At 46.4% G+C, this 57,671-nt stretch carries 48 protein-coding genes and 4 tRNA genes (1 of these 52 only partly in view); 25 read left to right on the forward strand and 27 right to left on the reverse strand.

Going from position 1 to position 57,671, the window contains the following annotated elements:
* The first annotated feature begins 73 nt into the window (after nucleotides 1–73).
* Complete coding sequence (locus J3U76_RS00555; RefSeq protein ID WP_208003724.1) at nucleotides 74–1,501, forward strand: uracil-xanthine permease family protein; 1,428 nt, start codon at nucleotides 74–76, stop codon at nucleotides 1,499–1,501.
* Between the two features lie 317 nt (nucleotides 1,502–1,818).
* Here the strand turns inward: J3U76_RS00555 and J3U76_RS00560 are convergent, their stop codons facing one another.
* The 11 genes from J3U76_RS00560 to J3U76_RS00610 all read right to left on the reverse strand — a co-directional run bounded on the left by J3U76_RS00560 (nucleotide 1,819) and on the right by J3U76_RS00610 (nucleotide 21,634).
* On the reverse strand, nucleotides 1,819–2,499 hold the full coding sequence (locus J3U76_RS00560) for a Fe2+-dependent dioxygenase (RefSeq protein ID WP_208003725.1): 681 nt from the start codon (nucleotides 2,497–2,499) through the stop codon (nucleotides 1,819–1,821).
* A gap of 103 nt (nucleotides 2,500–2,602) precedes the next feature.
* Nucleotides 2,603–4,819 carry a TonB-dependent siderophore receptor gene (locus tag J3U76_RS00565; RefSeq protein WP_208003726.1) on the reverse strand — a complete coding sequence of 739 codons (2,217 nt, stop codon included), beginning with the start codon at nucleotides 4,817–4,819 and terminating at the stop codon, nucleotides 2,603–2,605.
* 254 nt (nucleotides 4,820–5,073) lie between these two features.
* Nucleotides 5,074–7,671, reverse strand: a complete 2,598-nt coding sequence (gene acnB / locus J3U76_RS00570) for a bifunctional aconitate hydratase 2/2-methylisocitrate dehydratase (RefSeq protein ID WP_208003727.1) — start codon at nucleotides 7,669–7,671, stop codon at nucleotides 5,074–5,076.
* 585 nt (nucleotides 7,672–8,256) lie between these two features.
* Nucleotides 8,257–10,524, reverse strand: a complete 2,268-nt coding sequence (locus tag J3U76_RS00575) for a patatin-like phospholipase family protein (RefSeq protein ID WP_208003728.1) — start codon at nucleotides 10,522–10,524, stop codon at nucleotides 8,257–8,259.
* Between the two features lie 196 nt (nucleotides 10,525–10,720).
* Entirely contained in the window at nucleotides 10,721–12,592 is a 1,872-nt protein-coding gene (locus J3U76_RS00580) for a HAMP domain-containing methyl-accepting chemotaxis protein (RefSeq protein ID WP_208003729.1), read from the reverse strand.
* Between the two features lie 212 nt (nucleotides 12,593–12,804).
* Nucleotides 12,805–14,229 (reverse strand): dihydrolipoyl dehydrogenase, encoded by a 1,425-nt coding sequence (gene lpdA, locus J3U76_RS00585; protein ID WP_208003730.1) that lies wholly within the window; start codon nucleotides 14,227–14,229, stop codon nucleotides 12,805–12,807.
* A 149-nt stretch (nucleotides 14,230–14,378) separates the two neighbouring features.
* Nucleotides 14,379–16,271 (reverse strand): pyruvate dehydrogenase complex dihydrolipoyllysine-residue acetyltransferase, encoded by a 1,893-nt coding sequence (aceF, locus tag J3U76_RS00590; RefSeq protein ID WP_208003731.1) that lies wholly within the window; start codon nucleotides 16,269–16,271, stop codon nucleotides 14,379–14,381.
* A 10-nt stretch (nucleotides 16,272–16,281) separates the two neighbouring features.
* Complete coding sequence (aceE, locus tag J3U76_RS00595; RefSeq protein ID WP_208003732.1) at nucleotides 16,282–18,942, reverse strand: pyruvate dehydrogenase (acetyl-transferring), homodimeric type; 2,661 nt, start codon at nucleotides 18,940–18,942, stop codon at nucleotides 16,282–16,284.
* Between the two features lie 64 nt (nucleotides 18,943–19,006).
* Nucleotides 19,007–19,768, reverse strand: coding sequence for a pyruvate dehydrogenase complex transcriptional repressor PdhR (gene pdhR, locus J3U76_RS00600; protein WP_208003733.1), 762 nt, complete (start codon nucleotides 19,766–19,768; stop codon nucleotides 19,007–19,009).
* Nucleotides 19,769–20,165: 397 nt separating this feature from the next.
* On the reverse strand, nucleotides 20,166–21,008 hold the full coding sequence (gene nadC, locus J3U76_RS00605) for a carboxylating nicotinate-nucleotide diphosphorylase (protein ID WP_208003885.1): 843 nt from the start codon (nucleotides 21,006–21,008) through the stop codon (nucleotides 20,166–20,168).
* Between the two features lie 113 nt (nucleotides 21,009–21,121).
* On the reverse strand, nucleotides 21,122–21,634 hold the full coding sequence (locus J3U76_RS00610) for a retropepsin-like aspartic protease family protein (RefSeq protein WP_208003734.1): 513 nt from the start codon (nucleotides 21,632–21,634) through the stop codon (nucleotides 21,122–21,124).
* 209 nt (nucleotides 21,635–21,843) lie between these two features.
* Between J3U76_RS00610 and ampD the strand changes: the two genes are divergently transcribed.
* From ampD to coaE, 6 genes are all read left to right on the forward strand, one after another.
* Nucleotides 21,844–22,398 (forward strand): 1,6-anhydro-N-acetylmuramyl-L-alanine amidase AmpD, encoded by a 555-nt coding sequence (gene ampD, locus J3U76_RS00615; RefSeq protein ID WP_208003735.1) that lies wholly within the window; start codon nucleotides 21,844–21,846, stop codon nucleotides 22,396–22,398.
* Nucleotides 22,399–22,562: 164 nt separating this feature from the next.
* On the forward strand, nucleotides 22,563–22,994 hold the full coding sequence (locus tag J3U76_RS00620; protein WP_208003736.1) for a pilin: 432 nt from the start codon (nucleotides 22,563–22,565) through the stop codon (nucleotides 22,992–22,994).
* A gap of 3 nt (nucleotides 22,995–22,997) precedes the next feature.
* Nucleotides 22,998–24,695 carry a type IV-A pilus assembly ATPase PilB gene (gene pilB / locus J3U76_RS00625; RefSeq protein ID WP_208003737.1) on the forward strand — a complete coding sequence of 566 codons (1,698 nt, stop codon included), beginning with the start codon at nucleotides 22,998–23,000 and terminating at the stop codon, nucleotides 24,693–24,695.
* Between the two features lie 59 nt (nucleotides 24,696–24,754).
* Complete coding sequence (locus J3U76_RS00630; RefSeq protein ID WP_243453964.1) at nucleotides 24,755–25,969, forward strand: type II secretion system F family protein; 1,215 nt, start codon at nucleotides 24,755–24,757, stop codon at nucleotides 25,967–25,969.
* A gap of 60 nt (nucleotides 25,970–26,029) precedes the next feature.
* Nucleotides 26,030–26,887 carry a prepilin peptidase gene (locus J3U76_RS00635; RefSeq protein WP_208003739.1) on the forward strand — a complete coding sequence of 286 codons (858 nt, stop codon included), beginning with the start codon at nucleotides 26,030–26,032 and terminating at the stop codon, nucleotides 26,885–26,887.
* Entirely contained in the window at nucleotides 26,884–27,495 is a 612-nt protein-coding gene (coaE, locus tag J3U76_RS00640; RefSeq protein ID WP_208003740.1) for a dephospho-CoA kinase, read from the forward strand. The genes J3U76_RS00635 and coaE overlap by 4 nt, the downstream gene beginning before the upstream one ends.
* A 38-nt stretch (nucleotides 27,496–27,533) precedes the next feature.
* On the opposite strand, the gene J3U76_RS00645 is transcribed toward coaE, so the two are convergent.
* From J3U76_RS00645 to trmB, 6 genes are all read right to left on the reverse strand, one after another.
* Nucleotides 27,534–28,715, reverse strand: a complete 1,182-nt coding sequence (locus J3U76_RS00645; protein ID WP_208003741.1) for a CsgG/HfaB family protein — start codon at nucleotides 28,713–28,715, stop codon at nucleotides 27,534–27,536.
* 10 nt (nucleotides 28,716–28,725) lie between these two features.
* Nucleotides 28,726–30,168: a DUF6844 domain-containing protein gene (locus tag J3U76_RS00650; protein ID WP_208003742.1), complete on the reverse strand. Its 1,443-nt coding sequence runs from the start codon at nucleotides 30,166–30,168 to the stop codon at nucleotides 28,726–28,728.
* Between the two features lie 49 nt (nucleotides 30,169–30,217).
* A complete protein-coding gene (gene lpoB, locus J3U76_RS00655) occupies nucleotides 30,218–30,829 on the reverse strand; it encodes a penicillin-binding protein activator LpoB (RefSeq protein ID WP_208003743.1) in 612 nt (203 codons plus the stop codon).
* 12 nt (nucleotides 30,830–30,841) lie between these two features.
* Nucleotides 30,842–32,239 (reverse strand): COG3014 family protein, encoded by a 1,398-nt coding sequence (locus J3U76_RS00660; protein ID WP_208003744.1) that lies wholly within the window; start codon nucleotides 32,237–32,239, stop codon nucleotides 30,842–30,844.
* 399 nt (nucleotides 32,240–32,638) lie between these two features.
* Entirely contained in the window at nucleotides 32,639–33,973 is a 1,335-nt protein-coding gene (locus J3U76_RS00665) for a M18 family aminopeptidase (RefSeq protein WP_208003745.1), read from the reverse strand.
* Nucleotides 33,974–34,142: 169 nt separating this feature from the next.
* Nucleotides 34,143–34,877, reverse strand: coding sequence for a tRNA (guanosine(46)-N7)-methyltransferase TrmB (gene trmB / locus J3U76_RS00670; protein WP_208003746.1), 735 nt, complete (start codon nucleotides 34,875–34,877; stop codon nucleotides 34,143–34,145).
* A gap of 288 nt (nucleotides 34,878–35,165) precedes the next feature.
* Between trmB and mutY the strand changes: the two genes are divergently transcribed.
* The 7 genes from mutY to J3U76_RS00705 all read left to right on the forward strand — a co-directional run bounded on the left by mutY (nucleotide 35,166) and on the right by J3U76_RS00705 (nucleotide 37,795).
* A complete protein-coding gene (gene mutY, locus J3U76_RS00675) occupies nucleotides 35,166–36,227 on the forward strand; it encodes an A/G-specific adenine glycosylase (RefSeq protein WP_208003747.1) in 1,062 nt (353 codons plus the stop codon).
* On the forward strand, nucleotides 36,224–36,499 hold the full coding sequence (locus tag J3U76_RS00680; RefSeq protein WP_208003748.1) for an oxidative damage protection protein: 276 nt from the start codon (nucleotides 36,224–36,226) through the stop codon (nucleotides 36,497–36,499). The genes mutY and J3U76_RS00680 overlap by 4 nt, the downstream gene beginning before the upstream one ends.
* 96 nt (nucleotides 36,500–36,595) lie before the next feature.
* Nucleotides 36,596–36,671 (forward strand) — tRNA-Phe (locus J3U76_RS00685).
* Between the two features lie 76 nt (nucleotides 36,672–36,747).
* Nucleotides 36,748–36,823 (forward strand) — tRNA-Phe (locus tag J3U76_RS00690).
* A gap of 28 nt (nucleotides 36,824–36,851) precedes the next feature.
* Nucleotides 36,852–36,927, forward strand: a tRNA-Phe gene (locus tag J3U76_RS00695).
* Between the two features lie 5 nt (nucleotides 36,928–36,932).
* Nucleotides 36,933–37,008: transfer RNA gene (locus J3U76_RS00700), tRNA-Thr, on the forward strand.
* A gap of 457 nt (nucleotides 37,009–37,465) precedes the next feature.
* On the forward strand, nucleotides 37,466–37,795 hold the full coding sequence (locus J3U76_RS00705; protein WP_208003749.1) for a hypothetical protein: 330 nt from the start codon (nucleotides 37,466–37,468) through the stop codon (nucleotides 37,793–37,795).
* Between the two features lie 185 nt (nucleotides 37,796–37,980).
* On the opposite strand, the gene J3U76_RS00710 is transcribed toward J3U76_RS00705, so the two are convergent.
* Entirely contained in the window at nucleotides 37,981–38,595 is a 615-nt protein-coding gene (locus J3U76_RS00710) for a type VI secretion system-associated protein TagO (protein ID WP_208003750.1), read from the reverse strand.
* Nucleotides 38,596–38,809: 214 nt separating this feature from the next.
* On the opposite strand from J3U76_RS00710, the gene J3U76_RS00715 reads away from it, so the two are divergent.
* The 3 genes from J3U76_RS00715 (at nucleotide 38,810) to J3U76_RS00725 (ending at nucleotide 41,546) form a co-directional block, all read left to right on the forward strand.
* Nucleotides 38,810–39,154 (forward strand): hypothetical protein, encoded by a 345-nt coding sequence (locus tag J3U76_RS00715; protein ID WP_208003751.1) that lies wholly within the window; start codon nucleotides 38,810–38,812, stop codon nucleotides 39,152–39,154.
* Nucleotides 39,154–40,422 (forward strand): PqqD family protein, encoded by a 1,269-nt coding sequence (locus tag J3U76_RS00720; RefSeq protein WP_208003752.1) that lies wholly within the window; start codon nucleotides 39,154–39,156, stop codon nucleotides 40,420–40,422. The genes J3U76_RS00715 and J3U76_RS00720 overlap by 1 nt, the downstream gene beginning before the upstream one ends.
* Before the next feature lie 125 nt (nucleotides 40,423–40,547).
* On the forward strand, nucleotides 40,548–41,546 hold the full coding sequence (locus J3U76_RS00725; protein ID WP_208003753.1) for a hypothetical protein: 999 nt from the start codon (nucleotides 40,548–40,550) through the stop codon (nucleotides 41,544–41,546).
* Nucleotides 41,547–41,562: 16 nt separating this feature from the next.
* On the opposite strand, the gene J3U76_RS00730 is transcribed toward J3U76_RS00725, so the two are convergent.
* The gene (locus tag J3U76_RS00730) at nucleotides 41,563–41,871 is read right to left on the reverse strand and encodes a putative quinol monooxygenase (protein ID WP_208003754.1); all 309 of its coding nucleotides are present in this window, start codon (nucleotides 41,869–41,871) and stop codon (nucleotides 41,563–41,565) included.
* 304 nt (nucleotides 41,872–42,175) lie between these two features.
* Here J3U76_RS00730 and J3U76_RS00735 point away from each other — a divergent pair, with 304 nt between their 5' ends.
* Complete coding sequence (locus tag J3U76_RS00735) at nucleotides 42,176–42,385, forward strand: cold-shock protein (protein ID WP_086964892.1); 210 nt, start codon at nucleotides 42,176–42,178, stop codon at nucleotides 42,383–42,385.
* 206 nt (nucleotides 42,386–42,591) lie between these two features.
* On the opposite strand, the gene J3U76_RS00740 is transcribed toward J3U76_RS00735, so the two are convergent.
* Nucleotides 42,592–43,764, reverse strand: coding sequence for an MFS transporter (locus tag J3U76_RS00740; protein ID WP_208003755.1), 1,173 nt, complete (start codon nucleotides 43,762–43,764; stop codon nucleotides 42,592–42,594).
* A gap of 116 nt (nucleotides 43,765–43,880) precedes the next feature.
* Here J3U76_RS00740 and hfq point away from each other — a divergent pair, with 116 nt between their 5' ends.
* A complete protein-coding gene (hfq, locus tag J3U76_RS00745) occupies nucleotides 43,881–44,234 on the forward strand; it encodes an RNA chaperone Hfq (protein WP_208003756.1) in 354 nt (117 codons plus the stop codon).
* A 95-nt stretch (nucleotides 44,235–44,329) separates the two neighbouring features.
* Here hfq and dapA read toward each other — a convergent pair whose 3' ends face one another.
* Complete coding sequence (gene dapA, locus J3U76_RS00750; RefSeq protein ID WP_208003757.1) at nucleotides 44,330–45,202, reverse strand: 4-hydroxy-tetrahydrodipicolinate synthase; 873 nt, start codon at nucleotides 45,200–45,202, stop codon at nucleotides 44,330–44,332.
* Between the two features lie 292 nt (nucleotides 45,203–45,494).
* Between dapA and rsmC the strand changes: the two genes are divergently transcribed.
* A complete protein-coding gene (gene rsmC / locus J3U76_RS00755; RefSeq protein ID WP_208003758.1) occupies nucleotides 45,495–46,523 on the forward strand; it encodes a 16S rRNA (guanine(1207)-N(2))-methyltransferase RsmC in 1,029 nt (342 codons plus the stop codon).
* 193 nt (nucleotides 46,524–46,716) lie between these two features.
* Here the strand turns inward: rsmC and J3U76_RS00760 are convergent, their stop codons facing one another.
* Nucleotides 46,717–46,926 (reverse strand): hypothetical protein, encoded by a 210-nt coding sequence (locus J3U76_RS00760; RefSeq protein ID WP_208003759.1) that lies wholly within the window; start codon nucleotides 46,924–46,926, stop codon nucleotides 46,717–46,719.
* 331 nt (nucleotides 46,927–47,257) lie between these two features.
* Nucleotides 47,258–48,784 carry an FMN-binding glutamate synthase family protein gene (locus tag J3U76_RS00765; protein WP_208003760.1) on the reverse strand — a complete coding sequence of 509 codons (1,527 nt, stop codon included), beginning with the start codon at nucleotides 48,782–48,784 and terminating at the stop codon, nucleotides 47,258–47,260.
* A 259-nt stretch (nucleotides 48,785–49,043) separates the two neighbouring features.
* Between J3U76_RS00765 and J3U76_RS00770 the strand changes: the two genes are divergently transcribed.
* Nucleotides 49,044–50,618, forward strand: coding sequence for a sensor domain-containing diguanylate cyclase (locus J3U76_RS00770; RefSeq protein WP_208003761.1), 1,575 nt, complete (start codon nucleotides 49,044–49,046; stop codon nucleotides 50,616–50,618).
* A gap of 96 nt (nucleotides 50,619–50,714) precedes the next feature.
* On the opposite strand, the gene lysS is transcribed toward J3U76_RS00770, so the two are convergent.
* Nucleotides 50,715–52,202, reverse strand: a complete 1,488-nt coding sequence (lysS, locus tag J3U76_RS00775; protein WP_208003762.1) for a lysine--tRNA ligase — start codon at nucleotides 52,200–52,202, stop codon at nucleotides 50,715–50,717.
* 23 nt (nucleotides 52,203–52,225) lie between these two features.
* Nucleotides 52,226–53,324 (reverse strand): peptide chain release factor 2 gene (gene prfB, locus J3U76_RS00780; protein ID WP_208003763.1). Its coding sequence is split into 2 segments (ribosomal slippage): nucleotides 52,226–53,248 and nucleotides 53,250–53,324, totalling 1,098 coding nucleotides; the frame shifts between segments, so codons are not numbered across the junction.
* 262 nt (nucleotides 53,325–53,586) lie between these two features.
* Between prfB and J3U76_RS00785 the strand changes: the two genes are divergently transcribed.
* Entirely contained in the window at nucleotides 53,587–55,467 is a 1,881-nt protein-coding gene (locus J3U76_RS00785; protein ID WP_208003764.1) for a methyl-accepting chemotaxis protein, read from the forward strand.
* Between the two features lie 73 nt (nucleotides 55,468–55,540).
* Here J3U76_RS00785 and J3U76_RS00790 read toward each other — a convergent pair whose 3' ends face one another.
* Nucleotides 55,541–55,729, reverse strand: coding sequence for a YgaP family membrane protein (locus J3U76_RS00790; RefSeq protein ID WP_208003765.1), 189 nt, complete (start codon nucleotides 55,727–55,729; stop codon nucleotides 55,541–55,543).
* Between the two features lie 159 nt (nucleotides 55,730–55,888).
* On the opposite strand from J3U76_RS00790, the gene J3U76_RS00795 reads away from it, so the two are divergent.
* From J3U76_RS00795 to J3U76_RS14700, 3 genes are read left to right on the forward strand one after another with little or no spacing between them, the layout of a single operon-like run.
* On the forward strand, nucleotides 55,889–56,191 hold the full coding sequence (locus J3U76_RS00795; protein WP_208003766.1) for a Crp/Fnr family transcriptional regulator: 303 nt from the start codon (nucleotides 55,889–55,891) through the stop codon (nucleotides 56,189–56,191).
* Nucleotides 56,164–56,397 carry a cyclic nucleotide-binding domain-containing protein gene (locus tag J3U76_RS00800; protein WP_208003767.1) on the forward strand — a complete coding sequence of 78 codons (234 nt, stop codon included), beginning with the start codon at nucleotides 56,164–56,166 and terminating at the stop codon, nucleotides 56,395–56,397. The genes J3U76_RS00795 and J3U76_RS00800 overlap by 28 nt, the downstream gene beginning before the upstream one ends.
* Nucleotides 56,387–56,509 (forward strand): helix-turn-helix domain-containing protein, encoded by a 123-nt coding sequence (locus tag J3U76_RS14700; protein WP_424022288.1) that lies wholly within the window; start codon nucleotides 56,387–56,389, stop codon nucleotides 56,507–56,509. Before J3U76_RS00800 ends, J3U76_RS14700 begins: the two co-directional genes overlap by 11 nt.
* 167 nt (nucleotides 56,510–56,676) lie before the next feature.
* On the opposite strand, the gene recJ is transcribed toward J3U76_RS14700, so the two are convergent.
* Nucleotides 56,677–57,671, reverse strand: partial view of a single-stranded-DNA-specific exonuclease RecJ gene (gene recJ / locus J3U76_RS00810; RefSeq protein ID WP_208003888.1) — the 3' portion only. It continues 736 nt past the right edge of the window; the window shows 995 of its 1,731 coding nt (coding positions 737–1,731); the start codon falls outside the window, past its right edge; it ends in the stop codon at nucleotides 56,677–56,679.

Consider the following 57,671-nt stretch of genomic DNA (forward strand, 5'->3'; position numbering starts at 1 on the left):
CCTCAGATTAACAAAGCAAACAAAAACACAACAATTAACTCCTCTCGCTACCTTTATTTTGGAAATCAGCATTATGAGCCAACCAACATCAACCGCACTCAGTCAGAGTGAACTGGTTTATAAGTTACACGACAAACCGCCTGTTCCTCAGGCGTTGTTCGCGGCCGTTCAGCACTTGCTGGCCCTCTTTATTGCCGTGATCACACCACCATTGATTATTAGCCAAGCGTTAGGTCTGCCCACTGCAGACACGGCACACATTATTAGTATGTCGCTGTTTATTACCGGTGTTGCTTCCTTTATTCAAATTAAACGTGTGGGTCCAATTGGTACTGGCTTACTATCAATTCAAGGCACCAGCTTTAACTTTTTAGGGCCTATTATTGCCAGTGGCTTGGCCATGAAAGGCGGCGGTATGAGCACAGATGTGATGCTGGCAGCTATTTTTGGTACCGCGTTATTAGCTGCTCCTACTGAAATTATTTTATCGCGCTTCTTACACTTAGCGCGCCGAGTTATCTCGCCGCTGGTTAGTGGTATTGTGGTGACCTTAATCGGCTTAACTCTGATTAAAATCGGGTTAACCTCTGTAGGTGGCGGTTACGGTGCCATGGCGGATGGCAGCTTTGGCTCGCTACAAAACCTACTATTAGCCGGTACCGTATTGGCTATTATTGTGGTGATGAACTGTATTTCTAACTCCTATATCCGCCTCTCGGCTATTTTGGTTGCCATGGTAGTGGGCACACTGTTGGCCATGTATATGGACAAAATACCCGATGCCCAGTTTGATGATATTCCGGCATTTGCTTTTCCTACACCGCTAAAATATGGCTTAGGCTTTGATGCGTCGCTGTTTATTCCGCTGGTATTAGTATTTTTAATTACTGCACTAGAGGGTATTGGTGACACTACAGCAACCTCAGAAGTATCGGGCGAGCCGGTTTCAGGCCCCACTTATATGAAGCGCATTAAAGGTTGTGTGCTGGGTGATGGCGTAAACTCTATGTTGGCCTCAGTATTTAATACCTTTCCGGTCTCGACCTTTAGCCAGAACAATGGTGTGATTCAAATGACTGGCGTGGCCAGCCGCTATGTGGGCTTCTTTGTGGCGGGTATTTTAGTTTTGCTGGGCTTATTTCCCGCAGTAAGCACCTTAGTTCAACGCATTCCCGACCCTGTATTAGGCGGTGCGACCTTGGTGATGTTTGGCTCCATTGCCGCTGCGGGTATTCGTATTTTATCGCGCGAGCGCTTAGACAGACGTGCCCTGCTGATTATGGCCATCTCGTTTGGCGTAGGATTGGGGGTGGATCAAGTGCCTGATATTTTGCAGTCTATGCCTGAGTTGATAAAAGATACCTTCTCTAACGGCATGGCCGCAGGGGGTATTATGGCCATTATCTTAAACTTGATTATGCCGCTGAGCCCACAAGCAAAAGCCGATGAAGCAGCACAAGACGCAGCCGATTTAGCACAAGCGCAAGAACAAGCAAACTAATCGCTGCTAGCAACTAGCAAAAAAGCCGACCGCGCATCTAGCCCGGTCGGCTTTTTTTGGTTGCTGTATAGGGACAGTGCCAAGCAAAGCCCAAGATCTAAAGATCTATCTGCAACGGAAGAACATGGAACCCACGGAGAAATAGGAATAAATTTAGAAAGAGATCTTTATAATTAGACCTAACCACTAAGATCTAGGCGCGCTTGTTCGTGTTCTTCCGTGGCTCTCGCAACAAAGAAGCGCGGTAAGTAATGGATTTCGGTGGTTTAAATCTCTGCTTGGCGCCGGGCGCTTGGTGCTCGGCGCTTTATATTAATCTACAAAGCCCAGCGGCGTAATAGGTTGTGATATACACCGGTTAGCTGAATACTAGATTCACTGTCTGTACCCAATTGTTGATTTATATTTTGAATACTGGAGTCTAAATCAAACAATAAAGTACGCTGGCCATCATCACGCACCATGCTTTGAATCCAAAAAAATGAACTGATCCGTGCGCCTTTAGTCACCGCTGTTACTTGGTGCAAGCTGGTTGATGGATACAAGATCAAATCACCTGCAGGCAGCTTCACGCTGTGCGCGCCATAACTGTCTTCTACCACCAATTCACCACCTTCATATTCATCAGGCTCACAAAAGAACAGGGTTGCCGATAAATCGGTACGAATAGGCTCGCCTGTGGTGTTATTAAAGCGAATAGAGTTATCAACGTGCACCCCAAACGACTGGCCACCTTGGTAACAGTTAAATAACGGCGGAAATATTTTGGCAGGCAAAGCACCGGCTACAAATAGTGGGTTGTTTGATAATGCGGTGGTGATCATATTACCGATATAGCGAGCCTGCTCGCTATCTTCGGGCAGTTGTAAATTATTTTTGGCCATCGATGATTGAAAGCCTGCGGTACTTTTGCCGTCAATCCAATCAGCCGCCAAAAGCAACTCACGACATTCAGCTACCTGCGCAGCAGTTAGCACGTTAGGAATATGTAACATCATAATAAAATTACTCCTCAAAACAGCGATACGCCATACGCCGTACGAAAAAAGATGATGTTTCTCTTTCTCACATACGGCGTACAGCGTAAACGTCAGGTGTTACTTAAAAGCGGTAGTTTGCAGACACAACTGCTGAACGACCATCACCTAATTCAACGGCTGAGCTGCGAGTGTCTGTGCCAGGACGACCACGTACGCGTTCTACGTATTCTTCATCAAACAGGTTGTTCACATTAAGCTGTAAACTAAAGGCATCGTTCACTTTATAAGACGCCATGGCATTGTGTACCCAGTAGCTTTCTAGCTTAGCTTCCACATCCGATGCCACATGGCGAGAGCCTACATAACGAGCACCGTAACCTACTTCTACTCCGGGCGCTAGTTGGTAAGTCGTCCATAAGTTGGCACTATTACGAGGAGTATTCCCCAGTGGCTCACCAACAGGATCACGGCCTCCTGCCTGAGGTTTACCTACCGAAGCTCGCGTTTCACTGTCTAAAAAGGTGTAGTTGGCAAACAACTTCCACTGCTCAGTGATTTCACCGGTTAAGCCCAGCTCAACCCCTTGCACTCTTTGTTCACCGGCTTGCTCTAGGGCTCCAGTTAGCGAATTCTCTTCAGTAACATCGGTTTTATCGACACGAAATATTGCGCCATCTAAGCCTAAGCGACCATCCATTAACTCCCACTTGGTGCCAAGCTCCCAGGTTTCACTTTCCTCTGGCTTAAGATCTTCTACCCCAGCCGCACCGCTTAATGGCAGGCGACCAGAGGTGGCCAGCGCCTCGGCTGAGGGAGAGAATGAGGTACCATAAGCTAAATAAACACGGCCATTGTCAGCAGGCTTATACACCACACCGGCACGACCGCTGAACGCTTGGTCGCTGGTTTTTACCGTGTCATTGTTGCCTTTACTGGTCGTTTCACCAGACACCCAGTCGTGACGCAACCCTAAGCTTAAATCCCATTTGGGCGCAAGGCCAATAGTATCAAATACATACAAGGCTTTAGTGTTTAAAACAGCATCAGAACCACCGCCAGGAGTCACGGTTGTTGAACCTTCCCACTTTCCTGGTGGATTAAATAGGTCAAACCCACCTGTAGGGTATTCATTACCTATTTTACCCAATCCATAATTAGAAACGGTTAAATCATAAGTTTCGCGAGAAATCTCACCGCCAACCAGCATGTCATGGGTCAGACTGCCAGTATTAAACTCTGTGCTTAATCCTAATTGATTAACCCAAAGATCATTTTTTGCATGGCGACGATAAGCCTGCGGCCCTGCGGGTAAGTACTTTCCTAGCGCCAAACCATCGGTATTCACATGTGAAGCTGAAATAGTAGTATCTCTGTCTACACGGCTATAACGGGTTTGGTTTTCAATGCGTACCTTGTCATTCAGCTCGTGCTCTAGCTTTAGCGTTACGGCATCCGACTTAATTTTTTCTTCATCAAGGTTGCGCCAGCCAAAATAAGACTCACGGTCGACACCAGGAAGAATTTTGCCATCACGTGCTGGCAAGCCGTAGTCAGGCAAATTGTCGTCTTCTTGATGGAAGTAGCTCAACGTAGCCCTCGTATCTTCGCTTAGACCAATGGTCACAGAAGGCGCAATACCAAAACGTTCGCGGTCGATATCATCTCGGCCCGGCACGTCATTTTCGTGAGCCATTAAGTTAATACGAAATGCACTGTCTACACCTACATTATCTAGCGTCTTGTTTACATCTAGCGTCATGCGATGATATTTATCTGTTCCCAAGCTGGCACCAACTTCGGCAAAATCACGCTGTTTAGGCGCTTTGCTGATTTGGTTAATGGCACCACCTGTGGTACCCGCGCCACCAAACACTGAGTTAGGGCCTTTTAATACTTCCACTTGTTCAATATTAAAAGTATCGGTACGGTTGTTTTGGCTGCTGTCACGCAGGCCATCAATTTGCATATTCGAGTTGGCACTAAAGCCACGAATATTAATTTTATCACCCGAGCCACCACCGCCCTCGCCCGCATCAAAAGTAATACCTGACACGTTAGATAACACTTGACGCAAACTTAAAGCCTGCTGCTCTTTCATCACTTCTTGCGGTACCACTGTGACCGTTTGTGGGGTGTCTAACAGCGGCTTAACATACTTACCAGAAGCAGATTCATTAGCTTTGTATCCCTGCTCTCGGGCTTCTTGTACGGTAATAATATCGAGCTCAGTCACTTGCTGTGCTTGTGCTGAGACGGCAAGTGATGCAACCGCAAAACCTACCGCAGGGGTCAGTATTTTTCTTGGGGGAAGAGAAGATGACTTGATAAAGGTGTGCACGAACAACTCCTTGTAAAAAATGATAACAAACTTAAAGGCGAGTCATTCTCATTCAATGTTTGATTTAGATCAAGTTTAACTTTCACATTTTTGTGAAAAAGTTCCTGCTATAAAAAAATAAAAACGTACGTTTTGCGCAACAAAACCGTCCGAATGAAAATGACCATTACAAAGGCGATATCTAGAACGGATAGAAAGCATAAAAAAAGCCAGCCCTAAGGGCTGGCTTTGATAGTTAACCGATTTTGAGCTGATTAGACCACTTGCTGAAAAATAACCGTGTCGGCTTTTTCTACGTAGTTGTCTAACTGGTCAAAGTTTAAGTAGCGATAAGTATCGGCGGCAGTGGCGTTTAACTGCTCGGCATACTCTAAGTACTCGGCAACCGTTGGCAACTTACCGTGAATAGCAGCAACGGCAGCCAATTCAGCTGACGCTAAGAACACATTAGCGCCCTTACCTAAACGGTTCGGGAAGTTACGAGTTGAGGTAGACACTACAGTGCTGTTATCTGCAACCCGGGCTTGGTTACCCATACACAAAGAACAACCTGGGGTTTCGATACGCGCGCCTACACGGCCAAAGATACCGTAGTAACCTTCGTCGGTTAGTTGGTCTTTATCCATCTTAGTCGGTGGAGCAACCCATAAGCGAGTCGGTAACTGACCGCTATATTTATCCAGTAACTTACCTGCTGCGCGGAAGTGACCAATGTTAGTCATGCACGAGCCAATAAAGACTTCGTCAATCACTTCACCTGTCACTTCAGATAACAAGCGAGCATCATCAGGGTCGTTTGGCGCACACAGAATCGGCTCTTTGATTTCACTCATATCAATTTCTAATACGTGAGCGTATTCAGCATCGGCATCGGCTTCCATCAATTCTGGATTAGCCAGCCATTCTTCCATGCCTTTAATACGACGCTCTATGGTGCGACGATCACCGTAACCTTCACTGATCATCCACTTCAACATGACAATGTTAGAGCTTAAGTATTCCGCTACCGGCTCTTTATCTAGCTTGATGGTACAACCCGCAGCAGAACGCTCGGCAGTGGCATCAGCAAGTTCAAACGCTTGCTCAACTTTTAGCTGTGGCAAGCCTTCAATTTCTACCACGCGGCCTGAAAATTCATTAATTTTGCCCGCTTTAGCTACCGTTAATAGACCATTTTGAATGCCATAATAGGGAATAGCGTGCACTAGGTCACGTAGGGTAATGCCTGGTTGCATTTCGCCTTTAAAGCGCACCAATACCGACTCTGGCATATCCAGTGGCATCACACCGGTGGCCGCAGCAAACGCCACTAAGCCTGAGCCCGCTGGGAAAGAAATCCCCATCGGGAAACGGGTGTGCGAGTCACCGCCGGTACCCACGGTATCGGGCAGCAACATACGGTTTAACCAAGAGTGAATTACACCATCACCTGGGCGCAATGAGACACCGCCACGGTTCATAATAAAATCGGGCAAGGTGTGGTGGGTGTTCACATCAATCGGCTTAGGGTAAGCCGAGGTATGACAGAACGACTGCATGGTTAAATCGGCGGAGAAGCCCAAGCACGCTAAGTCTTTTAACTCGTCACGGGTCATGGGCCCAGTGGTGTCTTGAGAGCCGACCGTGGTCATCTTAGGCTCGCAATACTGATTAGGACGCACCCCTTTCACACCGCATGCTTTACCAACCATTTTCTGGGCAAGGGTAAAGCCTTTGGTCGATTCTGCTACTGGCGCAGGACGTTTAAAGGCGTCAGACACGCCCAAGCCTAATGCTTCACGGGCTTTATCTGTTAAGCCACGGCCAATAATCAGCGGAATGCGGCCACCGGCACGCACTTCGTCTAATAACACGTCGGTTTTTAGGCTAAAGGTGCTGAGCACTTCATCGCTGTTATGAACACAAATTTTACCTTCATAAGGGTAAATATCGATAACATCACCGGTGTTAAGCTTATCTACATTACACTCAATGGGCAGCGCACCGGCATCTTCCATGGTGTTAAAGAAGATAGGAGCAATTTTATTACCAATACAAATGCCGCCACCGCGTTTGTTAGGCACAAACGGAATGTCGTCACCCATGTGCCACAGCACAGAGTTAGTCGCAGATTTACGGCTTGAGCCGGTACCCACAACGTCACCCACATATACCAATGGGAAACCTTGCTCTTTTAATGATTCCAGCTCTTTAATGGGGCCAACCACGCCATCTTTATCGGGTACAATACCATCACGAGCGTTTTTCAGCATAGCTAACGCATGCAAAGGAATATCGGGGCGTGACCAGGCATCTTGTGCAGGGGATAAGTCATCGGTGTTGGTTTCGCCTGATACTTTAAATACCCGCATGCTGATTTTCTCAGCCAGTTTTTCGCGCTCTAAAAACCATTCGGCATCCGCCCAAGACTGCAATACTTGTTTGGCAAATTCATTACCGGCTTTCGCTTTTTCTTCTACGTCGTGAAACGCATCAAACATCAGCAGGGTGTGGCTGAGTGCCTTAGTGGCAATGGGGGCTAACTCAGTGACGTCTAGCAACTCAATCAGCGGTGCTATGTTATAGCCGCCCTGCATGGTGCCCAACAGCTCGGTGGCTTGTGCGGCAGACACCACGGGTGAGCTCACTTCACCTTTGGCAACAGCGGCTAAAAAGCCGGCTTTTACATAGGCGGCTTCATCTACACCCGGTGGAATGCGGGTTGATAACAATTCATAAAGGAAAGATTCTTCACCAGCGGGAGGATTTTTCAGTAATTCAACTAAGGCAACAACTTGCTCTGCGTTTAGAGGCTGTGGAACCACACCCTCTGCAGCACGTTCTTCGACGTGTTTACGATAAGCTTCAAGCACGACAGTATCCTTTTATTATCATTCGCCATATTGGCGGAAATATTCTTGTTCGGGGTTGGCATTAAGGGCTTAAACCTTGTTGTCAACAACCCTAGCGGATGTCGTAACAGTATATAAGTTTTAACGCTCAATTAAAATCTAGCCCCTTCAGCCTTTAGTCAAATACGAGATTAAGTCGATGTATTTTAGTGCTGTTTAGCGCATTTATGTCGATTAAATCACACAAACAACTCATTAACATTATCGCAGACCCAAAAGGGGAGCTGTAAGCGATCAGCTGTCAGCGCTCAGCGGTAAGCTGTCAGTTAAAGACAAACCAGTGTGGTTTTTTCGTACAACGGTTGGCGTAAAGCGTATGGCTGTTTGTTGGATGGATTGCCGCGTCGCTACGCTCCTCGCAATGAACGGCATAAACAAAGCGGTATGTTTAACGCTGTACGCCATACGTTCAAGATAAACACCGGTTTGGGTTTTTCGTAAAGCGGTAGGCGTAAAGCGTATGGCTGTTTTTCGGCGTATGGCTGTTTTTTGCGGCTTACAGCTGCCCAAAGGGCTACAGAGCCTAAAGCTAGCTCTGGATGATGGTTAAAAGCTAAACAGGTTACCAAAGTAGAGATAGACGCTGCTCTTATCCGCTTCGCCTTGCCCATACGCCAGATATAAAGGGCCCCAGTTGGTGTCTACTCCAATAAAAAGACTGCCAGCGGTAACGGCTGAGCTCCAACTCACATCAGCGCCTTGGTTCCATACTCCGCCTCTTTCTAGTGAACCACCTAAATAGACAGGTGAGCGAAAAGCGCCAAAGTTATTATCTAACCAAAGATAGTGATAAAGCGCCCCCACAAAACCACTGTAACGACCACTAAGCTGATCGCGCTGATAGCCAGATAAATTAAATAGCCCCCCTAAGCTTCGGGCAAAAACAGGGACTTCTTGCTCGGCACTTGAGCCGCCCAGTGCCAGTTTGCCAATTAAAGTATGGCGATTAATCGAATAAGGGCGCAGCAACTCTAACTCGTAGTCGATACCCGCAACACGGCTATCTTGATCATTAAATGCGAGAGTATTACGAAAGTAGCCCAGCTTAATCTCGGCCGCCGCCCCTGTTGAGGGGAAGAATACATTATCTAGCGTGTCGTAACTAAAACGTAAATAAGGGCCAAGGGAATCCACATCCAGCTGTTGATCGAGATTACGAGTCTCAAGATCCCCAACTAAGCCTTGTACCCCCAACGCAAGTTCACTCCAAGGTTTTAAGTTATAGCCCAACTCGGTATTTAAACTCCAGGTGGTGTAATCAACGTCTAAGCTGGTAAGTGGGCGAAACAGATCATATTGCGGATCATGGCTATCAAAAAAGAAGCTGCGCTGACGTTGTTCGTACTCACCGCGTAATTTCCAAAAAATATTAGCGTCAGAAATAATGGGCGTATACAGCTCTGCCGCCAGCTGTTTATTACTGCCAAAGGTCGTTTCTAGCAACCACTCTCCACCTAGCTGGTTAAAGTTAGTGCGGCGAAACTGTGCACCAATTTCATAATTTGAGCGACGAGTAAAATCGTCTTCTAAGGCAAACTTTAAGTCAATAAACCCAGGCCCCCAGCCCTTTTCGCTGGCTTGCACCGTTAGCACTTGCTCGCCACTTTGCTCATCTATGCGATAGCTCACCCGCTCAAAGGCGTCTAGCGCATAGAGCCTGCGTATACCTTCTTCAAGATCTTCGGTTTGGTGAAACTGCCCAGGCACTACTCCCAATACATCACGAATGCTTTGCTCGCTAAGCTGCGACTGATTATTTACTTCCACTCTATCTAGGTAAATTGCGTTAGAGCGTTGCAGTTGCGATCGCTTGTCGAGTTTCTCTGATTGATACGCAAAGTAATCTTGTTCGCTTAACGATAGTCTCTGTAATTGCGCTAATACCGCTTCGGCAGCCTGCTCACCACGGCGAATAGCTTCGGGCATCAGCTTAAAGTCGCTCACGCTAATCCCCTCAATCACAGGGCTTAATAGCACATCTTGCTCTTGTAATAAGGCTATTTGACGATCGGTACTAGAGCGAGTTAAGTAATTAGTCAGCTGGCTGACCATAGCCAGAGCACCATCTAGTTGTTCTCGCGATAACATGGCATCGCCAATATCGACCGCAATAATAATGTCAGCTCCCAACTCTCGTGCCACATCAACCGGCAGATTATTCACCACGCCGCCGTCAGCCAGTAGACGGCCATCAATTTCGACCGGTTGTAATACTCCTGGTATCGACATAGAGGCTTGCATAGCTGTGGCTAAGTGCCCTTCTTTTAATACAACAGGAGTAACGGTTTCCATATCGGTGGCCACTGCACGAAACGGAATAGGGAGACTGTCGAAACTGTGTAAGCCAGGCAGGTTAAGAGTACTGCTGCGCAGTAAAGCGCCCATGGCTTGACCTTGAAAAAAGCCCCCTGGCAAGCTGAGTTGCCAGTTTTGATTAATGCCGATATCGGTGCGCAATAAAAATTCATCATTTTGACGCTTACGACGCAATGACAGCGCTTCGCGACCGACTTTGTCTTGATAGCCCTGATCCCAGTCTAGGGTAAGCACCTTTTGCTCTAGCTCGTCGGCACTAAGTCCCAAGGCATACATGCCTGCCACATAGGCCCCCATACTGGTACCAGTGACAATATCAACCGGAATTCGCAGTGCTTCTAATGCCTTGATCACTCCAATATGCGCTGCCCCTTTAGCCCCACCACCGCTGAGCACCAAGCCTACTTTGGGACGCGAGCTCAATTCCATTTCAGCCGTATGTGCATAAGCAAAGCCCGCATTAAGGCACAACAGCAAACATAACAGGTAACAGCGCATGATGACGGCAACTCAAGAATAACAAGGAAGACTATTGTAAGGGGGAATGGCAAGAAGTGATAGCTGAACTAAAGATCAGCCCCGAGCGCCCGGCGCCAAGCTAAACAAAGGACGAAACAAAAAAACACCGGCCTGTTTAGGGACCGGTGTTTTGTTTTTAACTGGCAGCTTAAGGCTGACCGCTACGCAGCCAGCGTTAGGGCAGTTGAAACCGACTCACTAAACGCTGTAACTCACTACCTTGACGAGCTAACTCGGCACTGGCGGCGGCCGTTTGCTCGGTGGCCGCAGAGGAGTGTTCGGCACTTTCACGAATAGTAAATACTGAACGGTTAATGTCTTCTGCAACCGTGCTTTGTTCTTCTGCCGCAGTAGCAATTTGGCTATTCATTTGCTGAATATCTGACACCGAGCTGGCAATCGCATGAATCGACTCACCAGCCTCGTTGGCAATCACCACTGTCTCTGAGGCCATAGTGGTGCTTTCGTTCATCATCACCACTGACTGTTGCGCTTTACTTTGTAAGTTGGTGATCAAGGTTTCAATTTCAGAAGTTGCCTCTTGAGTGCGCTGTGCCAGTGTGCGAACTTCATCGGCCACCACCGCAAAGCCTCGACCTTGCTCACCGGCACGGGCCGCTTCTATGGCTGCATTCAGTGCCAGTAAGTTAGTTTGTTCAGCTACACCTTTAATTACATCAAGAATACCACCGATATTTAAACTCTCAGCTTCTAACTGATTAATGCTTTGCAGTGACTCTTGAATATCATCAGACAACTTACCTATTTGACCAATGGTTAAGGTCACTTTTTGGTTGCCGTCGTTGGCTTCACTGTCGGCGGTACGGGCTGAGTCAAAGGCGGTTTCTGCATGACGAGCTACCTCTTGTACCGTGGCCGCCATTTCATTCATGGCAGTCGACACTTGCTCAAGTTCCATACGTTGCTGATTAACCCCATTGCGACTTTGCTCAGAAACCGAAGACAGCTCTTCTGCAGAGGTGGCGATAAGTGTTGAGCTTTGGCGTAAATCCCCCACCAATTGACGTAAACTTAGGGTCATGATCTGCATTTGATCCATGAGCTTACCCAGTTCGTCTTTACGGTTGTGAGTAATGTCTTGTGAAAGATCACCCTCGGCAATACGATTCGCTTGCGTCACTAACAGGCCCAGCGGATTAACAACGCCACGCGTGATCATAATGGCAAACAAGATACCCATCGCCAAACCAATAAGGGTGACTAAAGCAATAATAAAATTAGCCTGGGCGCTGTCTTTCTTCATGTGGTTTTGCTGTATTTCTAACAATGCTTCAGATGTACCGGCAATGCCAACTGCTTGTTTAGTAATATGTTTATCTGTGGTTTCTAAATTATCAATTATCTCGACTACCAAAGCTTGATGCTGTTGATACTGCTTAATTTCGCTCAGTATGCTGCGAATATCTACATTAGATTGCAACGCGAGTCGCCCCTCTAACGTCTTAATTAAACGCGTCAGTCTACTAGTAATATCATCGGCCAGATCGAGTTTACGGCTTAGCGCGTAATCTTTTTGATCTAAACGCACTTTTACAAATTGCTGTACCCAGTTAAAGGCTTGATCTTCTCGTCTGCTGAATCGTTCAAGTCTTTGCTGTATAGAGCTACCAAGCACATTTAGATCGTCTAAGGTTTTATAAAAGCTGTCATTTAGCTTAACCATATTCTCTAACTCGGTATCATAAATTTGCGTACCAGTTAGGATCTCTTGGGTCATAGCTTGATCTTTCGCTTTAGTTAACAGCGTCTGAAATTCTTGTGCTGCTTCGCGGGCTTCATCAACATGAGCTCTGGCCTGCTCAAGCTGCTGGGGATCATTGTTCAACATGTAGTTTTTTTGGAAGAATCGCGCCTTACTTACTAGTAAATCAATTTCACCGGCGCGCTCTAATTTGTCTGAACGTTCTAATACCGATGACAGCGCATAAAAGCTCACCACAGCCGTAATTAATGTGGCTACTAATACTAAAGCAAACCCTAAGGTAAGCTTGGCTCTAACACTTAAGTGACCTAGTTTAGATAACATCTTTATTCCCCATACCCTTTGGTCAGTTTCCTATTCATCCGTAGCGCACCACATCAAACAAGCTACAAATGAGGCTTTGTCATACCTTTATTTATCCTAGAAGACTTTGCTCACTTTTACTAATCCTGATGCTAAGTTCTGCATGCTACAGCACATTAGCAACAAAAACGCCCAGCTTAAGCTGGGCGTTTAAATTTATCAGTTAAAGAAGCTTACTTCTTTTTGGCTTTTGCGTTTGGCATATCGGTAATAGAACCTTCAAATACCTCGGCGGCCATCCCCACAGATTCATGCAGAGTTGGGTGAGCATGAATGGTCAATGCGATATCTTCAGCATCGGCACCCATTTCAATAGCTAAACCAATTTCGCCCAATAGCTCACCGGCGTTAGTACCAATTGTGGCACCACCCAATACGCGGTTGGTTTCTTTATCGAAAATCAGTTTAGTCATACCAAAAGCAGAGTCAGAAGCGATAGCTCGTCCTGATGCTGCCCATGGGAAGCTGGCCACTTCAACCTTCAAGCCTTGCTCTTTGGCTTCTTTCTCAGTGACACCTACCCAAGCAACTTCAGGTTCGGTGTAGGCGATGGAAGGGATCACTTTAGGATCAAAGTAATGCTTCAGGCCTGAAATCACTTCGGCTGCAACGTGACCTTCATGCACCCCTTTGTGTGCCAACATAGGTTGACCCACAATATCGCCGATGGCGTGAATGTGTGGCACGTTAGTACGCATTTGCTTATCGACGCGAATAAAGCCGCGCTCATCCACTTCAACACCGGCTTTTTCAGCATCGAGCAGTTTACCGTTAGGTACACGGCCAATGGCGACTAATACGGCATCGTAAACTGTGGTTTCGCTCTCGCCTTTCTTGTCTTCCATGGTTACGTGAATGCCATCATCTTTGGCTTCAACAGCAGTAACCTTGGTTTCTAACTTGAGGTTGAACTTATCTTTCACCTGTTTGGTGTAGATCTTGATCAAGTCTTTATCAGCAGCAGGAATAACTTGGTCGAACATTTCAACCACGTCAATCTGAGAGCCGAGCGAGTAGTATACAGTGCCCATTTCTAGGCCGATAATACCGCCGCCCATGACCAACAGCTTTTCAGGTACTTCACGCAATTCTAGTGCGCCTGTTGAATCCCAAACACGCGGATCTTCGTGCGGAATAAACGGCAACTGGATCGGACGTGAACCCGCAGCAATAATGGCGTTATCAAAGTTGATGGTGGTGTTACCTTCTTCACCTTCAACTTCTAGGGTGTTAGCACCCGTAAATTTACCGTAACCGTTAACCACTTTTACTTTACGCATTTTAGCCATGCCACCCAAACCTTGGGTAAGCTGACCAATAACATCGTCTTTGTGGTTGCGGATTTTATCTAGATCGACAGTCGGCTCAGCAAACGTAACGCCGTGGCTGCCCATCATTTTGGCTTCTTCCATTACTTTAGCGATGTGCAATAACGCTTTAGAAGGAATACAACCTACGTTTAAACATACCCCGCCTAGAGTTGAGTAACGCTCAACCAATACGGTTTCTAGCCCCAGATCGGCGGCACGGAAAGCAGCTGAATAACCGGCAGGGCCTGAGCCCAATACCACAACCTGAGCTTTAACTTCTTGACTCATGGTGACCTCTATTATGATTTTTAGCCCCGTTCAAGCGCTGGCTGCTAAAGCCTAGACTCAATACGACCACACAAATGAAACGAGCTAAAGTTTACTGTTCTGTATTAGAAAAGAAAGTAAAAAGGCGGGCAAATGCCCGCCTTGTCACATTAAAGGGCTAAACGACGAAGGTCATTTAACACACCACTTAGCGTGGTAATGAAACGAGCACCATCGGCGCCGTCAATCACACGGTGGTCATAAGACAGAGCCAGTGGCTGAATTAAGCGAGGCTCAAATTCTTTACCGTTCCAAACTGGCTTAATGCCTGATTTAGATACGCCCAAAATAGCCACTTCAGGTGCGTTCACGATAGGCGTGAACTGAGTGCCACCAATGCCGCCTAACGACGAAATAGTGAAACAACCACCTTGCATGTCGGCGCCTTTCAGCTTGCCTTCACGGGCTTTCTTGGAGATTTCGCCAAGTTCAATGGCCAGATCACGAATGCCTTTTTTGTTAACATCGCGTACTACAGGTACAACCAAGCCGTTTGGCGTATCAACCGCTACACCAATGTGGATGTACTTCTTCATGATCAATGACTGTTCGTCGTCTGATAATGAAGAACAGAACTTAGGATACGCTTCTAAGGTTTTCGCAACCGCCTTCATGATGAAGATCAGCGGAGAAATCTTGTAACCCAGCTTCTGCTTTTCAGCAATGGCGTTCTCCGATTTACGGAACGCTTCCAGCTCTGTGATATCAGTTTCGTCAAACTGCGTAACATGAGGGATTTTAACCCAGTTACGGTGCAGGTTCGGACCCGAAATCTTTTGAATACGCGTCATGGCAACTTCTTCAACTTCACCAAACTTGGCAAAGTCTACTTTTGGCCAGGCCAGTACCGACATACCACCGCCAGCAACGGCAACACCCGCAGGTTGACCCGCAACTTGCTTGATAATGCCTTTAACATAGCCTTGTACGTCTTCTTTAAGAATACGGCTCTTAGGACCGGTTGCGGCAACCTTAGACAGGTCGACACCAAATTCACGGGCCAAGCGGCGTACCACAGGCGTGGCATGTACATAAGCGTTGTTTTCAACAAACTCGCTTTGTGCAGCCGGAGCAGCTGGCGCTGCTTGTGCTTTAGGTGCCTCGGCTTTAGCCGGTGCAGGTTCAGCAGCAGGCGCTTGCGCTTTAGGCGCAGGGGCGGCTTCTGTTACTTCAAATACCATCACTAATGATCCGGTATTAACCTTATCACCTACGGCAATCTTAATTTCTTTAACTACACCAGCAAAGGGTGCAGGTACTTCCATGGCCGCTTTGTCGCCTTCTACGTTGAGAATCGACTGTTCAGCTTCAACAGTATCACCAACAGCAACCATAACCTCAGTGACTTCAACTTCGTCACCGCCAATGTCAGGCACGTTGACATCTTTAGCTTGGGCCGCAGCAGGAGCCACGGGGGTCGCTGTAGGTGCAGACTCAGCAGGAGCAGAAGCAGCAGATTCGCCCGCCACTTCGAAAACCATGATTTGTGAGCCAGTTTTCACTGTATCGCCCACAGCAACCAAGATTTCAACGATTTTACCGGCAGCAGGAGACGGAATTTCCATAGAGGCTTTATCGCCCTCTACGCCAATCAGCGTCTGCTCTTCTTCTACCACATCGCCCACTGCAACGTTGATTTCGGTGACTTCAACGTCGTCGTCACCAATATCTGGCACAGCGATTTCTTGGCGAGAAGCACTGGCAGGTGCAGCACTTTCTGCTTTGGCAGCAGGGGCTTGTTCTTGCTCAGCTGGGGCGGCAGCGCCGCCCTCTTCCGCTTCAAAAACCATGATTAATGAACCGGTATTAATACCGTCACCAACAGCTACTTTAATTTCTTTAACCACACCCGCGCTTGGGGCCGGTATTTCCATGGAGGCTTTGTCGCCTTCCACGGTGAGTAGTGACTGCTCTTCTTCTACACGGTCACCTATGGCCACCATGATCTCGGTCACTTCTACCTCGTCTGCGCCGATATCTGGCACCAGAATATCTTTAGACATGTATTACCCCTTATGCGTACAGCGGGTTGATCTTATCAGCGTCGATACCGTACTTCTCAATGGCATCAGCAACTACTTTTTTGTCAATCGTGCCTTGTTTGGCCAACTCATTCAGTGCAGCAAGTACAATGTAGTGCTTGTTGACTTCAAAGTGACGACGCAAGTTATCACGGCTGTCTGAACGACCAAAACCATCAGTACCCAGTACTTTATAGCTTTCTGACGGCATGAAGGCGCGAACTTGTTCTGCGTAGTTCTTCATGTAGTCGGTGGCCGCAATGGCAGGCTCGCTACCCATTACTTGAGCGATGTAAGGTACACGCGCTTCTTCAGTTGGGTGCAGCATATTCCAACGCTCAACGTCTTGACCGTCACGGGTCAGTTCGTTAAATGAAGGCACACTGTATACGTCAGAACCAATACCGTACTCTTCAGACAGAATAGCCGCTGCATCACGCACATCAGTTAAGATTGTGCCTGAACCCATTAACTGAACTTTACCTTTATCACCCGCAACTGTATCTAGCTTGTAGATACCCTTACGAATACCTTCTTCTACGCCTTCTGGCATAGCAGGCTGATGGTAGTTTTCGTTCAGCGTAGTAATGTAGTAGTAGATGTTCTCTGGGTTCTCGCCATACATACGACGTAGACCGTCTTGTACGATAACCGCTACTTCATACACGTAGGTTGGATCGTAAGTGATACAGTTTGGGATAACGCTCGCTTGAATATGGCTGTGGCCATCTTCGTGCTGTAGACCTTCACCGTTTAGCGTAGTACGACCTGACGTACCACCAATCATAAATCCACGGGCTTGTTGGTCACCGGCAGCCCAGCATAAATCGCCTACACGTTGGAAACCGAACATCGAGTAGTAGATGTAGAACGGGATCATCGGGAAGTCGTTGGTGCTGTAAGAAGTAGCAGCCGCTAACCATGAAGAAGTTGCACCCAGCTCGTTGATACCTTCTTGCAGGACCTGGCCTTTGATGTCTTCTTTGTAGTAAGCCACTTGCTCACGGTCTTGCGGCGTGTATTGCTGGCCGTTCGGGCTGTAAATGCCGATTTGACGGAACAGACCTTCCATACCAAAAGTACGAGCTTCATCGGCCAAAATTGGCACAATACGCTCACCAATGGACTTGTTCTTGAGCATAATGTTTAAGGCACGCACAAAGGCCATGGTAGTAGACACTTCACGCTTTTGCTCACCCAGCAAAGATTCAAACTCAGACAGCTCAGGAATTTCCAACTGTTGAGTTGATTGCTCTAGGCGCTGTGGCACGTAGCCTTTAAGGGCTTTACGGCGCGTGTGCAGGTATTCATACTCACGCGTGCCTTCTTTAATCTCGATATAAGGCAAGTCAGCAATATTGTCATCGCTTACTTCTAGGTTAAAACGGTCGCGGAAGTGTTTAACTGCCGACATGTCCATGTTTTTAACCTGGTGGGCAATGTTCTTGCCTTCAGCCGCGTCACCCATGCCGTAACCTTTGATGGTTTTGGCAAGAATAACGGTTGGCTTACCTTTGGTTTCGGCAGCGTTTTTGTATGCAGCATACATTTTAGCCGGATCGTGACCACCACGATTAAGAGAGAAAATCTCTTCGTCGGTCATACCTTTAACCAACTCGAGCGTCTCTGGGTACTTACCGAAGAAGTGCTCACGAACGTAGGCGCCATCTTTAGACTTAAAGGTCTGATAGTCACCATCTACGGTTTCGTTCATTAGCTGTACTAGCTTGCCGCTCTTATCTTTCTCGATAAGTTCGTCCCAACGGCGGCCCCAAATCACCTTAACCACGTTCCAGCCAGCACCGTTAAAGATACCGTCTAGCTCGTCGATAATTTTACCGTTACCAATAACAGGGCCATCTAAGCGCTGTAGGTTACAGTTGATGACGAAGCACAGGTTGTCTAACTTCTCACGAGCCGCAATGGTGATCACACCCTTGGACTCTGGCTCATCCATTTCACCGTCGCCTAGGTAAGCGTATACGCGCTGCTCAGAGCAGTCTTTTAGGCCACGGTTTGTTAAATACTTTAAGAAACGTGCTTGATAGATGGCGTTTAGTGGACCCAAGCCCATAGATACGGTAGGGAACTGCCAAAAGTCAGGCATCAGTTTCGGGTGCGGATAAGAAGGAATACCTTTGCCGTCTACTTCTTGACGGAACATATCCAACTGATCAGCCGTTAAACGGCCTTCTGCAAAGGCACGGGCGTAGATGCCTGGCGAGATATGACCTTGGAAGAATACCAAGTCACCGCCGTCTTTTTCGTTAGGCGCGCGGTAGAAGTGGTTGAAGCCCACTTCGTACATGGTGGCACTGGACGAATAAGAGGCCATGTGACCACCTAAGTCCAAGTCTTTTCTTGAAGCGCGCAGTACGATCATCACTGAGTTCCAGCGGATAATAGCGCGGATACGACGTTCCAGATCCCAGTTGCCCGGATACTCAGGCTCGTCTCCAGACTTAATGCTGTTTACGTAATCTGAGTGGGCATTTCTGGCCACAGCAACACCGGATTTAATGGCTTTCGTGGTGAGACGCTCATAAATATATTGTGCGCGCTCAGGTCCTTCTTGACGGATCAACGATTCAAGAGAGTCTAACCACTCTTGAGTTTCTATTGAATCCACATCATTATTCAGGATATCAGACATGGCTGTTTCCTATCTCGTTTGGGGCACCTGCCCATGGGTTCATCATTGCCGAAGGCATTGTTTGTTATTCTTGCTGTCGATTTCGACGCAAAGACCGCTGAATGCGGCTTTCTTCGCGCTCAATGTTAAGCAAGGTTTCTTCAATAAAGGCCAAGTGCTCATGACAAGCGTCTCTGGCCTGCTCCGGCTCGCGTGACAGTATGCATTGGATTAAATTAGCGCGATGCACTCGTATTTTTTCCACCATACCGACGCGCCGGTTTAAAATTTTGATATTGCGCAAAATACTCGACTCTAGCATCGGCTGAATGGCTCGCAACAAGTGTAATAACACCACGTTGTGGGCCGCCGCAGCGACCGCAATATAAAACTCGGCAGCGGCTTTGGCTTCAGCTGGCAAATCGCCCAGTTCTTGAGCTTGAACGATAGCCTGTTGCGCCTCACGAATGATATCAAAGTCAGCTTCATTACCACGCATGGCAGCATAAAACGCAGAGATACCTTCCATCGTATGACGAAACTCTAACAAGTCATATTGTGACTCAGGATGCTCCGCCAATAATTGAAACAAGGGGTCAGCTAACCCCTTAGTTAGGGCATTTTGCACATAGGTGCCGCCACCCTGACGTCGAGATACCAAACCTCTGGCTTCTAACAGCTGAATGGCCTCTCGTACCGAAGGACGCGATACCGCGTACTGTTCGGCAAGCTCACGCTCTGGCGGCAATCGCTGACCGGGCTGTAAGCTACCTTCTACTATCATCTGCTCTATTTTTGCAGCAATAGTATCGGCGAGTTTAGGCTGTTTAATACGCTGATTCGACATTTAATCCGTCTTAATATTGGTAAGACCAATTTACACTGTTAAAAAAAGGTATCATTACGCAGATAAAATGTCCAATAAATTAATATCAATTGCACACAATAGCCGATAAATTAACCAGAGGCTAGACGTCGAAACAAAGCTATCAGCCGTAAGCTGTCAGTTAACCCAAAAAAGAAACACCAAGACACGCCACGGTTGTTATCAGTAACTGCTAGCTTCAAGCTGATGGCTGTCTGTTAGATGGATTGCCGCGTCGCTTCGCTCCTCGCAATGACAGCGAAATACAGCGCCGAGCGCCCGGCGCCAAGCTTAAAGCAAAAAACCGGTGTTTATCTTTAGCTTGGCGCTGAGCATTGGTTTTATCCTTAGCTGATCGCTGACGGCTTACAGCTATGTTTTACCCTGCCACTCGTAGTGAGAGATCGAGTGCTTGTATGTGTTTGGTAAGGGCACCTACCGAAATAAAGTCGACACCGGTGGCGGCAAAGTCGGCAATGGTGCTAAGGGTAACGTTACCCGACACTTCTAATTGCGCACGGCCACCACTCATGGCAACGGCGCTGCGCATGTCTGCTGTGGTGAAATTGTCGATCATAATAATATCGGCACCGGCATCGAGCGCCAGCGCCAGCTCGTCTAATGACTCGACTTCTACCTCAACCGACTTCTCGGGTTGCAAGCGGCGCGCTTCAGCTACGGCTTTATCAATTCCCCCACAAGCAAAAATGTGGTTTTCTTTGATCAAATAAGCATCATAAAGCCCCATGCGATGATTAAGACCACCGCCACAGGTCACCGCATATTTAAGCGCATGGCGTAATCCTGGTAGCGTTTTTCGCGTATCTAATAACCGACACTTGGTACCTGCTAACTGGGCAACATAGCGCTGAGTGACCGTTGCTACCGCCGACAGGGTTTGAATAAAGTTAAGCGCCGTGCGCTCTCCTGTCATAATGGCGCGCGCAGGGCCAGTTAGTGTTAACAGTCTTTGATTTTCCACTACCGCATCACCATCGGCCACCTGCCAGTCTAGCGTCACCTCGCCCCCTAATTGCAAAAAAGTTTCATCTGCAAAAGCCCGACCACAAAAAACGCCCGCTTCTCGAGTAATTAAATGCGCGGTGACCTGTTGTTGCTCAGGCAACAATTGAGCGGTAATGTCTCGAGTGGGGTCTAAGGTGCCACCTAGGTCTTCACTTAGTGCGGCGGTCACATTAAAACGAACTTCTTTTTCTAACATTGAGTGTGCTTGCTCAGCATTATGCATTGTTCTTCAACCTATCATTGACTGTTTATCGTTAGCTCGTAATAGAGCCCTCAGCTATCAAGCTAAATACGCCTATTCTCTGCCCCTTAACGGCGGATGATCATCTGCCCTTCACGTTGGGTTAATTCGAATTGGCGCAGTACATTCATGCCTAATAGCACCTCATTGCTGTCGGCAGGCATAATCACCGCACTCACATCCTTTAAAGTAAAGGGCCCTAAAGACAGAGAGTTAATCCGCGTACGATACCCTGTTACTCTGCCCGCCGCAGTGTTGAGCTTAATCGGCTGACCTAGCGCCAGTGCGAGCTCATCGGCGAGCCCCTCGGGAACCGCCACTAAAGAGGCGCCGGTGTCGAGTAAAAAGACCACCGCCTTATTATTCATTTTACCATTGGCAAGATAATGCCCGTGGCGGTTTTGTTTAAGCACAATACCTTGACGACCTTGTTCATTTACAACCTGCACTTGCTGGTTAGGGTTATGGCGACTATCGGCTCTTTGTTGAAAGTACCAAGTCAGTAATGCCAGTGCCAGCCCCCAAGCCAGTAACCACATAATAGTGCCTAAACGGCGCTGCATCTTAACTTCATTACTCATCAAGTCGCCCCTTAAGTAGGCATATCACCTTATATGCTCCACTACGCTGTTGCTTTAGCTTAAGCAGTATCGTTGTTATGCCCTCTTTAACAACAAATAACCTAATGCAGATGGCGCATTCGCTTGCTCATTTACCATTAAGACTCTTAGTATACTGCCAAGCTCGTTCTTATATATGCCCATTTTATATCTACCCATTAGGTATCAATATGACTCACACCCCCTCACTCACCCTTGGTGACGATCATTGGCTTAGCCCTGCGCGCCATTGCCCCTCACCTCATTATGATGAAAGACCCGGTGGCGAAGTGTCGCTGCTAGTGGTACACAGCATTAGCCTGCCCCCAGCACAATACGGTGGCCCCTATATTGATCAGTTGTTTTTGGGCACGCTAGATCCCGATGAAGACGCTTATTTTGCCCAAATACATCAACTGCGAGTCTCGGCGCATTGCTTGATCCGCCGAGACGGCGAATTAGTACAATATGTCCCTTTTAATAAACGGGCGTGGCATGCTGGGCAATCCAATTTTAATGGTCGCGAGCGCTGCAATGATTTTGCGATTGGCATTGAGTTAGAAGGAACAGATACCGACACCTTTACTAAGGCGCAATATCAGCAGCTCATAACAGTCACTCGCCTCTTACAAGCGAGATATCCAGCTATTACAACGCAGCATATTGTGGGCCACAGTGATATTGCCCCAGGCCGTAAAACGGATCCCGGATCTGGCTTTAATTGGGATTTTATAGATGAGGTATAAAATAAATTCAGCACCTAGCTAAAAGTAGAGCGCTAAATGTAACAGTGCGCCTTTAAATGAATGGCTATTTATTCGCCAACTTGGGGTTTCATTGCTATACCTTAATGCAGGACTCTTTCACCATTCTAGCGCTCTAATCTGCTTTATCAGTCAAGGATGACATTATGAAAAAGCATGTAACTTACCTTGTAAATAACGGCTTTACGCTAATTGAATTAATGATAGTCGTCGCTATTGTGGCCATTTTAGGCGCCGTGGCTTTGCCCAGCTATCAAACCTATACCAAACGCGCCAAATTTACCGAAGTGATTGCTGCCACAGGGCCGGCTAAAACCGCCATTGAGATTTGCCAACAAACCGAGGGCACAGACTGTACCGCAGCAGGTAGCAATGTATTACCATCGACTTTTGATAGTTTAGTCAAAGATATCACAGTCACGGCGACTAATAATGCAAACGCCGCAGGCCCTTGGATTATTACTGCAACTGGCACCAGTGTTGTGGATGAAGAAACCTTTATTCTAACGGGTACCATTAACAACAACCGCATTACCTGGCAAAAAACAGGCACTTGCTCAGCTGCAGGCTTGTGTTGAATTATGGGCGGCTTACAGCAATATAGCGGCTTAGCTAGAAGCCTGTTAGAGACTTCACAGCTCACTGCTAAGCAACTGGAGCAAGCCGTTACGCAAGCGGCTCAAGAAGTTAAGCCCTTGAGTCGAGTATTAGTCGAATTACAATTATTATCGAGTGAACAGTTAACGCAGTTTTGTAAACAGACCTATCATTTGCCCGTCTTTGATTTAAGCAATACCCAACCCAGTGCCTTACCCCCACAATACCTGAGTATGGATCTTATTGAGCGCCACTGCGCGCTACCGCTTTTCTTAAAAAACAATATTTTATACTTAGCACTGTCTGATCCGACGAATATGGCGGCATTAGATGACTTTAGCTTTCGCTTTAACCTGATAACAGATGCCCAACTGGTGGATGAAGCGCAGCTGGCATTACTGCTTAAGCAACTGCAAAAAGGCGAGAGCAGTCACCTCATCGATCTTGAACAAGTAGAAACAGACGATCTTCATCACTTGACCCTTACCGATGAAAATCAGCAAAGTTCACAAGGCAGCCAAGATGATGATGCCCCCATAGTGCGCTATATCTATAAGATTATGTTAGAGGCCGTTAATTGTTTCGCCTCCGATATTCACTTTGAACCTTATGAGCGCTTTTACCGTATTCGGTTTCGCATCGACGGCCTATTACACGACTTTGCCTCAGCCCCCATTAGTTACGCTAACCGCTTTGCCGCACGCCTTAAAGTGATGGCGCAATTAGATATCTCTGAGCGGCGCCTGCCACAAGATGGACGCATAAAATTACAATTGCCTCACCATAACACCATAGATATGCGTGTAAGCAGCTTACCCATTCAGGCCGGTGAAAAAATTGTACTGCGTTTACTCGACAGCTCCGCCATTAAATTAGACATTAACCAACTGGGCTTTAACGAACAGCAAAAACAACTGTATTTAGCCGCGCTTAACCAATCTCAAGGCATGATTTTAGCCACAGGCCCCACAGGATCAGGCAAAACCGTCTCGCTATACACAGGCTTAAGTATTCTGAATACAGTGAGTGCCAATATTTCAACCGCAGAAGATCCAGTCGAGATCATTATGCCTGGCATCAATCAACTACAAGTAAACCCTAAAATTGGCCTGAGCTTTGCCCATGCGCTACGTGCTTTTTTACGACAAGACCCCGATATTATTATGGTGGGAGAGATTCGTGATTTAGAGACCGCAGAAATTGCCGTCAAGGCGGCTCAAACAGGGCATTTAGTGTTATCGACCTTACACACCAACTCCGCCACCGAAACCTTAACCCGCCTGAGTAATATGGGACTGGCCGCTTATAATATCGCCTCGTCTATCAATATTATTATTGCCCAGCGCTTAGCTCGAAAACTGTGTCCACACTGCAAAAAGCCAGAATTACTTAACGCACAGCAACTTACACAATTAGGAATAGACGTAGCAGACACACAGACGATTTATCAGGCGAACGGTTGCCATTTATGTACCGATGGCTACAAAGGCCGGACCGGTGTCTATGAAGTGCTGCCGATGAATAGTGAGCTGGCCGACTTAATTATTAAGGGCGCTGACTCACTGACCCTTGCCCGTGCAGCACAAGCTGCCGGTCTGCTCACTTTAAGACACGCAGCCCTTAATAAAGTACAAGCCGGCATCATCAGCCTAGCAGAAGCCAATCGTATTACTGATAAGTAACGCATTATCAGTAACCGGCTTACAAAAACAGTCAAGTATCGCCAATAATGGAGGAAAAGATGGGGGATAAAGATCATACCTATTATTGGCAAGGCATTAATCCACAAGGGCAAAAAGTTAGTGGTGAGGCGCAAGAAGCCAGCTTAGTGGCGATAAAATATCAGCTGCAACGCCAAGGTATTAACATTATTAAGCTAAGGCGCCAGCGAGAGAGTCTATTACACCGCTATCAACACAAGATTAAAGCCAAAGATATTGCGGTGATGAGCCGCCAACTGGCGACTATGCTAGGGGCTGGTGTACCTTTAGTGAAAAGCCTACAACTGATAGCTCGATCTACACCTAAGCAGAAAATGCAGCAATTGATTAATCGCTTAGCGTTAGATGTCGAAAACGGCACACCATTATCGAGTGCACTCACAACCCATCCTCAGCAATTTAGCCGCCTATATTGCAACCTTGTGCAGTCTGGCGAACAAACTGGGGCACTTGATCATATTTTTGAACAAATTGCCCTGTATCGAGAAAAAGCAGAACAATTAAAATCTAAAATTAAAAAAGCGTTATTTTATCCCAGCATGGTGCTATTGATTGCAGGTATCGTTACCGCCATTTTATTGCTGTTTGTTATCCCCCAATTTGAGGATATATTTGCAAGCTTTGGTGCCCCATTACCGCTCTTTACTCAGTGGGTGATCGCTGTGTCTCGCGCGCTACAAAACCACTGGCTAAGCATGATTATCGCTATCGCCTTAATGGTGCTACTTTATCAACGTGTATGGCGTTACTCCCCCCGAGTTCGTCATCTTAGTGATCGGCTGTTATTAACGCTGCCGATAATAGGCAGCATTTTACGCAAAGCCGCTTTAACGGGCTTTGCTCGTACCTTAGCCACCACCTTTGCGGCCGGCATTCCCTTGGTTGACGGACTGTCTGCAGCGGCCGGCGCTTGTGGTAATCGTATTTATCGAGATGCCACACTGCAAATACGCGAGCAGGTTATTGTAGGTATGCCCATGAATGCCGCGCTGCGCGCCACGCAGTTATTTCCAGATATGGTGATACAAATGGTCACCGTAGGGGAAGAAACCGGCGCCATAGATAGTATGATGAGTAAAGTCGCCAGTATTTATGAGCAAGAAGTGGATGATGCAATCGCTGGATTGACCAGCTTAATTGAACCATTAATGATGTTGATATTGGGAATATTAGTGGGAGGCTTAGTCATTGCCATGTATCTTCCTATCTTTGATTTAGGTAATGTGATCCGCTAAAGGCTTATTATTCCTAAGGTTTAACTCAAGCTGCTCGCTATCGCTTATAAAGGCATTTACATGGTTGTGCTAAAAAATATTGACCCTTCTCTTCTGTATCTCGTTATTACGCTGTTTGGCCTACTGGTTGGCAGCTTTCTAAATGTGGTTATCTACCGACTCCCTGTGATGTTAAAACGAGGCTGGCAACAAGAGTGTGCTGAGTTTAGCGGTCAAGCTACGCCCGCACTCCCAAAATTTAACTTAAATACTCCTCGTTCACGCTGCCAATCTTGTCAGCACCCATTAAGCGCACTCGATAATATTCCCCTAGTAAGCTGGTTATTATTAGGTGGGCGTTGCCGTTATTGCAAAGCCGCTATCTCTAAACGCTACCCCTTAATTGAGCTGACTACAGCCCTATTATCGGCCCTGGCTGTATGGCGTTTTGGCGCCAGCCCCCAACTATTAGCCGCCCTGCTACTTAGTTGGACCTTGTTGTGTATGACAATGATCGATATCGATCACCTGCTGTTGCCCGATAACCTAACGCTGCCCTTAATGTGGGTCGGCTTACTGATAAATATCAATACCCTGTTTGCTGCGCTGCCCGATGCCGTGCTCGGTGCCGCCGTCGGCTACGGTATTTTGTGGAGCCTATATTGGCTATTTAAACTCGCCACCGGCAAAGAAGGCATGGGTTATGGTGACTTTAAGTTATTAGCTGCACTGGGCGCTTGGTTTGGTTGGCAGGCCATATTACCCATTATCTTAATCTCATCGATCACCGGCTTATTATTAGCCGTTATCCTGATGGCCAGCAAGCACTTAAACAGCGATATGGCGATGCCTTTTGGCCCTGCCCTTGCATTAGGGGGCTGGGTGTATTTAATGTGGGGGGAGACATTAGTAACCTGGTATTGGAGTCTCGTATTATGACTTATATTATTGGCGTGACTGGCGGCATTGGCAGTGGCAAGTCCACTGTGGCAGATTTGTTTGCTGAGCAAGATATTACTATTGTGGATGCCGATGTGATTGCCCGTGAGGTGGTGGCTGTCGGTGAGCCGGTATTGGACGCCATTGGCGCTTACTTTGGTCCAGAAGTGATTGCAGCAGATGGCAGCTTAAATAGAGCCGAGTTACGACAGCGTATTTTTGCAAGCCCAGCGCATCGCCATTGGCTAGAAGCCTTATTACACCCGCTTATTCGTGAGCGCATGATAGCCGACTGCCAACAGGCCCGCTCGGCTTATTGCTTATTAGTGGTGCCCTTATTAGTGGAAAACCAATTAACCGATCTTTGCGATCGTGTATTAGTAGTAGATGTAGATCCAGAACTGCAAATAGCTCGCACCGTCGCGCGTGACAACACCCGTACGGAGCAAGTACAAGCCATTATGGATACTCAAGCCAGCCGCGAAGAGCGCTTGAGTGCGGCCGATGATGTGATTGATAATAACGATCAAGATTTAAGCCAAGTAAAAACAGCCGTATTGAAATTGCACCTAAAGTACACGCAGCTTAGCCAAGCTAAAGGCGAATAAAAAGCCCTACTTGACTTATTAAGTAGGGCTTTACGCTCTTATAAAATAACACCCCCGCCATCAGCGCTGGGGGTGCTTTCTTTAGCGGGTGCTCTGCGGCGCACCGGCTTACTGACTTTTTTAGCCGGTGGGCTGCTAGGACGCGCTATTTGGTTTTTCTCTAATAAGCTACTGTCTCCCTCAACTAGCTCAGCATAAGCCAGCTTAGGTTGCACCTTGGTAATACGGATCTTACCAATTTCAGATTCATCTTGGCCTAATACTTCACCTGTATAGGGATCAACCAGCTTTTCACCTAAATCAAACACACTAAAGTAGCTGCCCACTTTGAGTGTTTTTCCCCCTTGGTTAATAATAACCCGCTTGCCTTTCACACTAATCAAGCGCAAAGGGTAAATATTATCCATGGTTTGCTGAAATATATTTTTTACCGCTTTGTTAATCAAACCGTTTAAGTTGCCGTTACCCGCTTTCAGACTGACACTATCAGACCACTTCACTTGCCGAGTTGGCACTTCAATTAACTGATAACGCACTCGCAAAGCACTGCTGGCATAATGTTTTACCTCGCCAGTTAGCTCAATATTCTTTGACCAGCGGCGGGTATTAGCCTGTTCAACCTGTCCGACCAAAATATAATCAAGCCCTAGAACTTGTCCCATGCGGGCTTTTTCAGCCAAACCGGTATCAGCACTTTCCCATAAAGCTTTTTCTTGACGGTAAGCCTCATTTTGACTGCGTTCAAGTACCGCAAAACGTCGACTTTGCGTATATAGCTCTTGCAGCTCACTGCTAAAGGTGGCGCCATGGCGGCCAGTAAATGGCAATATAGCGAGTTTACGGCGACTATCAGCCGATAAACCTGCGGCTTTATAATGTATAACATTCACATGCAGGCGAACACGACAACCCTCGCCATTACAGTCTTTAGATAAAATGTCGTAACTGTCCACCATTCCTTTGGCCGCCACACTGCCATTACGCTGTGTGTGGGTCATGGTTTCTGTTTCGCCATTTTTCTTATGTAATAACTGCTCTACTTGTTGCGAGTTTTTGATATCAACGCCATTCACTTGGCTTATCGCTTCAATTAACGCATTCTCTACCGCTAACCGCTCAGTGGCACCAAAGCCATTCACCTGAACGGGTGTGGTTGCTGCCCATACCGGCACTGCCACCAACAACAAGGGCAGCAATAAAGCGCTTATCCACTTTTTCATGCGGTGCTCCTTAGAAATCAGAAATATCCATCAAGTCCATACTGGCACCCTGATTGCTACCCGAGTTTTGTGGCTGCTGTGAGGCAGGCTTAGCCGGTGACTTACCCGCTTTAAAGGTCCGCATGGCCTGCTCTTTTTGTGGGTGCCATGCCACCACTACACCATTAACTTCGCGCCCAGAAGTGGGGTGTGTATGAGTCCAGCGCTTAGCAACAGATAAGCCTACTAAGCCCTCAACAGATGAGCTCATTTGCGACATTTGTCGTGTTTCTTTTAATAATTTAGTGGTGGTTGCGGCAACAGTATCTTCACCACCCTCGGTCTTAGTTAGAGTTGCAACTTTTTCACGTTGTGAGCCTTTGCTGGTATTCGTTTTCATACTGCCATAAAGATTATAGGCTTCAGAAATATGCGCATAGGCTTCTTGCTGCGCTTCAATAAAGGCAAAGTCGCGGTTATCGTTACATTCTTCGTAATCCACTGGGTTACAGTCATTACCCGCCATGCCAAACGAGACCAGCATGGGGTAACCTTGCTCATCGCGTAGCATTTTTACGCCATATTCGTACATAAGATTAGGCTTATTAGCCTCCAAAAAGTTATCCAGATTTACCCCTGGCTTCTCAGGTTTAGGCACGACTTGCCCTTTGCTGCTTTGCAAAGACGCCAACAGATTTTTCATCTTATTTGATGTTGATAACACTACGGCCACAGAGGTATTTCCATTATCGTCAGTGACTTCAAACGTTTTTACAATCATAGCGCCACTGATCTCACCACGCGCACGGGTTTCAGTTTCACGCATCATGGCTTTGCGCATCATCACTTTACGCTTAGACTTAGGCGCAGCTTCAAAATCATTAGGATCCACTCCTAATTCAACGAGCTTAGAGTTTAAAGAGCCATCTACCACGGCCACTAGCTTATTCATCATGGCGTTCATTTTACTTTCGCTGCGCAACTCTTCAGGACTAAATTCAGGCCCTTTATTAGTACGAAATGACTCTCTGGCCACTTTAGAGCTCACATCTAAATGCAACTCACTAATTAACGACTCACGAGCTTTAGTTTGTGCTTGTAAGTAGGCAATAGTGCGAGCATCACCCCAGTCTGGAGCGCTAGATTGCAGGCTAATATCAGCCACACCATATTGTAAAAACACCTCATTAGCTCTGCCCTGTTGGCGATAAGCCTGACGACGCTTGCTTACATAACGCTCGGCTTGCTCAGATACATGGCGGTGAGCATTTTTGATGCCGGCATCCACAGCTTTCACAATTTCAATTTCAGTTTGTGCCGGAGCAGCCACTGCATCATCAACGGCATCAGGAGCGTCGGCAGCCACTTCTGCGACCTCAATTTGTGCCGGAGCAGGGGCTGTGGCCGGAGTTTGTGCCACAGCATTGCCTGCATATAGGCCCAGAAACATGGCCCCATAAAGAAACGTTTTCATATTATTCATCCTTAAAAATACCAATAGGCCCCAAAGAGGCCCATTGTGATTACCAAGATACAGTACGGTTGTCGCCACGCTTAATAATAGGGTACTCGCCTTCCCAATAAGCCAGACCATTTTCTAAGTTAGTGAGCGTCATTTGAAAGTAGTAATCAACCTGCTGAGTACGGCGATCAACGCGGTTATTACGTTGAATAACTTTGCCACTTAGGCTGTAGTCGGGCGCAATCACTTTATTGTTTTTCTTAACCGTGCTGCGTTTAACCATGGATGAGTTTCTTAGTTGACGTACTTTAGCGGTCATTTCATCTTCTGCGCCATTTAAACCTATTGCAGTAGTGGTAATAAACTTGCCACTTTGTAATAAGCGCACCCGTATCTTCTTAGTTAGCTGATCAGTATCAATACGCTGTGTGGTGTCGTTAATCATGGTGGATACCGCCATCACATAACGGCCACCTTGTGAGGCTTGTGGATGTACCAGTAACGGGCTGGCTATCATTTCATCAACAGCTTGGCTGGCCGCTGTTTCAAAGTCTTTATAATCCAACCCCATGACGGCGGTTTGGTCTTGGCTTGGGTCAACATACCGCGTGGCCGTTGTACAACCGGTTAGGGTCGCCAGTAAAATCATGGCTGGTAACATTATCTTTTTCATTGAGGTGCTCTCTTATAGGTTAATAGTTTCAACTGTGGGCTGTAAGTTAGGTGCGGCGGCTTTGACATATACCATATGAAAACGGCTATTCGGATCCAGATCTACATCTAGCGGCAATGCTAATCCTGGAGTCTTAATGGTCAGCTTATTAGATGTAGGGCGAGCAACTCTTGCTAACTGCCATTCTTTAGGCAACGCAGTCCAAGAGCGAATATCAGCCCCGGTAGAGGCCGCTTGAGCCATACCAGCAAGCATGCCTGCTAAAGGATTTCTATCCTGTATTTGCTTTTGCGCTACCGTTTTTAGCGTAGTGCGGATCACTTCGCGAGTTAAAATATAAGGGAACTCGCTTTTAAACTCAGCCTGAATCACTTTATCCATACTGGCTAATGGTCGAGTTTTTATTTTGCCGATTTCTAAGTACGGATAGGCTTGCGGACGCTCCACAAGCTTGGGTAAGGCGATGCCGCTATAAGTGACGTTAGAGGTAAACGCGAATAAAGGTAGGTCGATACGAAACTCTTCTTTCTTAGCGCCTAAGCCATTTTCAAAAATAACCCATACTGTTGGCTTATGTCGTTTCATGCCACGACCCTTGGTCAAACTCGTGGCCATATTCATATCAACTTTAACATCAGCATTTTTTGTTAGGCCATATACACGTTTAAAGCTATCTCTGGCTTTACTGTAATCGCTGTTATCTTGTGCCTTAAGCATAAAGTAAAGGCCGTGTAGATAGGTTGAGAAGGGATTGATATAGCCGTCGTAAGCACTCCATTGTGATAGGTCGACACCTTGATTAGCCAAAATAGGCGTGGCTTTTTCTAAACTTCGATCAATGTTTTCTTGATCAAGCTGTGCTTGTTCTTCAGCAAGCTTTTCTTTTTGCTTGGCCACTTTTTTCTGGAAGTATTCAGCGGCTCTTCGCTGACGATCTTCAGTTCGATTCCATTCAATACGTGCGTTGGCGTTATCCCCTTGCGCCATAAAGTTTAGCGCTTTATAAGTATTGGCCATCACACCATCAAACTGGCTTTGCTTGTAGCTAGTCACGCTGTCATTAAGAAACATAGAGCCGGCTAATTGCGCGCCTTTAGATAAGAAGTGCTCTGTGTCTTCGCCTTGCATTTCATATTCAGCAGCATCAAATAATAAGTTAGATTTACGGTATGCTTTTTCTTGACGCAGTAGCGTTGCGGCTTGTAAGGACCAGAGTAAGTTTTTTGCATACCCCGTATCTTTATCAATTTTCGCTCTTTCTTCTGCTAATACGATGGCATCCAAGTTAGCCCCATGAGTAATAGCTTGCTCAAAGCCACCAAACTTGTCTTTTTGCATTACTGAAGTACAACCAGACAACAGCAATAGGCCGGTCAGCATTAGAAGATGCTTTCCTGATAAATAAGTCATGATAATTTACGTTCCATGTGTGCAATTTATAAGCTTTTTGATCGCGTCAAAAACAGCCGCAGCATATTAAACAAAAAAAGTCATTAATTGAACCTTTAAATTAATAGAAAACAAAAAAGATAAAATAAACTGACGCCAGTTAACACAAGGCTATTAATTAACAAAGCGAAAAAATAGCAAAACGTTACTCATGCATATAAAAAACCTACGCATTTAGTCGTATTATACTTTAAATGGATCATTAGGGAGGTTGGTTATTTATTAAACAAGACAAGAAGGAGGGTATACTGTGTTAAAGCTTACTAAGCATGAAAAAGCATAAAGTATGGATAAATGTTATTAAGCCAGAGCAAGGTTCTCTGGCTTAATATCGTATAAATATCTTCTATGGGTATAACTTCACGACTCTGCGAGCAAAATGTCTGCGCCATCCCACTCGCTGATAAAAGCTTGTAGCGCTTGGCTTAAATACCAAGCATCTTTGCTACCAGCGGTTTCGCGAATAGAGTGCATAGACCATTGCGGCGCGCCTACATCTACCACTCGTACGCCTAACTTAGTACCTGCAATGGGGCCTATGGTGCTGCCGCAGCCCATATCGGAGCGCACCACAAAATGCTGATAAGGCACTTTGGCCATGTCACAAAAGCTACTGAACAAGGCGCTGGTTTCACTACTGGTGGCGTAACGCTGGTTGGCATTAACTTTAATAACAGGGCCGGCATTAATTTTTGGCCCGTGGTTATCATCATGCTTATCGGCATAGTTGGGATGAATGGCGTGAGCATTATCGCAAGAAATAAGCAAAGAGCGCGCTATCATGCGCTGATATTGTTGCTCGTTACCACTTAAGCGGCGCAATACACTTTCTAAAAAGGGACCTTCGGCTCCAATAGCAGAGGCACTGCCCACTTCTTCATGGTCGTTACATACCAATAATGAGGTTGCCGCTTGTGTTTGCTTATCGCTTTGCAACAATGCTTTTAATCCGGTGTAGCAAGATAATAAATTATCGAGGCGCGCCGAACTAATAAACTCTTGCTCTAAACCTATGAGTGCTGGTGGCTGAGTATCATAAAAGCACAAATCGTAATCTATCACCTCTGCCACCTCATGGCCGGCATCGCGTAACCAAGTGGCGAGCCAATGACGCAGCACTAAGTTAGGGCTGGCACCTTCGCTTTCATCGACACCCAGAATAGGCGGTAGGTGTAGCTGAGCATTCACAGTCGCGTTTTTATTAGCTTCGCGGTTTAAGTGAATCGCCAGAGAGGGAATAATGGCAATCGGCTGTTTGATATCCAGTAACGCAGAGCTTAGCTTGCCTGCTTTATTACGAAAGTGCACTTGGCCGGCAAGAGATAAATCACGATCAAACCAAGGGTGTAGTAATACCCCACCGTACACCTCAACCCCTAACTGCAAGCAGCCTTGGCGTAGTAATTCAGCCTTAGGTTTTACTTTTAAACAGGGGCTGTCGGTATGTGCCCCCATCATGCGTACCCCAGTTTCAGCCACGGCTTGCTCGCCTAAGCGAAAGGCAATAATAGAACAGGCACCACGGGTTATCCAATAACCTTGGCCGGGCGTTAACTGCCATTCTTCACTTTCATTTAATGCTGTAAAACCGGCCTTGGCTAATTGCTTCTCCATCATTAAAACCGCATGGGCTGGGCTTGGAGAGTCCTGTAAAAAATCAATTAACCCCTGATTAAATTCTGCTTGTTCAGTCACTTAATTACCTCGAAAAAGCTATTAGCTGTCAGCCGTAAGCTATCAGCTAAAAAGAAAAAGACCACTTTTATAGAAGCCGCTTTAACGGTCAGCTGGTGTTAGCTAGATATCTTGCTATTGACCTTAACTGACAGCTTAAAGCTTACGGCTTATCGCTCCCCGAAGGGGCCTAAGAAATGCGCGTAAAAATCAAATCCCACACACCATGGCCCAAGCGATGGCCACGCTGCTCAAACTTGGTTAAGGGACGATAATCTGGGCGCGGCATATAATCGCCCTCGGTACAGGCATTGGCATAACCGGGGGCGGCATTCATCACCTCTAACATATGCTCGGCATAGTTTTCCCAGTCGGTAGCCATATGGAATTCACCACCAATTTTTAGCTTACTACGCAGCATCTCTACAAACGCAGGCTGTACGATACGACGCTTGTGATGACGAGCTTTATGCCAAGGATCAGGAAAAAACAATTGCACACGATCAAGGCTTTGCTCAGGCAACATATGCTCAAATACTTCTACTGCATCGTGACACATCACTCGCAAGTTAGTCAGCTTTGCCTCAGCTGCTCCCATTAAGCAAGCGCCAACACCTGGGGTATGAACCTCAATGCCGATATAGTCAAGCTCGGGTGCAACGCGCGCCATTTCCACTAGCGAGCCTCCCATGCCAAAGCCAATTTCAAGAACTCGTGGCGCCGAGCGCTTAAACTCCGCATCTAAATCGAGTAACGCCGGCTTATATTCAATGCCCATGATTGGCCATTGCATGGTCATGGCATTTTCTTGGCCTTTAGTTAAGCGTCCTTCTCGGCGTACAAAACTGCGAATTTTGCGTTTGCGTAGTTCTTGCTCTGTTTGCTTAGCCTGTTCAGTGGCCTCACCCTGTTGCGAGTCTGTCATTATTATTCTCCGGGAGGATAGATGCGCGAATATTACAAGGTTATGCTCTATACAAGGCTTATAATATTAGCGAATTATGCTGTTTATCAGTCGATTTTAAATGCTTGATACACAGATTGCGACCACAGCGCGACTTTCTGGTCGTGATAGATACAGGTAGTAGCATCAATCTGCCATGCTTTCTCCGTAAAAATAGCTAAACGCACACCGGCTTAATAGCGACCTGTTTGCACTCAACATCTCACTGTGGTCTGATCTGCACATTATGTTTAAATCATAGTTACTATTGTGAATACAGCTTCTTTTGCCCAGCGCGTACTGGACTGGTACCAAGCGTACGGGCGTAAAACATTACCTTGGCAGCAGCATAAAACCCCTTATCGCGTCTGGGTGTCCGAAATAATGCTACAACAAACCCAAGTCGCGACCGTTATTCCCTATTACGAACGTTTTATGGCGCGTTTTCCTGATGTGCTGAGTTTGGCTAATGCCGAACAAGATGAGGTGCTGCATCTATGGACTGGTCTTGGCTATTATGCCCGTGCTCGTAATTTACATAAAGCCGCACAAACCATTCGTGATCATTATCAGGGCCATTTCCCTGAACAATTTGCCGACGTATTAGGCTTGCCCGGCATAGGCCGCTCGACCGCGGGCGCAATCTTGTCTTTATCTCTGGGGCAACACCACGGCATTTTAGATGGCAACGTCAAGCGAGTGCTCGCGCGTTGGTTGGCGCAACAAGGTTGGCCTGGGCAAAAAACAGTAGAAAACCAACTCTGGGAGCAAGTCTCGCGTCTTACACCCGCCACCGGGGTAAGCCAATATAATCAGGCCATGATGGACTTAGGCGCCACTATTTGTACTCGCTCTAAGCCAAAATGCGAGTCTTGTCCGCTTGCCAATGATTGTCAGGCATTAGCACTAAACACCCCTACGGCCTTCCCTCATTCCAAGCCCAAGAAAACTGTGCAACCGGTTAAAGAGGCTTACTTACTATTGCTCAAACAAGGTCAAAATATTTTACTAGAGCAGCGCCCACCACAAGGCATTTGGGGAGGATTATATTGTTTTCCTGAATTTAATAATCAGCAAGATTTAACCTCTTGGCTAACACGCTATCCCCAGGCCTCTAAAGCTGTCCCATTAGCTGGTTTTCGCCATACATTTAGTCACTTTCATCTTGATATCACCCCATACTTGGTTGAATTGGAGCAGATCCCTCACGAGATCATGGCCGGATCCCAACGACTTTGGTATAACTTAGAACAACCCGCATCGGTTGGCTTGGCAGCGGCAACTAAAAAACTGCTCGCCTACCCACAATTGCAACAGAGGAACCATCAATGAGCCGTACTATTTTTTGCCAGCGCTTACAAAAAGACGCCGAAGGACTGGATTTTCAACTTTATCCGGGCGAATTGGGCAAACGTATTTATAACAATATCTCTAAAGAAGCCTGGGCTGCTTGGCAGCATAAGCAAACCATGTTGATTAATGAGAAAAAGCTCAACATGATGAATACTGAGCACAGAGAGTTACTTGAAAAAGAAATGGTGGCCTATTTATTTGAAGGCGCCGAAGTAAAAGTGGACGGTTATACGCCACCTTCAGCAGACTAAACGACCGATATTGTTCAAGGCTTGAGCAATCGCGCTTGAGCCTTTGAAATAGCGGTTGACTTAATAGGGGCAATCTTATTAAATAGCGCTCCGTTAGCCCGGATAGCTCAGTCGGTAGAGCAGAGGATTGAAAATCCTCGTGTCGGCGGTTCGATTCCGTCTCCGGGCACCATATTGAATATAAAGTCGGCTAGTAATTTATATGTTGGCTTTATGAAAGTTTAAAGTATGTGCGCATCGCGTGCTACGCCCGGATAGCTCAGTCGGTAGAGCAGAGGATTGAAAATCCTCGTGTCGGCGGTTCGATTCCGTCTCCGGGCACCATTTAAAAGTATGCAGCAATGCATATTATGCCCGGATAGCTCAGTCGGTAGAGCAGAGGATTGAAAATCCTCGTGTCGGCGGTTCGATTCCGTCTCCGGGCACCATTTAAGCCGGCATAGCTCAGTTGGTAGAGCAACTGACTTGTAATCAGTAGGTCCCGAGTTCGACTCTTGGTGCCGGCACCATAAAAGCCAAGGTTATTTGGCACAATGAAACCAGTTTCGCTTAACGGCAAACTGGTTTTTTTGTGTCTGAAATTTAAAGTTGAGTACTATATAACTGTTCTATCTCTCGCCCCTGCAAAAATCGACAAAGAGTCTATTCCGAAGACACACTACTGATCCATTCGAGACCGCAAAGTGTCATCCAGCATTCACCACTGTCTGTATGGTAAGTGTTCTCTGTTACTTCTTCTTAAGCTGTGCATCGTTTGTGAGTAGCTAATCACGACTCATAGTTGGATAAAGACAGTTTTCGCTAAAAAATCACATAATTAAATATATCTTAGGTGCAATAAAAGTTTGTATCTTAGCTTATTACTCCTATACTAAATTCGTAATTATAATATATGTCAGATTGTTATTGATTCAAGCTCAAGCCATATCGACTAGTCAATAGCGTTAATACAGCAGGAGTAACTAGATGATTTTATCGAAATACAATATTCGTACTATGTGTTTAATGACCAGCTTAGTGTTTATATCAAGCATTAGCTTTGCGGGAGTTATAAAGCCCGACTGTGATATTTCAAAAGCCGCTAAAAATGCCGCACTAGAAAGTACTGTTGGTGTTAGCGGTCGATGTGATGCATCTAAAACAGCAAAGCAAGCTAAAGATGAGGCGTTGGAAGGCGTAACCGATAAAGTAGATAACACTAAGGATGCCATATCAGACACTAAAAATAATGCTGCTAACACAATTGGAAACGTAAAAGATGAACCAGCAAAAGCAGCCGTAAAGCTAGCTAATTAATATTTATTAGCAACTAGACTGTCACTTTACGATATAGCACATGAGTACAAACTTCACTTAATAAACTACTTATAGTGTTTCACTTTTTCTGCTAAACCCTATAAGTAGCTCCTCATAAAATATAGGTTACATAGGAGCTTATAAAAACTTCCGATGTAACTGTCACAAATACTCTTAATACCCTCTTACCAAGCGCAGGCTTCTCTTAATGCAGTAATGGCGTTATCTAGCCCTGATGTATCAAATACGGCTGTGTAAGGCTTTTGATTAAAAGGAGTGACTTGGGCAACCATTTTATTGGCCGTTAGCATGTCTTTTAGCATAGCAATGGGCGTGTGACTAAATGTTTGCTGCTTACCTCTGGGCATGGCCCACTTTGAGGTGTGAGCGGCGTTGTTTCCTATTCTTAGCGTCACATCTGCTTCGCTGCCTAAGTAAGTTTGCCAATCAATATACATTTCCGTTTTTTTAGAGTCGCAGCGCGCAACCAACATAATGGGTTTACTAAACCTAGAACCACCAGAGTCTGCTTCTAGAGATATGTTGACCGTTTTGGTGTCATCTATGGGATCAACCTTGTTAACAATCGTCCACTTACCACGGCGAGTCGTAGGATCGCTGTCCTCGTTAATATTATGTGCTTTGGCTATTTGGTCGTAGCATTTTAGCCGAGAGGGATCGCTTTCAATAGCAGCACAGTGCGCAAGGGCACTAGATGGGACAGTCTGAGCCATAGCAGGGCCGGTCAAGACCATGGGCAGTGCTATTGTCATGGATAGTGCTAACATTTGCTGTTTCACTTTTACCTCCTCCCTAAGCCTATAACGTTAAGACTATCATCCCACTGCTATATCGCCCAGCCTCTGCTAACTATATTGTGATAAGCAAACAACGAAACTAATACGCTAACCGTTAAGGCGACAGAAAGCGGCTCACCTAATATTATCTTGCTAGAGGAGGCCGCAGAGGAGTGATAGCCTGATACTTTGTGAATATCGTACTCGGAGGCTTATCATGCCAAATAGTGATAACGAACTAGACAATGATAACGAATTAACAAACTCCCACTGCCAGTCTCGCCGTCGCCTATTAACCACCATAGGTATAGGTCTTGCGGGCGCCTATGTGGCTCCAACATTATTCACTGTAGCCCAAGCTCAGCCATGGCGACATGAGGGCAGTTATTCTCGGCCTAGCTATTCAAGACCCAGTTACTCTCACCCTAGCTATTCTAGGCCCAGCTATTCTCGCCCAAGTCGCTATGATTACTACCGACGTGAGCGTGATCGCATACGTGAGTATAAAGACGATCCCTTGCTAATTTTAGAAGATGTCATTCAAGGTACACGCCAGCGATAATGTCACTTTCAGCTTTTGATCTGCTTGATAATAATGTAGTGGATATTTCACTGCCCGGTATTGGCGACTGTTTGCGAGTTGAACATGCTCCCGAGGTTGTAGAGGCCTTAGAGCAAGCCATGCCCGGCTGGCCGATAACCGTCACGGCTGCACAAGGTAAAATACCACAAAGATATATATACCAAGATACCGAAGGTCTATGGCAAGGTGCCTACAATATAGATCGGGAATATCACCTGCCCTCCCCTGCTTCTGCGGCGTGCAGTTTGGTGGGTGATTTAATTAGCCAACGCTTAGCCGGTGCGCCTGAATTATTAGGCCTACACTGTGGCAGTGTTGAAATTAACGGGCAATTAGTGCTGTTTCCCGAAAGTAGTAAAGCGGGTAAAAGCACCTTAACGGTGGCGTTTTCGGCTGCAGGTTATCGAGTATTTGGTGACGATGTACTGGGGTTAACCGCTCAGGGTGAAGGAGTGGCAATGGGCGTAGCACCACGGCTACGACTGCCCCTACCCGAGAGTTTTTCTGCTGAACTTGTTGATTATGCTACGCGCTTTGCGGGGCCAGAAGACGAGCGATATCGCTTTGTGATCCCCCCAAAGAATGGGCTTGCCCAGTATAATGACAGTAGCTCTGTGGGAGCCATTGTGTTGCTTGATCGTGACGCAGGCGCCACCAGCCCAGAAGTAGTTACTTTATCGCCAGGTGAGGGCTTACTGCAGCTGTTATGCCAAAACTTTGCCCATGACGCCGCTAGTGAAACCTTATTTGATCATCTATTACCTTTAATGCAAAACGTACCCTGTTTACTGTTGCGCTATTCTGAACCTTTGGCGGGGGCACGGTATTTGGCCAATGCCATAAAAGAGAAAGCGACACCGAATACTAGTCAGGCAAGTTTACTGAGCGCTCCGGCTCGTTATCCTACAGATGCTCAGCCTGTGCCTACATTAGGGCCGTTATTCAGTGAGGATAAGAAAGCACAGCAATATGCGCTGCAGAGTCAATGGACGCCACAACAAGGTATTAGCAGTTACCCGCTGGGTGAAGAATTATTTTTAATTCATAACTCAACCGGGGCTATTCATCGCCTTAACTCTAGTGGCAAGGTCGTGTGGCTATTACTGCAACAATCGACACTCTCTGGCCATGCCTTAACGCACTTAATTGCTGATTACTTTCATGTTTCTGTTAATGACGTTACGCATGATATCAGCGCGTTAATAAGGGTACTTGCGGATGCAGGGCTGATTAATCTCGCCCCTTGATAATAAACAGAAAAATGATGATCTCTAGAATATCTTAAGCTAGCTACCCCTTCACTCTTCCACTTCCTTATAGTATTTTTCTTATAAAAAACATACTCTTTAAAAAACGGCTAAGGGAATATGCCATGAGAAAAATATGTTTAATGGCTTTGCTGCTGATGTCTAGCGCAATGGCTGAAGAAGCAGGTGTAGAAGTTGATGCGATAGACGACAGTGATTTGTCTCCGTGGATGGTTGAAAAAATAGCGCCTATGCACGATACGCTGTCGGGCTGGGTCACAGATAGCTCACGTAATATTGATGGTTTTTTTGGTAGTGAAGAAAGCTTGACCGTCAGTAACGACTCTTATTTACGGTTACGCCAAGATATTGGTTGGACCGAAGAAGATGGCTTTGAAGCCGAAACAGGGGTGCGCTTTAAATTAGATTTGCCCACCTCTAAAGAACGACTGCGCTTTATTATTGAAAGTGATCCCGAAGAATCAGAAGGCACCTTGGCTGAACAAGGGTCACATCGTTTAAATGAAAATAACCGCAGCTTGGGCAGCACCATATTAGGGATAAATAGACTAGGTAAAAACGATAAGTCTGAAGCCTGGAACTTACAAGTAGGGGCTGGGGTTAAAGTGCGTTGGCCACCGGATCCTTATGTGCGCTTTACTGGTGAACGTTTATGGGATTTAGACTCACCCTGGCAACTGGAGTCTTATAACCGCGCTTCTTGGTTTAATGAAGACGGTTACTCTATTCGTAGTAAGTGGGATATTGGCCGTCCGCTAGATGAAAACCATCATTTACGTTTCATCACTAATTTTCAGTGGCAAGAAGAAATTGATACTTTAGAGTACTCGGAGTCGGCTGAAATTAACCAGCTGCTGGGCTCACGTAGTGTCATGCGTTATGCCGCTGTAGTCGTGGGTCGTAGTGCCTCTGATCCACGACTGCACGACTATTATTTATATACACATTATCGGCGTAATTTACACCGTGAGACCTTGTTTGTTGACTTAATTCCCGAACTGCATTTTCCTCGAGAACACGATTACGATCCGCAGTTTGGTGTAACGCTGCGATTAGAAATGCTGTTTACTCGTGACCTTACTTTTCGTCGTCGCGCAAAATAAATAGCCACATTGTTTATTATAGAGGCCGATATAATCTGACATCAGCCTCAGCGACTAAATCGGGAGCCACTTGCTCAAAGTAGTCTTTAATATAGGGCTGGGCGCAATGGGTGTCGAATGCTTCTCTACTCGCCCATTGCTCCACAAAAACACAATCCCAAGGCTCACCATTCGCCCCCTCGTAGGGCACTTCTTCTGTTAGCTGATATAACATACAGCCTTCTTCTCTGTGGGTTTCACTAATCAGGCTCTTTAATGCTTGTTGTAAGGCGTCGGCTTTACCTGATCGCGCTTTAAAACGGGCAACACAATATAAATCAGACATGTCATATTCTCGTTAAGTAGAAAAGTCGTGCTAAGAATCGCTATATTATCATTTGAACCAACACAGCTGAATAGCCCATTAACACTGGCTTTTACTGCTTTGAGTAAGAGAACTCGCATTGAAGGTAAAATAGCAGTTGACCACCACCGAGTAACCAGTTAGAGTGCTCTCAGCTCGAAAAGTATGGTTATATTTATGTTCATGTTACGAAGTTCTTGTAGTACCTCGTCCTGTATTTCATAAGTTAAATCTGTATTTTTTCAAGCACGTTTATTTATAGTAGATTTGATTACAGGATTTAGATATGTCTAATATCGTTAAAGGTAAAGTAAAGTTCTTCAATGAGTCAAAAGGTTTTGGCTTCATCGAGCAAGAGTCTGGCCCTGATGTATTCGTACACTTCAGCGCTATCCAAAGCCAAGGTTTCAAAACTTTGGCAGAAGGCCAAGCTGTTGAGTTCACTGTAGCTCAAGGCCAAAAAGGTCCTCAAGCTGAAAACGTTGTAGCTCTGTAAGAGTGAACGTTAGCTAAAGAATTGATAAGCCGTGCCCCTAGGGCGCGGCTTTTTTTTGCATACAATCTAGCACCTTTAGTGAGCTATCAGCCGTCAGCTGTAAGCTATCAGATAAAGACCACACAATAAGCTATACCCGATATAACAGCACCTTACTCTTTAACGGGCAGCGTACGGCGTCTAGCGTAAAGCTTGGTTTTTGTGCTTCACCAGCGCGCTATGGCGCACCAAGATAAGCCTTTCATCACAATAGCACCCACTAAAATACATACTCCTAAGCTAGCAGCGGTTTCTACCCCTAAGTAGACCAAAACAATAGTAAGCACACTGCCGCTCAGCATTTGTAACGCCCCCGATAAGGCCGCAGCAGCGCCTGCTAAATCACGATAAGGCTCAAGCAAACGGCTCATGGCGTTAGGAAAGGCCATACCATTGCCTAAGGCTTGAATAAATATACCGCTAATCATCCATATAGGTTGTACAGGCATGCAGAGCAACCAAATACCAGCCAGTAACTGAATATAGGGGCTAAACCGTAATACATCTTCTGCTGCAATACGGCGCTGAATGCGATTATTAATCACCCCACCCAGCAACAAGCCCATAGCAGGGATCAACGCCCAGCGACCGTACTCAGCCGCTGTCATGCCTATTTGCTGCTGCATAATGTAGGGCATAACAGAGACTGATACCATCATCAGCGAAAACTGCCCCCACAACATGCCACCATGACCCAGAAAATGCCGCAAGCTTAATAAACGACGATAATTTGCCACAATAGTGGTCAGCTGCATTGGCTGGCGAACACCTTGGTGAGTTTCTTTAAACCCGGCCACAAGTAACAGCCACAGGGTTGATAAGTACACCAACATGGCAATAAAAACACTATACCAACCAAAGTGATAACCAATCATACCGCCTACAGCAGGTGCCATTATCGGGGTAAAAGCCGCCGCTATCGCCACATACGATAAGGCATTGCGCAGTTGCGATCCTGCAAAACTATCCCGCAGCATGGCACGCGATACCACAGCCGCACACCCCGCCCCTAGCCCCTGCAATAAACGCCCCACCAACAGCCATTCAAATGATGGATTAGGCAACAAACAAAGCCCAACGCCGAGCAGTGCTAGCGCTAAGCCGCCAATAAGTACGGGTCGGCGACCTTTAGCATCACTTAGCGGGCCATACAGTAGCTGTATTGGACCAAAGGCAAATAAATATGCTGAAATCAGCCATTGTATGCGTTTAGGATCTTCAGCCAGACTGACGCTAATGGCAGGTAAAACGGGCAATAATAACCCCACACTTAATTGCCCTATCGTGACGATAAGACAAGCCAAAATAAGTGTTTTAGTGTTCGCTGTAAGTACTGTCACCTATCATCCTTTTATTAAATCACTATCATTCTCAGATAAAAGTGAGCTTTGCTTTGACAACTTGGGTATTCATTAAGCACAATCAAGGTTGAATAATAACAAATAGGACTGCTTACATGACTGCCCAATCAGATACTCCCCAATCGCTGCAACAAGCATTTTCGTTGGGTAACGGACAGGATGCCGCACTGAATTGGCTACGCAAAAACCAAACTCACTGCGCCATCTTCCTTACCAATGGCATTAAACTAGAAGGGATGATCAGCGCGTTTGACCAATATTGCCTACTATTGTCTGATCCCCGTGGTCAGCAGCAGCTAATTTATAAAGCAAAAATTTCGACCATCTCTCCAGTTACTCGCCGCCCCCCTCGCAGTGGTGTGATCACAAATAAGCCACGTCGTCCACGCTATGAAAGTCATCAAAGCTCATCAGACGATCAATATACAGGGCCTGATGATCAAGAGTAATACTTAAAGCAGCAAGCAAAACTAAAGTAAAAAGGTCAGCCTAAGCTGACCTTTTTATTATCTGAAGAAAGGAGATGAGGGAATTGTGCTTAATATTAAATCAGCTCTAATTCTTCCATTACGCGGCGGATCTGCGCTTTAGTGCTGTCTTGCAACGGCACGACAGGAGTACGACATGTTTCACTCGCTAAGCCCAATAATGATAACGCATACTTAGGGCCAGCAGGATTAGGTTCAATAAACATCGCCTGATGCAAAGGTAATAACTTATCTTGCAACACACGCGCTTCTTCCCATTTACCCGCCAATGTCAGCTCTTGTAGCTCAGCACACAAGCGCGGTGCTACGTTGGCCGTAACCGAAATACAGCCTTGTCCGCCACCTACGTTATAGGCCACTGCGGTGCCATCTTCACCAGACAACCAAGCAAACTGTTTCTTGATAAGCTGACGCTCAGACCAAGGGCGTAGTAAATCGCCAGTTGCATCTTTTACCCCAACAATGCGTGGCAGCTCGGCCATACGCGCGAGCGTCTCTGGCTGAATATCAACCACAGCACGCGGCGGAATATTATAAATAATAATCGGTAGTTCAGTCGCATCATGCAGCATTTTAAAGTGCGCAAATAAGCCGTCTTGATTAGGGCGATTATAATAACCGGCCACATGCAAAGTAGCATCGGCACCCACACGCTGGGCACAGTTACTATACTCAATGGCCTCTACTGGGTTATTAGAGCCTGCACCGGCAATCACAGGGACACGACCCGCTGCTTGCTCAGCCACAATTTCAATTACACGGCAGTGCTCATCGTGACTTAGGGTAGGGCTTTCACCTGTGGTACCCACAGGAACTAAGCCATGTGTGCCCTCAGCAATATGCCAGTCAACTAAGCGACGTAATGCCGCCTCGTCAATGCGAGTACCGTCAAAGGGGGTTAAGAGGGCTACGAGTGAACCGCGAAACATGGAAACTCCTTCTCCTGGCTAGAGGATTAAAAATTAAAATAAAAAAACCCCGGCTGCTGTTGCATCACCGGGGTTTGAGAACATCTTGTCTTAAAGAAGATCAGGCGTCGGTTACGCAACAAAAGAGGCCGCTATATGTTTAAGCGGTTTATCTTGTTTGCGTTTAATAATTAAAAGCATGACTGTCACCTGTAAAGACCTTGTATTGCATCTTTTGCTAATGCCCGGCAAATGTCAAGAGGCCAATAGATATGTATAATGCATTATCAAATAATTTAGTGTGGAATTCGAGATGTTGAAGGCGTTAACCACGGTTAGTGAAATGCTAGCACGTAACTTAGATGTACTCACTCAGCAGCCATTATTAGTATGTGGCCTGCTAGAAGATAACCTACCGACTATGCTGGCTGATGCCGGCCCTGCACCTCGGATTTTTACTACAGATTATAGCTATTACCAATGGCAGAAAAACCAAGGAATCAAAGACATAGAGTTTGGGACACAGCCCCACTCTCAAGCAGCTAGCGCGATACTTTTATTGATGCCAAAAGCAAAAGCGGAAGCCGAGTATCTATTAGCCGCCTGTTTACCCCTGCTGGCAGAAGGCGCCTTGGTCTTTATGGCTGGGGACAATAAAGGTGGTGTAAAATCTGCACCTAAGTTGTTAGCACCTTACTGCGATCAAGTAGTAAAGCTCGACAGCGCACGACGCGCCAGTTTATATCAAGCGCAGCTTACTCGCCCAGCCGCGCCATTTAACATGACTCAATGGCAAAAAGGCTACTCAATAGCACAAGAGCAACTGCAAATATGTACTTTACCCGGGGTATTTAGCGCCGGACACCTAGACTCAGGTTCACAACTGCTACTTGAGAATTTAGCGTCATTAAGCGGTCGCGTACTCGACTTTGGTTGCGGTGCTGGGGTAATTGGTGCAAGCCTGCTAAAGCGTCAACCAGAGCTCACTCTTGAGTGTATTGATATTAATGCCTTGGCATTAGAAGCCACTCGTTTAACCTTGGCTAACAATCAGTTAGCTAATCAGGCAAAGGTTTACGCCAGCGATGGTTTAAGCCAAGTTACCGGCACTTTTAATCATATTGTGGCCAACCCGCCTTTTCATGCGGGCTTAAAAACCTTTTATCACACCACAGAAGCCCTACTCAACACCGCCAAAGATTACCTAACACCCGGCGGCTCTTTGACCTTAGTGGCCAATGCCTTCTTGCCCTACCCCGAGCTTATCGAGAAAAGCTTTGGTCATTGCGAAACGCTGGCAATCAATGGCAAATTTAAGGTTTATCACGCCACACGACGCTAAAAGATAGCTGGAAGCTAGAAGCCAAAAGTAAAATATTTGCACCGATTGAGTATAGCCCCCTCACCCCTCACGGGTTAATCTAGTCAATCCACTTTACTGTTTTTATGAGCGAGGGGTGAAAAGTGAAAGGAACCAGATAAAACCTTCTTTTCTTCTCGCTCCTAGCTTCTGGCTTATTGTTAGTGCTGGGTATTTAGATGGCATTTTCTGTCATTATCATGCCCACCACTACCCCCATGCCAGCTAAGCCCCCAACGGGAAGCCAATACCAATGCCGACTCACTGCCGGCATGGCTAACACCACGGCAAACAAGGCAAAACCTGCGCTTAGCCATAATGTGAGTGAGCCACTCGGCACCCACCACAGCACAGACAACCACCCTAAAACCAATAGCATCACCATAGCGAATCTCCCTCCCAAGAATCACTTGATAATAATTATCATTAAGCTTTAGGTCAATCGTTAAATTAGAAAATGTGAGAAGTAGAATGCTAAATTTTTAGCTATCGATACTCTGCACCATTATTTGTGGCGGCAATATCAATAGAAGATTAGGCCCCGAGCCTCCTAAAGTAACCCAGAAATGAACTTTTTAGGTGCAGCACTAAGCCTAAAAAACAATCAGCTAATACGGGTGGCCTTTTAGTTTCTGCAATAAAAAAGGCGTACGGGTATTAACCACACGCCTCACTATTCACCACGCCACCCTAATCACTCACCACCAGCTTGATGATTAGTTGCCTTTTTCCATGATTTCGGGTTTTAAACGGCGCGATGTTTCTGGGTACAGCAGATTAAGTGCCACCGCACCACCATCCACTACCACGGCGGCGTGTTCGCGGTTGAGCAACCTTGGCTCCGCCACCCCACAAGAATGAGCAATGCTTTCAATTTCATGCACTAAGTTTTTATGATAATGCGCAATACGCGTGGCTTTAACATCAGAGACTAAGCCCTGCTGCAACCGAGGATTATGAGTGGTAATGCCCGTAGGGCAGGTATTTTTATTACACTGCAAGGCCTGAATACAGCCCAAGCCAAATAAGAAGCCCCGTGCCGACGTTACAAAGTCTGCGCCCATGCAAATTGCTGCCGCCACTTCAGTTGGATTAATAAGCTTACCAGAGGCAATAACGCGCACTCGGTCTCTAAGTTGATAACGAATAAGCTGGTTAACTAACAAGGGTAAGCTATCTCGTAATGGCAAGCCGACACTGTCCATTAGCGGCATAGGAGCCGCGCCCGTACCGCCGTCTGAACTGTCTAGCGTAATAAAGTCAGGCGCAGATTCAACACCCCTCGCCGTCACCCGCTCACAAAACTCTTTAAGCCAGCTAGTCGTTCCCAGCACCAACTTAAAGCCCACCGGTTTGCCGGTCACTTCTCGCACATGAGCCACAAAATCGAGCAATGTGTCAATACAACCAATATCTGGGTGACGATTAGGGCTAATAGATGCCACGCCTTCTGGAATACCACGAATTTTTGCAATTTCAGCGGTGACCTTCTCTGCTGGTAGAATACCGCCCTTGCCTGGTTTCGCCCCTTGAGAAAGTTTTATCTCAAACATTTTTACCTGTTTAAGATCCGCCAGCGCCCTAAGCTTTTCGTCATCCAAATTTCCCTGCTCATCACGTACGCCGTATTTAGCGGTACCAATTTGAAATACTATATCGCCACCACCGGCTAAGTGATATTTAGATAAACCACCTTCACCGGTGTTAAGCCAGCAACCCGCCTTAGCTGCGCCTTCACTCAAGGCTTGAACCGCAGGCTTAGATAAGGCGCCAAAGCTCATGGCCGAAATATTAAAAAATGAAGGTGCATCATAAGGCGTACGACAATGAGTACCAATGCGCATCGGCTGCGTTTGGGCAGCGTCTTTTTCTAGGGTCGGAAAAGGACAATTAAGAAAGTAGTAAGTGCCGGGTTTGGAGATATCTCGTGTTGAGCCAAATGCGACTGTGTTATTTACATTTTTAGCTGCTCTATAGACCCAAGCGCGCTGCGCGCGGTTAAACGGCATTTCTTCTCGGTCCATGGCAAAGAAGTACTGACGAAAAAACTCACCTAAATGCTCAAAAATGTAGCGAAACCGACCAATTATTGGATAATTTCGACGAATGCTATGTGCAGACTGACGTTTATCCTCACGGTACATTTTTATACCCGTAACAGATAAACCAATAAGGGTTAACAGTAATACAGTACCAACAACCACAATAAAAATAACGGCGGCTTGGGTCCAAGTTTCGCTCATAGATACAGCTATCCAAATCAATTAATAAACATCCATGCTAACGCGATCCTGACACTAAGGCCAAGCAAGATTAGTAAAGCGACTCAGCTCGACTAATACATGATACGAACGAGGCTTAAGATCTGTTAAACTCTCACTCCACAATGTACAACACCAGTACTTTGCCAAACTAGCGCTTACCCATCAGTCTTATTATCGATTAGGAGTAGGGTGCTAGCACTGAACTATATAAGTGCTCAGTAAAATATGGACGCTCATCATGCCTACTCCCTTGTTTGCTAAACTTCGCTTACGTGGACTTATTCTCATCTTAGCGATTGCCAGTGTGTTAATGACATTGGGTAATAGCTTTTATGCCACCTATCAAATTCAGCGTCAATTACTGATCACTAACACCTTAGAAGCAAACCGCGTTTATGCTTCTAAACTGGCTAATATTACCGATGTATTTCTTAGCACTGCTCAAAGCCAGTTAGCCTATAGTGCGTCTCAGCTAAGCTCAAAAATAGACAAGCCCAAACAGTTGGCGAGTGAAATTAACCGACTGTATAAACAATCGGCTATGTTCAACTCTGTTGTTGTCATCGACATCCATAATAAAATATTAGAAGTGGCTCCTATTAGCTTACCTGTAAAAGGGCAAGTCGTCGCTCACCCTACTATTTCGCACCTAGATGAATTAAAAAAGCCTTTGATAACAAAGCCTTTTATATCAAAAGCAGACAACTATCTTATCAGTATTTCTCACCCTATATTTGATGAAAACAAACAATATCAAGGCCATATCTCTGGCACTATTTATTTAGAGCATGACAATCTACTTAATACTATTTTAGGTGAACACTATTATAATGATGGATCTTATTTATATGTGGTGGATGGAGATAAAACGCTGATTTATCATCCAGATCCTCAACGTGTGGGAGAAAAGGTCTTTGATAATCCGGCTATTGATGCTGTTGTTAAGCAGCACTCCGATGCTTATGCGATTAAAAACTCGGCAGACATAGATATGTTAGCCGGCTTTGCCCCTATAACACGGGCAGGTTGGGGGGTGGTTAGTCAGAGGCCGACTAAAGCAACCTTAACTGAATTAGATGATCATATATGGCAGGTTTTTTTGCGAAGCATACCATTAATTTTACTTATTTTAATTGCAATTTGGTTGTCGGCGCGCTTTATATCTAAACCACTACAAGAGTTAGCAAATCAAGCAAGAGTAATGGATAACAAGGACAGTCAGCAAAAAATTATTAATATTCACTCTTGGTTTTATGAAGCAGCTCAATTAAAACGTGCCATTCTAAAAGGCATGGGATTATTACACGATAAAATTAGCCAGCTGCATACCGATAGTCATACAGACCCCATGACTGCACTGCTCAATAGGCGCGGCCTACAGCAATTACTCGAACAATATGAATCAGAAACTCAAACTTTCTCTGTAATTGCTACCGACATCGATTTTTTTAAACATATTAATGATAATTACGGCCATGATGCTGGCGATAATGTATTAAAAGAGCTTGCAGTATTAATGCAGAACAACGCCCGCCAGCAAGATGCTATTTGTCGCACGGGTGGAGAAGAATTTATACTATTATTGCCGAGCACCAGCGCTGATGAAGCATTTATCATTGCTGAGCGCTTACGCAACCAGGTTGCGCAGCATACCATGCCCGATGACGTTGGGGTGGTGCATATCTCTTTAGGCGTGGCATATTGGCCGGGCAGCCCAACCAGTATCAGCCAAACATTCAAGCGCGCAGATCAAGCCTTATACCAAGCGAAAAGGCAGGGGCGAAACCGTACCATTGCTGCTGAACAGCCATAGAAAAAGGCGCTAAGGTTTACCCTTAGCGCCTTTTTTGTTGTTGGCGCTTACCCTATCACGCTTTGCGCCTCACTCTTCACAACTAACAGTCTGTTGCTACTTAGCGCTGGGGCGCAAAGTCGGGAACAAGATCACATCACGGATGGTGTGTGAATCAGTTAATAACATCACTAAACGGTCGATACCGATACCTTGGCCAGCAGTGGGCGGTAAACCGTGTTCAAGAGCGGTAATGTAGTCTTCGTCAAAGAACATAGCTTCATCGTCGCCGGCTTCTTTTTGATCCACCTGCTCTTTAAAGCGTTGTTCTTGATCTTCCGCGTCATTAAGCTCGGCAAAACCGTTAGCTATTTCACGACCACCAATAAAGAACTCAAAGCGCTCGGTAATGCTAGGATCCTTATCATCACGACGTGCCAGCGGTGAGACTTCGGCTGGGTATTCGGTGATAAAAGTCGGTTGGATCAAGCGATGCTCAACGGTCTCTTCAAAGATCTCGGTGATCACACGACCCAAACCCCAGCTTTTTTCGACATTAATCTTTAAGCCTTCGGCCACAGCCGTTGCTGCCTCTAAAGTAGCCAGCTGCTCTGCTGTTACCTCTGGGTTAAACTCTAAAATTGAGTCCTTCATGCTAAGGCGCGCAAAGGGCTGACCAAAATCAAAGCTTTCTTCACCGTATTGTACAACCGAGTTACCCAGCACTTGCGTGGTGACGGTGCGCAACATGTTTTCGGTGAAGTCCATCAAGTCTTGATAGTTGGCATAAGCCCAGTAGAACTCCATCATGGTGAATTCTGGGTTATGACGTGGCGATAGTCCTTCGTTACGAAAGTTACGGTTAATTTCAAAGACCTTCTCAAAGCCACCTACTACCAAGCGCTTTAAATATAGCTCAGGCGCAATACGCAGATACATGTCCATATCGAGCGCATTATGATGGGTAATAAACGGACGCGCCGTAGCACCGCCTGGGATTACCTGCATCATGGGGGTTTCTACTTCCATAAAGCCGTTTACGTTCATAAACTGGCGAATGGCTGCCACTACTTGGGAGCGCACCTGAAAGGTGTGGCGCGAGCTTTCGTTGGTGATCAAGTCGAGGTAGCGCTGGCGATAACGGGTTTCTTGATCAGACAGACCATGAAACTTTTCTGGCAACGGACGCAGGGCCTTGGTTAACAGCTGAAATTTATCCATGCTGACATATAAGTCACCTTTACCCGACTTATTTAACACGCCAGTCACGCCCACAATATCGCCGATATCTAGGCCGGTATACTGCTCTTTAATGATCTTTTGCGCATCTTTAGTGGCATACGCCTGAATGCGGCCGCTCATATCTTGTAGCGCTAAAAAGGGACCACGCTTGGCCATAATACGCCCAGCAACAGACACAGTTTTATTCAGCTCTACTAATGCCTCTTTATCTCGCTCACCAAATTCGGCTTGCAGATCGGCACTAAGGTGCTCGCGCTGAAAATTATTAGGGTGGCCGTTAGCCGGACAATCTTTACGAATGTGATCAAGCTTGGCACGGCGCTCGGCGATCAGCTTGTTTTCGTCTTGTACTTGCTCTGTCATGATTTGCCTTTATAAAAACTGATTTAAATTCCAGACTTGAGGCTGGCCTCAATAAATTTGTCTAGATCACCGTCGAGTACCGCTTGGGTATTACTTGTTTCTACCCCAGTACGTAAATCTTTAATGCGTGAGTCATCTAGCACATAAGAGCGGATCTGACTGCCCCAGCCAATGTCCGACTTGCTGTCTTCCATGGCCTGCTTTTCTGCGTTTTGCTTTTGCAGCTCAAATTCATACAGCTTAGCTTTAAGCTGTTTCATCGCCTGATCACGGTTTTTATGCTGCGATCTGTCATTTTGACACTGCACCACAATACCGGTGGGCTCGTGGGTTAAACGCACCGCTGAGTCGGTTCGGTTAACGTGCTGCCCCCCCGCCCCTGAGGCACGGTAGGTATCGGTACGAATATCTGACGGGTCGATATCAATTTGAATATTGTCGTCAATTTCAGGATAGACAAAGGCCGAACAAAACGACGTATGACGACGGCCACCGGAGTCAAACGGCGATTTGCGCACTAAACGGTGCACGCCAGACTCGGTACGCAACCAGCCAAAGGCGTATTCACCACTAAATTTAATGGTCGCCGACTTAACACCAGCAACATCACCGTCAGATAATTCAATAATCTCGGTTTTAAAGCCACTGGCTTCGCCCCAGCGCAAATACATGCGCAGCACCATATTACACCAGTCTTGCGCTTCGGTGCCGCCCGAACCAGATTGTAAGTCCATATAGCAGTCAGAAGCATCTTGCTCGCCAGAAAACATGCGGCGAAACTCAAGCTCAACTAACTGCTTATCGAGCACTTCAACATCGGCTTGTGCTTCATCAAAGGTTTCTTGGTCGTTTTCTTCCACCGCCAGCTCAACCAGCTCGCTAATATCTTGCACGCTTTGATCTAGGCCAGCTAAGGTATTTACAATGGTTTCTAACGACGCTCTTTCTTTACCCAGTGCTTGGGCACGCTCGGGCTCATTCCAGACATCCGGCTGTTCTAGCTCGGCGTTCACCTCTTCTAAACGCTCTTTTTTAGCGTCATAGTCAAAGGTACCCCCTAAGAAGCTCGGCCCGTTCAGACAGCTCCTTAAGTTTATTATTCACAGGGTTTACTTCAAACATGCTCACATGACTCTCTATTGTACTGAGTGTATTTGGCTATCTGCCAACATTTGGCTAGATTCTACCGAAAACCACACACAAACACAGCAAGCTGCCAGCATATTTCGTGAGTTCTTCCTTTAAACAGGGGCCGCACCATAAATAGCAAATCGAATAACATTGCATTCGATTTGCTAGCTGCTCTCTACTATGAAGACATTAGCTAAGCCTTTATACTTAGTCTGCCACACTAAAAAATACCCCCTTGCCAGAGATAGTCAGAATGAACAAACTAAAACTAAAGCATAAAATACTGCTAAGCTTTATTGTCGCACTCACCATTACGGTGGCCGCATTAAGTGCAATCAGTTTTTATAATCTTAAGTCACAATTATACAAAGACTATACCACCTTGGTTGCTGAGCTAAGTGAGCGTGAAGGCGAAAAAATAAAGCGCTGGCTTGATGTTCGCCACCGCCTGCTCGCCGCCGCCGGCCAACAGTTTGATAAAGCACCGCTTCCCTCTTTGCAACAAACCTATAGTGCAGGAAACTTTGCGATTAGCTACTTTGGTAGTAAAGAGGGAGTGATGCACGACAGTGACCCAAGCGTTGATCGCACCGGTTACGATCCTCGTACCCGACCTTGGTATAAAGCAGCCATTGCAGAAAAGGGCGCCATTATGACAGCCCCTTATGAAGATGCCGCGGGCCTAGGTACTGTAGTCTCTTTAGCTGCTCCAGTGAATATTAATGGTAGATTTAGTGGCGTAATAGGCGGTGACGTGGCAATCAAAACACTGATTGAAGATGTTAATGCTATTAAGTTACCCGCTAAAGGCTATGCCATGATGCTGAGTAAAGACGGTACTGTGATTGCCTATAAAGATGAAACCTTACTATTAAAACCGGCGTCACAAATAGACAAGGATATTACTGTAAGTAATCAAAGCAAATGGGAACAAAGCACTAAACTATCGCCGATCGAGTTTCAGGGGCAAGATAAATTGGTGTATAGCCAGTCGGTACCAGGCACCGACTGGCAACTACTCATGATGCTGGATAAAGCCGCTCTCGAAGCGCCATTAACTCCTATGCTATTGCAACAGCTTGGTATTGCGACAGCGGTAATTGTTGTGGCTTCAATATTCATTAGCTTATTAGTGCAATGGTTACTGACTCCTTTATTGTGGGTATCTAAAGCGCTAGAGCAAATTGCCGACGGCCGAGGAGACCTAACCCGTCGCATTGAAATTCAAAGCCAAGATGAAGTGGGTACGCTCGCCACTAACTTTAATCGTTTTGTAGCTAGCCAAGCAGAACTAATCGGTCAAATACGCCACCAAGCGGTACAACTAGGCACCAATGCCGAACAGGCCACAGAACGGGCTAACCAAACCGTGTCTGAGTTAACTCGCCAACAGCAAGAAGTGACCATGGTCGCCACCGCCGTCACTGAAATGTCGTCAGCCACCCAAGAAATTGCCAACAACGCTGAACAAACCGCGACTGCGGCTCAACAGTCGAGCACCAGCACCGCTCATGGTAAACAGCAGGTCAATAAAACCCGCGATTCTATTCTTTCGTTGTCAGAAGAAATGGTCAATGCCGCTTCGGTTATGCAACGTCTTGATAACCACGCTAGAGATATTTCTGGAGTTCTTTCGACTATTCAAGATATTGCTGAACAGACAAACTTATTAGCACTTAACGCCGCCATTGAAGCAGCCAGAGCGGGTGAGCAAGGAAGAGGCTTTGCCGTAGTGGCAGATGAAGTTCGAGTGTTATCACAACGTACTCACGCTTCAACCCAAGAAATACAAGTGACCATTACTACCTTACAGCAAGCCACCACAGAAGCGGTAGAACTGATGGGAACCAGCCGCAACTTAGCAGAGTTGAGTGTTGAGGATGCAGAAGCTGCCGCAGCGGCACTGACTGAGATAACCACGGCTGTCAGCTTAATTTCAGATATGGCTAGCCAAATTGCGACTGCCGCTGAAGAGCAAAGCCAAGTGACAGGTGAAATTACCCAGAACACCACCACCATTAAAGATGTGGCCGATGAACTTGCTGACGATGCCGAGCAGTCTCTTGCACAGTCAAAAGACTTAAGTAAGCAAGCCGGTGAACTTAATGGCTTAGTGAGCTCGTTTACGCTTTAACATCATAAGTCATCATTAAAATAAAATAGGGAGCCAAATTGGCTCCCTATTTTGTTTGTGTGCCTAGCACTGTCTATTTGATTTTACAGTTTTTTATTCCAAGGATAGAGTAGGCTGGGCAATTACCCATTAGCGCCGTGACCAGTGGAATAAGCCCTAACCAACCCCATGGCGTTTGCGGGCCAACAAATACGATGGCAATCAGTGCCAACCCCACGATAACGCGCAATGCTCTGTCGATATTTCCCATATTTACTTTCATTGCTGTGCTCCTATTCAGTACAGGGTGCGCTATAAATTTAGCTTATCTGTACTTTACGTCTTTCTTAATCACCACTCGGTGATAAAGTCACATAAGGAACACAAGGAACACAAAGCGATCAGCTGAAAGCTAGCAATTAGATAGGGAATAATTTAAACCATGTTGACCCACGCTATTTTTGATTCGTTATCGCCAGATTTATTAGCGCAGGCCAAGCGGCAATGTCAGGTGATGACTTTAGCCGCCGAACAAAGGGTATTTGGCGCGGGCGAACAATGCCCAGGCTTACCTGTGGTGTTATCAGGCTCAATTAAGGTGCAAATGATAGGTGCATCGGGTAACGGCATTGTCTTGTATCGCATGGCTAAAAACGACATGTGCACCTTGTCTATTGGTTGCTTGATTAGCGGTACTGGTTATCGAGCAGAAGCCAAGTGGAGCAAGAAGCTCAGGCGATATTAATCCCGTGTGGCTTATTTAATCGCATGATGGGTGAGTCGAGTGAGTTTCGCTATCGGGTATTAGCTTCTTATGGAAAGCGACTCGATGACTTGATGATGCTAGTGGAAGAAGTGGCCTTTCGACGTATGGATCAGCGCTTAGAAGAATGGCTAACACAGCGCCGCCTTAGGTTCAATCGTCATTACTCATCAAGAGCTGGCCGTTGAATTAGGCACAGCTCGCGAGGTCGTAAATCGGCTCTTAAAGGAGTTAGAGCGCCAAGGAAAAGTGAGCTTGGGCCGGGGCAAAATTGAGTGTATAGATACTGCACTCAACTAAACCAGCGTTATACGTACTTCACCGTAACGTGGCTTTCAACTTATGCCGTCTTACCGATACCGAGTTGTGGCCCAGCATGACAACCTCGGTATCTCGCACTTTGTCTTTGAGCCTAATACCCAAGCCGATCTTCTGACAGACGTAGCTTCAACATTCCCACGCAGTGGCTAAAGCGGCGCTATTTTATCCACAATCAGTTGTAGCGACTGTTTGCCGCGCCATTCGTTGATATCCAGCTTATAAACGAGTTGCACCTTATTAATGGCCGCATTCGGCCACACACTTAGGTCAATATTAAAGGCAATGGCGTCTATTAAGGTGCGGCCTTCATCAGCACTGAGCACCAGTTTTAAGTGTTTTTCGCCCACTAAGCGCTGTTGAACCACGCGAAATTCACCATCAAATAAAGGCTCAGGAAATGACTGCCCCCAAGGACCTGCAGAGCGTACTTGCTCGGCAATGAGTAAGGTTAGCTCTGTTGCATTTAGCTCGCCGTCGCTGACAATTTCACCAGTCAGTAATTCAGGGCTTACCCAATCTGCCACTATGGCTTCAAATGCCTGCTTAAAGGGCGCCAGCGCCGACTTAGTTAAGGATAAGCCTGCCGCCATGGCATGGCCACCAAACTTATCAATAATGCCAGGGTGCTGGCGGTCAACTTCTTCTAGCAAGTCGCGCAAGTGCACCCCAGGAATGGAGCGCCCCGAACCTTTTAGTTCGTCGTCTCCGGCTTCGGCAAAGGCAATCACCGGTCTGTAGTAACGTTCTTTAATTCGTGAGGCCACCAAGCCCACTACACCCTGATGCCAATCGTCTTGATGCAAGACTAAGCCGTTGGGTAGCTCACCATCGCTAATATTTATTTTAGTTAACGTGGCCAAGGCCTCATTTTGCATGCTGGCTTCAATGGCTTTTCGCTCACGATTAAGATCATCCATCATGGCCGCAAGCTTGCGCGCTTCATCTAAGTTTTCACTTAACAAACACGCCACCCCCATCGACATATCATCCAAGCGCCCGACTGCATTAAGCCGTGGGCCCAAGGCAAAGCCTAAATCACTGGCTACTAAGCGCGACTGATTACGTTGTGAGATATCAAGCAGTGCCTGAATACCTGGGCGCACCCGTGCCGCGCGCATACGCTGCAAACCTTGATGCACTA

Source organism: Oceanisphaera pacifica, from assembly GCF_017498065.1.
In the GTDB taxonomy this organism is placed as follows: domain Bacteria; phylum Pseudomonadota; class Gammaproteobacteria; order Enterobacterales; family Aeromonadaceae; genus Oceanimonas; species Oceanimonas pacifica.

Bases quoted from the DNA above. Each gene is read 5' to 3' on its own strand.
- coaE (WP_208003740.1), top strand. From the start codon at position 26,884: ATGACTTATATTATTGGCGTGACTGGCGGCATTGGCAGTGGCAAGTCC.
- J3U76_RS00770 (WP_208003761.1), top strand. From the start codon at position 49,044: ATGCCTACTCCCTTGTTTGCTAAACTTCGCTTACGTGGACTTATTCTC.
- J3U76_RS00580 (WP_208003729.1), bottom strand. From the start codon at position 12,592: ATGTTATCTAAACTAGGTCACTTAAGTGTTAGAGCCAAGCTTACCTTA.
- hfq (WP_208003756.1), top strand. From the start codon at position 43,881: ATGACTGCCCAATCAGATACTCCCCAATCGCTGCAACAAGCATTTTCG.
- pdhR (WP_208003733.1), bottom strand. From the start codon at position 19,768: ATGTCGAATCAGCGTATTAAACAGCCTAAACTCGCCGATACTATTGCT.
- aceE (WP_208003732.1), bottom strand. From the start codon at position 18,942: ATGTCTGATATCCTGAATAATGATGTGGATTCAATAGAAACTCAAGAG.
- rsmC (WP_208003758.1), top strand. From the start codon at position 45,495: ATGTTGAAGGCGTTAACCACGGTTAGTGAAATGCTAGCACGTAACTTA.
- dapA (WP_208003757.1), bottom strand. From the start codon at position 45,202: ATGTTTCGCGGTTCACTCGTAGCCCTCTTAACCCCCTTTGACGGTACT.
- J3U76_RS00730 (WP_208003754.1), bottom strand. From the start codon at position 41,871: ATGTCTGATTTATATTGTGTTGCCCGTTTTAAAGCGCGATCAGGTAAA.
- J3U76_RS00785 (WP_208003764.1), top strand. From the start codon at position 53,587: ATGAACAAACTAAAACTAAAGCATAAAATACTGCTAAGCTTTATTGTC.
- J3U76_RS00610 (WP_208003734.1), bottom strand. From the start codon at position 21,634: ATGAGTAATGAAGTTAAGATGCAGCGCCGTTTAGGCACTATTATGTGG.
- J3U76_RS00560 (WP_208003725.1), bottom strand. From the start codon at position 2,499: ATGATGTTACATATTCCTAACGTGCTAACTGCTGCGCAGGTAGCTGAA.
- J3U76_RS00620 (WP_208003736.1), top strand. From the start codon at position 22,563: ATGAAAAAGCATGTAACTTACCTTGTAAATAACGGCTTTACGCTAATT.
- J3U76_RS00635 (WP_208003739.1), top strand. From the start codon at position 26,030: ATGGTTGTGCTAAAAAATATTGACCCTTCTCTTCTGTATCTCGTTATT.
- J3U76_RS00575 (WP_208003728.1), bottom strand. From the start codon at position 10,524: ATGCGCTGTTACCTGTTATGTTTGCTGTTGTGCCTTAATGCGGGCTTT.
- J3U76_RS00715 (WP_208003751.1), top strand. From the start codon at position 38,810: ATGCCAAATAGTGATAACGAACTAGACAATGATAACGAATTAACAAAC.
- J3U76_RS00735 (WP_086964892.1), top strand. From the start codon at position 42,176: ATGTCTAATATCGTTAAAGGTAAAGTAAAGTTCTTCAATGAGTCAAAA.
- J3U76_RS00645 (WP_208003741.1), bottom strand. From the start codon at position 28,715: ATGAAAAAGTGGATAAGCGCTTTATTGCTGCCCTTGTTGTTGGTGGCA.
- J3U76_RS00765 (WP_208003760.1), bottom strand. From the start codon at position 48,784: ATGAGCGAAACTTGGACCCAAGCCGCCGTTATTTTTATTGTGGTTGTT.
- aceF (WP_208003731.1), bottom strand. From the start codon at position 16,271: ATGTCTAAAGATATTCTGGTGCCAGATATCGGCGCAGACGAGGTAGAA.
- J3U76_RS00795 (WP_208003766.1), top strand. From the start codon at position 55,889: ATGTTGACCCACGCTATTTTTGATTCGTTATCGCCAGATTTATTAGCG.
- J3U76_RS00725 (WP_208003753.1), top strand. From the start codon at position 40,548: ATGAGAAAAATATGTTTAATGGCTTTGCTGCTGATGTCTAGCGCAATG.
- J3U76_RS00760 (WP_208003759.1), bottom strand. From the start codon at position 46,926: ATGGTGATGCTATTGGTTTTAGGGTGGTTGTCTGTGCTGTGGTGGGTG.
- lysS (WP_208003762.1), bottom strand. From the start codon at position 52,202: ATGACAGAGCAAGTACAAGACGAAAACAAGCTGATCGCCGAGCGCCGT.
- J3U76_RS00630 (WP_243453964.1), top strand. From the start codon at position 24,755: ATGGGGGATAAAGATCATACCTATTATTGGCAAGGCATTAATCCACAA.
- J3U76_RS00650 (WP_208003742.1), bottom strand. From the start codon at position 30,168: ATGAAAACGTTTCTTTATGGGGCCATGTTTCTGGGCCTATATGCAGGC.
- lpdA (WP_208003730.1), bottom strand. From the start codon at position 14,229: ATGAGTCAAGAAGTTAAAGCTCAGGTTGTGGTATTGGGCTCAGGCCCT.
- nadC (WP_208003885.1), bottom strand. From the start codon at position 21,008: ATGTTAGAAAAAGAAGTTCGTTTTAATGTGACCGCCGCACTAAGTGAA.
- J3U76_RS00720 (WP_208003752.1), top strand. From the start codon at position 39,154: ATGTCACTTTCAGCTTTTGATCTGCTTGATAATAATGTAGTGGATATT.
- trmB (WP_208003746.1), bottom strand. From the start codon at position 34,877: ATGACAGACTCGCAACAGGGTGAGGCCACTGAACAGGCTAAGCAAACA.
- J3U76_RS00555 (WP_208003724.1), top strand. From the start codon at position 74: ATGAGCCAACCAACATCAACCGCACTCAGTCAGAGTGAACTGGTTTAT.
- J3U76_RS00705 (WP_208003749.1), top strand. From the start codon at position 37,466: ATGATTTTATCGAAATACAATATTCGTACTATGTGTTTAATGACCAGC.
- J3U76_RS00680 (WP_208003748.1), top strand. From the start codon at position 36,224: ATGAGCCGTACTATTTTTTGCCAGCGCTTACAAAAAGACGCCGAAGGA.
- J3U76_RS00790 (WP_208003765.1), bottom strand. From the start codon at position 55,729: ATGAAAGTAAATATGGGAAATATCGACAGAGCATTGCGCGTTATCGTG.
- pilB (WP_208003737.1), top strand. From the start codon at position 22,998: ATGGGCGGCTTACAGCAATATAGCGGCTTAGCTAGAAGCCTGTTAGAG.
- J3U76_RS00660 (WP_208003744.1), bottom strand. From the start codon at position 32,239: ATGACTTATTTATCAGGAAAGCATCTTCTAATGCTGACCGGCCTATTG.
- lpoB (WP_208003743.1), bottom strand. From the start codon at position 30,829: ATGAAAAAGATAATGTTACCAGCCATGATTTTACTGGCGACCCTAACC.
- ampD (WP_208003735.1), top strand. From the start codon at position 21,844: ATGACTCACACCCCCTCACTCACCCTTGGTGACGATCATTGGCTTAGC.